48 protein-coding genes (1 of these 48 only partly in view) are annotated in these 57,671 nt (G+C 69.1%); 19 read left to right on the top strand and 29 right to left on the bottom strand.

What is annotated here, in order from left to right:
• From WME90_RS24555 to WME90_RS24525, 7 genes are all read right to left on the bottom strand, one after another.
• Positions 1 to 3,137: the 5' portion of an SIR2 family protein gene (locus WME90_RS24555; protein WP_437274408.1), read on the bottom strand. The gene continues 724 nt to the left of window position 1, outside the view; 3,137 of the gene's 3,861 nt are visible here — the first part of the coding sequence; it begins with the start codon at positions 3,135 to 3,137; the stop codon falls past the left edge of the window.
• 196 nt (positions 3,138 to 3,333) lie between these two features.
• Positions 3,334 to 3,966 carry an NUDIX hydrolase gene (locus tag WME90_RS24550; protein WP_437274407.1) on the bottom strand — a complete coding sequence of 211 codons (633 nt, stop codon included), beginning with the start codon at positions 3,964 to 3,966 and terminating at the stop codon, positions 3,334 to 3,336.
• Between the two features lie 171 nt (positions 3,967 to 4,137).
• Positions 4,138 to 5,793 carry a carboxylesterase/lipase family protein gene (locus WME90_RS24545; RefSeq protein WP_437274406.1) on the bottom strand — a complete coding sequence of 552 codons (1,656 nt, stop codon included), beginning with the start codon at positions 5,791 to 5,793 and terminating at the stop codon, positions 4,138 to 4,140.
• Between the two features lie 431 nt (positions 5,794 to 6,224).
• The gene (locus tag WME90_RS24540; protein ID WP_437274405.1) at positions 6,225 to 8,042 is read right to left on the bottom strand and encodes a hypothetical protein; all 1,818 of its coding nucleotides are present in this window, start codon (positions 8,040 to 8,042) and stop codon (positions 6,225 to 6,227) included.
• Between the two features lie 298 nt (positions 8,043 to 8,340).
• Positions 8,341 to 9,603: a sulfate reduction electron transfer complex DsrMKJOP subunit DsrP gene (gene dsrP / locus WME90_RS24535; protein WP_437274404.1), complete on the bottom strand. Its 1,263-nt coding sequence runs from the start codon at positions 9,601 to 9,603 to the stop codon at positions 8,341 to 8,343.
• Positions 9,604 to 9,618: 15 nt separating this feature from the next.
• Entirely contained in the window at positions 9,619 to 10,521 is a 903-nt protein-coding gene (locus tag WME90_RS24530; RefSeq protein WP_437274403.1) for a 4Fe-4S dicluster domain-containing protein, read from the bottom strand.
• On the bottom strand, positions 10,518 to 11,144 hold the full coding sequence (locus tag WME90_RS24525; protein WP_437274402.1) for a hypothetical protein: 627 nt from the start codon (positions 11,142 to 11,144) through the stop codon (positions 10,518 to 10,520). Before WME90_RS24525 ends, WME90_RS24530 begins: the two co-directional genes overlap by 4 nt.
• Before the next feature lie 268 nt (positions 11,145 to 11,412).
• Between WME90_RS24525 and WME90_RS24520 the strand changes: the two genes are divergently transcribed.
• From WME90_RS24520 to WME90_RS24505, 4 genes are read left to right on the top strand one after another with little or no spacing between them, the layout of a single operon-like run.
• Positions 11,413 to 11,655, top strand: a complete 243-nt coding sequence (locus WME90_RS24520; RefSeq protein WP_437274401.1) for a hypothetical protein — start codon at positions 11,413 to 11,415, stop codon at positions 11,653 to 11,655.
• A complete protein-coding gene (locus WME90_RS24515; RefSeq protein ID WP_437274400.1) occupies positions 11,652 to 14,075 on the top strand; it encodes a molybdopterin-dependent oxidoreductase in 2,424 nt (807 codons plus the stop codon). The genes WME90_RS24520 and WME90_RS24515 overlap by 4 nt, the downstream gene beginning before the upstream one ends.
• Positions 14,072 to 14,845 carry a nitrate reductase cytochrome c-type subunit gene (locus tag WME90_RS24510; RefSeq protein WP_437274399.1) on the top strand — a complete coding sequence of 258 codons (774 nt, stop codon included), beginning with the start codon at positions 14,072 to 14,074 and terminating at the stop codon, positions 14,843 to 14,845. Before WME90_RS24515 ends, WME90_RS24510 begins: the two co-directional genes overlap by 4 nt.
• Positions 14,842 to 15,198: a hypothetical protein gene (locus tag WME90_RS24505; protein WP_437274398.1), complete on the top strand. Its 357-nt coding sequence runs from the start codon at positions 14,842 to 14,844 to the stop codon at positions 15,196 to 15,198. The genes WME90_RS24510 and WME90_RS24505 overlap by 4 nt, the downstream gene beginning before the upstream one ends.
• A gap of 49 nt (positions 15,199 to 15,247) precedes the next feature.
• Here the strand turns inward: WME90_RS24505 and manA are convergent, their stop codons facing one another.
• Entirely contained in the window at positions 15,248 to 16,447 is a 1,200-nt protein-coding gene (gene manA, locus WME90_RS24500) for a mannose-6-phosphate isomerase, class I (protein WP_437274397.1), read from the bottom strand.
• A 126-nt stretch (positions 16,448 to 16,573) separates the two neighbouring features.
• Between manA and WME90_RS24495 the strand changes: the two genes are divergently transcribed.
• The 3 genes from WME90_RS24495 to WME90_RS24485 all read left to right on the top strand — a co-directional run bounded on the left by WME90_RS24495 (position 16,574) and on the right by WME90_RS24485 (position 20,401).
• Entirely contained in the window at positions 16,574 to 17,215 is a 642-nt protein-coding gene (locus WME90_RS24495) for an MmcQ/YjbR family DNA-binding protein (RefSeq protein WP_437274396.1), read from the top strand.
• A gap of 373 nt (positions 17,216 to 17,588) precedes the next feature.
• Positions 17,589 to 19,178 carry a hypothetical protein gene (locus WME90_RS24490; protein ID WP_437274395.1) on the top strand — a complete coding sequence of 530 codons (1,590 nt, stop codon included), beginning with the start codon at positions 17,589 to 17,591 and terminating at the stop codon, positions 19,176 to 19,178.
• Positions 19,178 to 20,401 carry a hypothetical protein gene (locus tag WME90_RS24485; RefSeq protein ID WP_437274394.1) on the top strand — a complete coding sequence of 408 codons (1,224 nt, stop codon included), beginning with the start codon at positions 19,178 to 19,180 and terminating at the stop codon, positions 20,399 to 20,401. The genes WME90_RS24490 and WME90_RS24485 overlap by 1 nt, the downstream gene beginning before the upstream one ends.
• A 112-nt stretch (positions 20,402 to 20,513) precedes the next feature.
• Here WME90_RS24485 and WME90_RS24480 read toward each other — a convergent pair whose 3' ends face one another.
• Genes WME90_RS24480 through WME90_RS24470 form a run of 3 tightly spaced genes read right to left on the bottom strand, consistent with a single transcriptional unit; the run spans position 20,514 to position 23,597 of the window.
• Positions 20,514 to 20,780 (bottom strand): hypothetical protein, encoded by a 267-nt coding sequence (locus WME90_RS24480; RefSeq protein ID WP_437274393.1) that lies wholly within the window; start codon positions 20,778 to 20,780, stop codon positions 20,514 to 20,516.
• Positions 20,781 to 20,784: 4 nt separating this feature from the next.
• Positions 20,785 to 21,903, bottom strand: a complete 1,119-nt coding sequence (locus WME90_RS24475; protein ID WP_437274392.1) for a hypothetical protein — start codon at positions 21,901 to 21,903, stop codon at positions 20,785 to 20,787.
• Positions 21,900 to 23,597, bottom strand: coding sequence for a protein kinase domain-containing protein (locus tag WME90_RS24470; RefSeq protein WP_437274391.1), 1,698 nt, complete (start codon positions 23,595 to 23,597; stop codon positions 21,900 to 21,902). The genes WME90_RS24475 and WME90_RS24470 overlap by 4 nt, the downstream gene beginning before the upstream one ends.
• A gap of 1,238 nt (positions 23,598 to 24,835) precedes the next feature.
• On the opposite strand from WME90_RS24470, the gene WME90_RS24465 reads away from it, so the two are divergent.
• Positions 24,836 to 25,507 (top strand): peptidoglycan-binding protein, encoded by a 672-nt coding sequence (locus WME90_RS24465; protein WP_437274390.1) that lies wholly within the window; start codon positions 24,836 to 24,838, stop codon positions 25,505 to 25,507.
• A gap of 7 nt (positions 25,508 to 25,514) precedes the next feature.
• On the opposite strand, the gene WME90_RS24460 is transcribed toward WME90_RS24465, so the two are convergent.
• Genes WME90_RS24460 through WME90_RS24450 form a run of 3 tightly spaced genes read right to left on the bottom strand, consistent with a single transcriptional unit; the run spans position 25,515 to position 30,237 of the window.
• The gene (locus tag WME90_RS24460) at positions 25,515 to 27,302 is read right to left on the bottom strand and encodes a hypothetical protein (RefSeq protein WP_437274389.1); all 1,788 of its coding nucleotides are present in this window, start codon (positions 27,300 to 27,302) and stop codon (positions 25,515 to 25,517) included.
• Between the two features lie 14 nt (positions 27,303 to 27,316).
• On the bottom strand, positions 27,317 to 27,694 hold the full coding sequence (locus WME90_RS24455) for a hypothetical protein (protein ID WP_437274388.1): 378 nt from the start codon (positions 27,692 to 27,694) through the stop codon (positions 27,317 to 27,319).
• A 56-nt stretch (positions 27,695 to 27,750) separates the two neighbouring features.
• The gene (locus tag WME90_RS24450) at positions 27,751 to 30,237 is read right to left on the bottom strand and encodes a type VI secretion system Vgr family protein (RefSeq protein ID WP_437283654.1); all 2,487 of its coding nucleotides are present in this window, start codon (positions 30,235 to 30,237) and stop codon (positions 27,751 to 27,753) included.
• A gap of 31 nt (positions 30,238 to 30,268) precedes the next feature.
• Here WME90_RS24450 and WME90_RS24445 point away from each other — a divergent pair, with 31 nt between their 5' ends.
• Positions 30,269 to 32,101, top strand: coding sequence for a DUF2169 domain-containing protein (locus WME90_RS24445; protein ID WP_437274387.1), 1,833 nt, complete (start codon positions 30,269 to 30,271; stop codon positions 32,099 to 32,101).
• Positions 32,102 to 32,256: 155 nt separating this feature from the next.
• Here the strand turns inward: WME90_RS24445 and WME90_RS24440 are convergent, their stop codons facing one another.
• Positions 32,257 to 32,643 (bottom strand): DUF4280 domain-containing protein, encoded by a 387-nt coding sequence (locus WME90_RS24440; RefSeq protein WP_437274386.1) that lies wholly within the window; start codon positions 32,641 to 32,643, stop codon positions 32,257 to 32,259.
• 315 nt (positions 32,644 to 32,958) lie between these two features.
• Between WME90_RS24440 and WME90_RS24435 the strand changes: the two genes are divergently transcribed.
• Positions 32,959 to 34,092: an endonuclease/exonuclease/phosphatase family protein gene (locus WME90_RS24435; RefSeq protein ID WP_437274385.1), complete on the top strand. Its 1,134-nt coding sequence runs from the start codon at positions 32,959 to 32,961 to the stop codon at positions 34,090 to 34,092.
• Positions 34,093 to 34,138: 46 nt separating this feature from the next.
• Here the strand turns inward: WME90_RS24435 and WME90_RS24430 are convergent, their stop codons facing one another.
• From WME90_RS24430 to WME90_RS24405, 6 genes are all read right to left on the bottom strand, one after another.
• Positions 34,139 to 34,771, bottom strand: a complete 633-nt coding sequence (locus tag WME90_RS24430; RefSeq protein ID WP_437274384.1) for a DUF6151 family protein — start codon at positions 34,769 to 34,771, stop codon at positions 34,139 to 34,141.
• A 261-nt stretch (positions 34,772 to 35,032) separates the two neighbouring features.
• Positions 35,033 to 36,436, bottom strand: a complete 1,404-nt coding sequence (locus WME90_RS24425) for an endo-1,4-beta-xylanase (protein WP_437274383.1) — start codon at positions 36,434 to 36,436, stop codon at positions 35,033 to 35,035.
• A 603-nt stretch (positions 36,437 to 37,039) separates the two neighbouring features.
• On the bottom strand, positions 37,040 to 38,104 hold the full coding sequence (locus tag WME90_RS24420; RefSeq protein ID WP_437274382.1) for an SUMF1/EgtB/PvdO family nonheme iron enzyme: 1,065 nt from the start codon (positions 38,102 to 38,104) through the stop codon (positions 37,040 to 37,042).
• Between the two features lie 494 nt (positions 38,105 to 38,598).
• Positions 38,599 to 39,000 carry a VOC family protein gene (locus WME90_RS24415; RefSeq protein WP_437274381.1) on the bottom strand — a complete coding sequence of 134 codons (402 nt, stop codon included), beginning with the start codon at positions 38,998 to 39,000 and terminating at the stop codon, positions 38,599 to 38,601.
• A gap of 76 nt (positions 39,001 to 39,076) precedes the next feature.
• A complete protein-coding gene (locus tag WME90_RS24410; RefSeq protein ID WP_437274380.1) occupies positions 39,077 to 39,769 on the bottom strand; it encodes a DUF4956 domain-containing protein in 693 nt (230 codons plus the stop codon).
• Complete coding sequence (locus WME90_RS24405) at positions 39,766 to 40,611, bottom strand: polyphosphate polymerase domain-containing protein (RefSeq protein WP_437274379.1); 846 nt, start codon at positions 40,609 to 40,611, stop codon at positions 39,766 to 39,768. Before WME90_RS24405 ends, WME90_RS24410 begins: the two co-directional genes overlap by 4 nt.
• A gap of 613 nt (positions 40,612 to 41,224) precedes the next feature.
• Between WME90_RS24405 and WME90_RS24400 the strand changes: the two genes are divergently transcribed.
• The gene (locus WME90_RS24400; protein WP_437274378.1) at positions 41,225 to 43,660 is read left to right on the top strand and encodes a substrate-binding domain-containing protein; all 2,436 of its coding nucleotides are present in this window, start codon (positions 41,225 to 41,227) and stop codon (positions 43,658 to 43,660) included.
• Positions 43,661 to 43,669: 9 nt separating this feature from the next.
• Here the strand turns inward: WME90_RS24400 and WME90_RS24395 are convergent, their stop codons facing one another.
• The 5 genes from WME90_RS24395 to WME90_RS24375 form a co-directional block, all read right to left on the bottom strand.
• Positions 43,670 to 44,743, bottom strand: a complete 1,074-nt coding sequence (locus WME90_RS24395) for an ABC transporter permease (protein ID WP_437274377.1) — start codon at positions 44,741 to 44,743, stop codon at positions 43,670 to 43,672.
• A complete protein-coding gene (locus WME90_RS24390) occupies positions 44,740 to 46,293 on the bottom strand; it encodes a sugar ABC transporter ATP-binding protein (RefSeq protein WP_437274376.1) in 1,554 nt (517 codons plus the stop codon). The genes WME90_RS24395 and WME90_RS24390 overlap by 4 nt, the downstream gene beginning before the upstream one ends.
• Positions 46,294 to 46,350: 57 nt before the next feature.
• Positions 46,351 to 47,379, bottom strand: a complete 1,029-nt coding sequence (locus tag WME90_RS24385; protein ID WP_437274375.1) for a sugar-binding protein — start codon at positions 47,377 to 47,379, stop codon at positions 46,351 to 46,353.
• Positions 47,380 to 47,629: 250 nt separating this feature from the next.
• Complete coding sequence (locus tag WME90_RS24380; RefSeq protein WP_437274374.1) at positions 47,630 to 48,700, bottom strand: hypothetical protein; 1,071 nt, start codon at positions 48,698 to 48,700, stop codon at positions 47,630 to 47,632.
• Between the two features lie 201 nt (positions 48,701 to 48,901).
• Positions 48,902 to 49,918, bottom strand: a complete 1,017-nt coding sequence (locus WME90_RS24375; protein WP_437274373.1) for a hypothetical protein — start codon at positions 49,916 to 49,918, stop codon at positions 48,902 to 48,904.
• Positions 49,919 to 50,727: 809 nt separating this feature from the next.
• On the opposite strand from WME90_RS24375, the gene WME90_RS24370 reads away from it, so the two are divergent.
• The 8 genes from WME90_RS24370 (at position 50,728) to WME90_RS24335 (ending at position 56,199) form a co-directional block, all read left to right on the top strand.
• Positions 50,728 to 51,426, top strand: a complete 699-nt coding sequence (locus tag WME90_RS24370) for an RNA polymerase sigma factor (RefSeq protein WP_437274372.1) — start codon at positions 50,728 to 50,730, stop codon at positions 51,424 to 51,426.
• Entirely contained in the window at positions 51,423 to 52,166 is a 744-nt protein-coding gene (locus WME90_RS24365) for a hypothetical protein (RefSeq protein WP_437274371.1), read from the top strand. Before WME90_RS24370 ends, WME90_RS24365 begins: the two co-directional genes overlap by 4 nt.
• A 44-nt stretch (positions 52,167 to 52,210) precedes the next feature.
• A complete protein-coding gene (locus WME90_RS24360; protein ID WP_437274370.1) occupies positions 52,211 to 52,447 on the top strand; it encodes a hypothetical protein in 237 nt (78 codons plus the stop codon).
• 166 nt (positions 52,448 to 52,613) lie between these two features.
• The gene (locus WME90_RS24355; RefSeq protein WP_437274369.1) at positions 52,614 to 53,972 is read left to right on the top strand and encodes a hypothetical protein; all 1,359 of its coding nucleotides are present in this window, start codon (positions 52,614 to 52,616) and stop codon (positions 53,970 to 53,972) included.
• An 85-nt stretch (positions 53,973 to 54,057) separates the two neighbouring features.
• Positions 54,058 to 54,207 carry a hypothetical protein gene (locus WME90_RS24350; RefSeq protein WP_437274368.1) on the top strand — a complete coding sequence of 50 codons (150 nt, stop codon included), beginning with the start codon at positions 54,058 to 54,060 and terminating at the stop codon, positions 54,205 to 54,207.
• A gap of 113 nt (positions 54,208 to 54,320) precedes the next feature.
• On the top strand, positions 54,321 to 54,548 hold the full coding sequence (locus WME90_RS24345; RefSeq protein WP_437274367.1) for a hypothetical protein: 228 nt from the start codon (positions 54,321 to 54,323) through the stop codon (positions 54,546 to 54,548).
• 101 nt (positions 54,549 to 54,649) lie between these two features.
• Positions 54,650 to 54,793, top strand: coding sequence for a hypothetical protein (locus tag WME90_RS24340; RefSeq protein WP_437274366.1), 144 nt, complete (start codon positions 54,650 to 54,652; stop codon positions 54,791 to 54,793).
• Positions 54,794 to 54,990: 197 nt separating this feature from the next.
• Positions 54,991 to 56,199, top strand: coding sequence for a hypothetical protein (locus WME90_RS24335; protein ID WP_437274365.1), 1,209 nt, complete (start codon positions 54,991 to 54,993; stop codon positions 56,197 to 56,199).
• 109 nt (positions 56,200 to 56,308) lie between these two features.
• On the opposite strand, the gene WME90_RS24330 is transcribed toward WME90_RS24335, so the two are convergent.
• The 3 genes from WME90_RS24330 to WME90_RS24320 form a co-directional block, all read right to left on the bottom strand.
• A complete protein-coding gene (locus WME90_RS24330; protein ID WP_437274364.1) occupies positions 56,309 to 57,133 on the bottom strand; it encodes an SDR family oxidoreductase in 825 nt (274 codons plus the stop codon).
• A gap of 68 nt (positions 57,134 to 57,201) precedes the next feature.
• Positions 57,202 to 57,345 (bottom strand): hypothetical protein, encoded by a 144-nt coding sequence (locus WME90_RS24325; RefSeq protein WP_437274363.1) that lies wholly within the window; start codon positions 57,343 to 57,345, stop codon positions 57,202 to 57,204.
• A 5-nt stretch (positions 57,346 to 57,350) separates the two neighbouring features.
• Entirely contained in the window at positions 57,351 to 57,617 is a 267-nt protein-coding gene (locus tag WME90_RS24320) for a hypothetical protein (RefSeq protein WP_437274362.1), read from the bottom strand.
• Positions 57,618 to 57,671 lie beyond the last annotated feature (54 nt).

Below are 57,671 nucleotides of genomic sequence, written 5' to 3'. Positions count from 1 at the left end.
ATGATGGAAGTAGACAGAGCGAAGCACATGTCGTGGACCATGTCGCGGGCGCGCCAGCGGTGAAAGGCGCCCGGTCCTGCCGACGACGGTTTTTGAGCTCGCCAAAACTCTACGATTTTGTTCAGTAGAAGGCGCGCCTCCTCATGTACCCACACAACTCTCGGTATTGCCAGGCTACCCTCGTGGAGCTTCGCGATCGGTGCCGTCGTCTCGTTCAGCGCTTGAAGCCAGACTGGGTCGAATGGTGCGTCGCGGAAGTGGCGGGCGATCGCGCGGCGCGCCTCTCCCGGTTGCCGCTCAGGTAGCTTGAGCAAGATCCACGGGAAGAAGCTGATGTCCGCCGGGTAGCTGTGCGAATCTGTCTTGCTCCAGATGGCGCCCACGAGGCTATCGATCTGGCCCTGAGTCAGCGCGTTAGCGAGCGCGAGTGCCACGAGCCTGCAGGATGAGCGCCGGCGCAGCTCCGGTGAGCCCGATCTCGCCCACGTCAGGAGGCGGCTTACGGCCGGCGTACACAGCGCACCGTCGGTAGGAAGGAGCGGTGGAATGTCCTTCCAAGAAATGAGCCAGAACGGCTCTGCCCAGGACCAGCTCTGATTGACTTGCACGCCTGGCTCATCTGGTAGCGGAAACTCCAGCAGCGCTGGCATCCAGGAGGCAATCTGTTGAGGTGTCGCCGCATAGAGGATGCGGCGGAGCAGCCGCCTCATTGAGGCGTGGAGCGCCGTTTCACTTTGGCACACGGCGGATGTGTACAGGGTGCGCGTGAGCTCGAACAGCGCTGCGAGCTGCGCTTCGCTCAAGCGGAACGCGAGCCTGGAGAGCACCTCGGCGGCACCCTCGATGAGCCGCTGAGCCCCGCGCTGGTGGTCCAACATCGGGTCCACCTCCTGGTATCGCGCCAGAGCGCTCGACAGCGTGGCGGTAAGCCAGGCGTACAGCGCGTTCACATCGCTTGTCGGTAGACGGGCGATCGCCACACGGCCGAGCAGGCCCGAGAGCGCCTGGCCCTCGACCAACGTGTCGCTTGAACCATCGAGGATGATCAAGCCCAGCACGAGGCGCGGCGACGCCTTCCAGAGGCGACGTAGCGCTGCCAGGAACGCGGTGCGTGGGAGTCGTCGCGTGGGGCCGTCGTGGAGCGTGTTGATCAGCGCCCACTCGCTGGCTCGCCAGGGCGACCAGTTCGTCCTCCTGTGCACTGCCCCCGGGTCGAAGCCGCGTGTTTCTGCGTGGCGCACGCCGGGCGGCACCTCGCTCAAGGCGTGCTCTCGCTCGCGGAGGTCGTCCCACGGATTGCAGTGGTCGCGCGCGAGCTCACGAAGCCGGCGCTCTCGCTTCTCGTGCTCCTGTCTAGCCATCTCGTCGGCGCCGACGGCGAGCCCCTGGAGCAGGAGCAGGATCCATCCCTCCTCCGACAGGCTCTGGTAGTCGATCCGTGCTCGATCGCGGCCGAGCCGTACGCGCTCCATTGCCCGGGTCGCGATCTCCCACGCCTGGTCGATCTGGCCGAGCTCACCGAGCACTGCTGCCCGCTTGGCCTCCCAGATGGGGAGCGACAGTTCCTCCGGCCAGCCTCGCGCCGCCTTCAACGCCTCACTCGTCTCGAGCCGCACCAGATGGTGCCAGCACTTGTCGTACCACCACCGTGCGCGCCACGATGAGCGAACCTCTGCGATACGCCGCAAGCGATCCATCCAGCGGTCGTGGAGCGCGGCGTCCTGGAACTGCCAGGCGTGGCGCACCAGGGAAAAGGCGAGGTTGACCCACACCTCAGCGAGGGCATCCCAGCGGTGCGACTCCGTCGCGTTATCAGGCGAGAGGGACGCGTCTCGGAGCTCGATTAAACGCGGACGCGGATTGATGTCTTCGAGGGTCCTCTCAATCAGCAGCGGAAGCCTGTCAGGCAGCGGGAGGAGCGCCGCTTCGGCCCGCCAGGCTATCTCGTGGAGCGCTTCAGCCCGTGTGATGAGGGGGAGCTCCTCGAGGAGGTGTGCGCCAGCGTCGAGCTCGAAACGCTGAAGCCAGTCCGCGGTGGCGTCCCAAAGCGCGCGTCGAGCGGGCTCCGGGCATACCGCCCAGCCCGGGTAGGACACGCGCTCGCTCTTCCAGCGGCTCAGAAGGGCCGTCAACGTCGCCTGGGTCAATTCCGCTCGCGACCGCTTGGGCTCCGGCGGCAGCTCCTGCGGATGCGGTGGAGCAAGGATAGGAGGGCTGGGGTCCGCCAGCGTGAGCGTGCTCGCAGGAGGACTGAGCTCCGGCCACCGGCTTCGGTCGAGCGGCTCGCCAGCGCGCAGGGTCTCCAGCAGCCACGCCAGTGCGGCGCGCTGACGCTCGTCGGAGAGGACCCACTCGCGCGACGGGAAGAGCGGGCCCAAGTCCACGGGGATGACCTGCATGTGCTGGTAGTAGCTCCGCTTGGGTGTGGTGAGATCGAGCACGCCACAGAGGTAGATCTTGGGAGCCGTGGAGCCGAGCTGATCGCGAATCCAGCCGGCCCATTGCAGGAAATTCGGGTCTGAGCCCGAGAAGCCCACGAGGCACAGCACATTCTCCATCGCCGATTGACGGACGAGGTTCACGAACGGAGCGAAATCCGCCGGATAGCGTCGGTAATCCTCTTCCGTGAAGATGAAGGGCCGGCGCGCGGGGAAGCTGCCGTGGAGCTTGACGATGCGCGGCCGCTCGGCGCGGGTGAGATCGGCCGGCACGTCGACGACTTCGTACTTTCGCTCCGGAACGCTGCGGCGTGCTCGCTCGAGCAGGGTATCATAGTTGGTCGTGAAGACGTCGGCCCACGGCAGTTGGAGCAGTCGCTGATGCAGCGCTCCCGGCTCGTACTTGCCGTCGGGGACCAACTCGAGGAGCATGTCGTCGAGTCGCGCGCGCCCGTAGGTGTTCTCGTACATCTGGCCGAGCCGGAGGGCATCCTGTTCGGACGCCCTCGGGTCGATGGTCTTCCTGAGCTCGGCCGCGATGTCCCACCAGAGGGGGAAGTCCTGGACGGCTGGGCTCAGCTTGCCTGCGTTGCGGCTCATACCCGCGCCGACGAGGACGGCCGCGCGGCTCTCGGGGCGCCACAGCGCCTCTCGCAAGGCTTCGATATGGACTCGATCAGGTAGTTCGTCCGGGCGCATGCTGCTCCGTCGACCCTAGTCGAGGCGAGGAGCGGCGTGAATCCTCGGCAGCGCGGTGCGTGGCGACGCTCGTCAGCAGTGCGCGCCTCGTGCAGCCGTCCAGCCGCGGCATCGGCCCGTCGCTTGGGACGACATCGAGCGATCCCAGCTTTTCTTGCAGGCGCTCGGTCGGCTCGCTGCGACGAACGACTCCATGCTACCGGTGGAGCACTTCGAAGAGCTGCTTCAGCATGAGGTAGGTTAGCCCCCAGACGACCCGCTCGTCCACGAGCAGGCACGGGAGCTGGAGTACATTCCCCTCGTGCGTGTACGCATAGCGCGAGGTGCGCTCGCCGCGCGCGAGCGGTCCGAGCGGCGTCCAGAGCGCCTCGGCCACCTCGCCGCTCAGGCTGAGCTCCGGCGTGGAGCGCAGCGCGAAGACGAACGGGGCGACGATCATCCCGGCGCGCCGCCCGCGCGCGATCACGGGGACCTCGGGCAGGCGCGCGAGCAGGGTGCCGTGCGCCGCAAGGTCGATCCCTACCTCCTCCCGCGTCTCGCGGATCGCGGTGGTGAGCAGGCTGTCATCCGACGGTTCGCGCCGTCCGCCCGGGAGCGCCATGTGCCCCGACCAGGGATCGGCCGGGTGTTCCGCCCGGCGGATCAGGAGGAGCTCGGCCTCCCCGGGATCCTGGCTCCCCGCAAGCGGGAGCTGGGTTCCCGCCTGCGCTGCCGGCGCCCGCAGGATCGCGGCGACCGCGGCTTGGCGCTCCTGGGTGAGCACGTCGAGCGCGGCCTCTCGCCCTTCGAGGCGGGCCATGATGGCGGCGAGGTCGTACGAGGAGAGCACGGTGGTGAGGATAGCATAATATCTACCGGTACTTACGGTACTTGGAGATCGCCCGCTCCGGCGGGGCTCCGGGAGCGAGCGCGGCGTCGGATCCGGATGCGAGGCGTCGAGCTGCGCTCGGAGCCGACCGTCGCGCGGCGGCGCCGCGGCCGGCCTCGAGCGCGGGCGCCGTCAGGGAGCCGCCGCGGCCAAGGTGTCCCACGCGTCGCAGAGCTCTCTCTTCAGGCCGGCCTGAGGCGCGATCTCGAGATCGATGGCGAGGGCCTCCTCTTCCGCTCCATACCTTGGCCACGCGACGGCGTCCTTGCCGCTCGGGTCCCCGCTCTCTGCGTGGCGCGACCAGTACCCCATGATCGCCTGCGACATCTCGAGCTCGCCCTCGGTCAGCGGGTCCGGCAACAGCAGCGTCGGATTGCCGAACACGAACTTGATCTCGGCAGAATGGAAGGAGCCGAGAGCACCGAGCATCGAGCTCTCGGGCGCATAGGTGAAATGATAGAGGTACGTCGCCGCGCCGCCGGCGGCGATCGCGCGCGCCGCCCGCCGCGTCGGGCACACGAACATCGAATCGCCCAGCGCCGCGTTCGCCGCCGCCTGCGCCGAGCCGTAGGTCTCGCTCGGGTAGAGCGCCACCACCTCCTCGGCGTGGCCGGGGGCGAGCGTCTCGGCGAACGCCTCGAACGCGGCGTCGTCGGCGACGGTCGCGGATTCGCCCCAGAGCACGGCGAAGAGCGCGCCCTCGTCGGCGTTGCTCCCGAGGATCGTCGGCACCTTCTCGAAGCTCCCGGCCTCGAGGAGCTTGCCCGGCACGTCGGGGAGGTTCCAGCCGTCGACGACCGGGAACCACGTCGGGGAGGCGCCGACGTGGAAGGCCTCGCCCCGCTGCAGCGCGCTCATGACCTCCTCGGCCGATTTGCCGCGCAGGCACTCGAGGGGGGAAGGCGCGTCGGCGCAGCCCAGCGCCTCGACGAGCTCTTGCCCCTGCGCGCTGGCCGTCGCCTCGTCCGCGGCGGAGTCGCACGGCCCGCTCTCGATGATGGCGCGCTGGAACAGGCCTTTGCTCCGGGGCGACACCATGTGCATGCAGACGCTGATGCCGCCCGCGGACTCGCCGAACAGGGTGACCCTGCCCGGATCCCCGCCGAACGCGGCGATGTTGGCCTTGACCCACTCGAGCGCGGCGCGCTGATCCTCCAGGCCGTATGCGCCCGTCGAGGGGTGATCGGGATCCTCCGCCCTGAGCTCCGGGAGGGCGAGGAACCCGAGCGGGCCGAGGCGGTAGTTGAGGGTGACCACCACCGAGCCCGTCGTCTCGGAGAGGACCCTGCCGTCGTAATCGGCCTCCCCGCCGCTCCCGAGCTCGAAGCCGCCTCCGTGGATCCAGACGAGGACGGGCAGGGAGGAGGACGCCGGGCGCTCGGGCGTCCAGACGTTCAGGGTGAGGCAGTCCTCTCCCGAGCTCTCGTTGAAGCCCGGCGTGAGCAGGTCCATCTGCGAGCAAGGGATGCCCACCTCGACCGCCCTCCGCGGCTCGGTCCACGGCCCGTGCGGCGCGGGCGGCCTCCAGCGCAGCTCCCCGACTGGCGGCGCGGCGTACGGGATGCCCAGGAAGGTGCGCGTCGCACCGACGACCGCGCCCTCCACCGGACCCGCTTCCGTCTCGACGAGCGGAGGAGCCGCCTCGCCGCCGCCGGACCCACCTGAGCCGCCCGAGCCGCCGGCGCCGCCCGAGCCGCCGGGGCCCTCCGGCGCCTGCTCGCTCGAGCTGCAGGCGACAGCGAGCAAGCCAAGGAGAATGGTGTGCGACAATGAGGGTCGAATAGGCATGATCGTCTCCGTCGAGAGCAAACCGTGAATGCGGGATCGTGGGTGAAAAGCAGAGTGCAACTCCGAGGCGATTGGCGACGGTGAAGGCCGCCTGTCGGCGGAGCAACGTTCTGTGCTCCCGGGGATTCAACCATGAAGCGCGAGGGGCGGGGCTGGAAATTTCCGTGCCGCGGTCTGATCAGCGCCCGTCGTGAGCGCTTCGTGCGGCGCGGTAGAGCCGTCTTGACATGGCGTAAGGAGCGAACGCCTCCTGTGCACATGGCGACTCATGGCGGAGACGAGGGCGGGGAGGGCGCGACCGAGCATCGCCGCCCCGCGCCGCCGCAGCGCGCGTGCGGCGAGCCGCGTTGTGCTTTTGCCGGAGAGCTTTCAGGAAGACTGGCGGGCAGCGCCGCGAGCTCAGCTGTTCACCCGGGACGCTCGGGCGGTCCTCACTGGCCTGCGGCGTAGAACACGCCCCGCAGATCCTCGGTCGCCGAGATGGCCCCTGGCTCGCTGCCGCCCGGGGAGCGCCAGGAGGTCACGCGGAACTGATAGTACATGCCCGGCTCGAGCGGGCCGCCGTACTCGACCGAGACCTCGGCTCCGCCGCTCGATCCCGGGACGTTCGCTCCCGCGCACGTCGGGTCGTCCCCGAGGCACCACACCAGGTCGCCGTAGGCGTTGTAGACGTCCACGGTATAGAAGTCCTCGCTGGCATCGTCTCCCCACCGGAGCGTGGGCGCGCCCGTCACCGGCTCGGGATCCGTCGCGCCCGGGCCGATCACCGGGAGCGCCTCGGTGATCTTGAACGAGGTCGGCAGCGAGACGTCCTCGCCGGGGCTCGGCATCTCCACGGTGACGAGCTGCGTGCCGGCGATGTTCGGATCGGGATCGCGGACGAGGCCGTCGTTCTCGAACGCGGCCAGCACGACGTAGTTGCCGGCGGGGACGCCGGCGACGCTGAATTCGCCGCTCACGTCGGGCGGCCCGCTGAGCGGCGTGCGCAGCCCTCGCGGCACCTCCCCTCGGACGAAGGTGTCGTTGAACGTGGACGCGACCACGAGCACGACGCTGGTGGTCGAGCCGCCGGGGGCGTTGACGATGTTGATCGTGCCGGACAGGGAGCCGAGGGCCGCGTCCGAGCGCGCCAGGTCCACGCCCGTGAGCGCCGCGTCGCCGACCTCCGCGGACTTCGGATCGAGCGCGAGGCCCGCCGCGTAGCCGCTCACGGCGTAGCTGCCGGCCGGCACGTTGAAGATGGTGTAGGCGCCGCCGCGATCGGTCACCGCGCTGAACCCCTTGCCGTCGCCGTCCTCCGCCACGACGAGCACGCCGCCGGACTGCTCGTCCGCGCGCACCGAGCCCGAGATGCTCGGCAGCCCCCGCTGGTCCTCCGGCAGCGCGATCAGCGCGATGTCCGTCAGCGCGGTCGCGATGGTCCACCCGTCTTCGCCCGAGGTCGCCTCGCTCGAGGCGATCGGCAGCGCGGTGCGGAGCCCGCCGGGGAAGGGCTGGTAGTCCTGCGCGCTCGCCCGCAACGTGAAGATCACGTCCTCGATCGGCGCGCCGTTCTCCGTGCGGGGTACCGGGACCTCGAGCACGTAATTCCCCGCGGCGTCGGTGGTCGTCACGTCCGTGATCGCGGTCGCCTGATCGTCGAGCGCGAGCACGAGCGCGCCCTCGATGCCCGAGGTGCTCTCGGAGTCGAAGACGTTCCCCTGCGCGAGGACGGGCGGGTAGCACGCATGGCCGCCCGCGACGAGCTCGGCGCAGGTGAGCCCGCCGGCGCACAACGGGGCCTCCGGATCGCACTCGCCACCTTCGGCGATACCGCAGATTCCCCCGCCATCTCGCGTCTTGCCGCAGACCGCGTCGTCGAGGCAGAGGTCGGGGCCCGCCGGATCACACGCGCCGCCGGGCGGGATCTGGCAGGTGGCGTCCGCGCCGCACGTCGCGCCTTCCGCGCAGAAGTCCTTCGTGTCCCCGGCGCAGGAACCGCCAGGCGGAACTCTGCATGTGCCGTCCTCACCACAGACGGCGTCGCCGAGGCAATAGTCGGTTCCGCCCGCGTCGCAGCTGGCCCCGGGCGGCGCATAACAGATGTGGTCCTCGCCGCCCTCGGCGCACACGAGGCCGTTCGGGCACCCGTCATCCGGAGCACATTCGTCGCCGACCTTCTCCGGGTCAGGCCCGCAGCCCAGCGCGACGAGCGGGAGAGCGACGGCGGCGGCCTGCGCAGCCAGACGAGTGTACTCGGCAATCTTCATTGAAGTGTCCTCCCTCTTGCAAGTGGAAATGCGACGCGGTCGCCAGGGCGGCTCAGCGCTCCTTCGCCCGGGTAATCTCGATGACGTGAGGCGATATCCACTCTCGCCCTGGGTCAACGGGCTGGCCCGCACATGCCACCTGCAGTGCCCGAGCGATCCGTGGACGGCTCAGATTTTATAGGGTCCGAGGAAGTGCCACTTTCCGGGCCAACGACCACGAAGGGCGACACGCGCGCTCGAAAGACGCCAGAGGTGCGTCCGGCGGCGCGCCCTTCCGCACAACAGCGCTACGGCTTCATCAGCGGCGCGCGCTCGCCGCCGCGGGGGGACAAGAGCGCGGCTCGACCGACATCTCGCCGGTGAGCACCTTCAGCGCGATCTTGATCGCGATCGTGAGCACCATGAACCCCACGGCCCAGATGCCCGCCGTGATCTTCCACTCGGCCATCGAGGGCACGTACTCGACGAGCTCGTGCAGGGTGCTCGGCACGAAGCCGGGGATGATGAGGCCCATGCCCTTCTCGATCCAGACGCCGGCGAAGGCGGCGACGCACGCGGCGTTGAGGAAGGACCGGCTCCCTCGGCTCGCCGGCAGGTGCAGGAGCGCCGCGGAGGCCACGTTCAGCGCGACGGCCGACCAGATCCACGGCACGAGCGCGCGCTTTTCGTGCAGGCCGAAGAACAGGTAGGTCACCGCGGTGCTGTGCGTGCCCCCCGTGTAGAGCGACGTGAAGAGCTCCGAGCCCAGCATGAACAGGTTGAGCAGGACGGTCACGCGGAGCACGGACGTGAGCGTGCGGATCGGCCCGTCGCCCACGCGCAGCCGGGTCAGCCGGGCGACGAGCTGGAGCAAGAGGATCACGAAGGCCGGGCCCGTGATGAAGGCCGAGGCGATGAAGCGGGGGGCGAGCAGGGCCGAGTTCCAGAACGGCCGGCCGCCGAGGCCCGAGTAGAGGAACGCCGTCACCGTGTGGATCGAGACCGCCCAGCCGATCGACAGGAAGACGAACGGCAGATACCACTTCTTGTCCGGACTCCTGCCGAGGTACCTCGTGTAGATGAGATAACCCGAGATGTGCAGGTTGATGAACAGGTAGCCGTTCAGGACGATGACGTCCCAGGTCAGCATCGAGATCGGCCAGTTGAACCGCCCGAGCCCGGGCAAGATGTGCCAGAACCTGTCGGGCCGCCCCATGTCGGCCACGATGAACAAGAGGCACACGACGATGGCGGCGATCGCGAGCAGCTCGCCGAGGATCACGACGTCGTGCATCTCGTGGTCGTCGTAGAGGTACGCCGGGATCACCATCATCACGGCGCCCGCCGCGAGCCCCACGCCGAAGGTGAAGTTCGCGATGTAGAGGCCCCACGAGACGTGGTCGCTCATGCCGGTGACCCGCATGCCCTCGGCGAGCTGGTGGGCCCAGGCGTTCGCGCCGACGAGGGCGATCGCGGTGAGCACGGTCATCCAGAGATAGAAGCGCCACGAGCCGTCGAAGCTCTGCCCGATGATCCGGAGCAGGAACCGCGGGTAGGTGATGGCGTGCGTCTCCTTGTCCATCGTGGCTCCGCTCGCTCAGACGTCGAAGAAGTAGAAGAAGCGCGGCCGCGTGCCGAGCTCCTCCTTGAGGATGAAGATCCGCTTGTTCTCGAGCACCCAGCGGATCTCGCTCTTCGGATCCAGGAGGTTGCCGAAGACGCGCGCGCCCGTGGGGCAGGCCTCGAGGCAGGCCGGCATCCGGCCCTCGCGCGTGCGGTGCAGGCAGAAGGTGCACTTCTCCACCACGCCCTGGGGCCGGATGCGGTTCGACAGGTAGCCCTGGTCCGGGTTGATCTCGTCCGCGGGCACCTCGGGCTTCGTCCAGTTGAAGCGCCGCGCGTGGTAGGGGCAGGCGGCCTCGCAGTAGCGGCAGCCGATGCACCAGTTGTAATCGACGGCGACGATGCCGTCGGGCTCCTTCCAGGTCGCCTGGACGGGGCAGACCTTCACGCAAGGCGCGTTGTCGCACTGCTGGCACTGCACCGGCATGTAATACTTGCCCTTCGCGGGCACGGCGTGCTCGTACGTCGCGTCGCCCTTCTCCATGTCGAAGCTTCCCTGATCCATCTCGAGCACGCGGATATAGGAGTTGTTCGTGCGCCGATCGTGGTTGTTCTCCACGTGGCACGCCTCGGCGCACTTCCGGCAGCCGATGCACACGCTCAGGCTGAGCGCGTAGCCGAACTGTACCCCTTCCTGCGGGCGGACGTCGCGGATCGTGACCTCGCGGCCGTACTCCTCGCGCGTCTCCCGCTCGAGGCGATGGATGACGTCGGCGAGCTCGTCCTTCGTCATCTCCTTGTAATGGCGCGTCAGGAACTGATCGAGCGACAGGTCTTTGCTCCACGCGCGGAGCGGCTCCATCGCGTGGGCGAAGGCGGAGGCGCCGAGCGTGGCTCCGAGCACCTTGAGCGCGACGCGCCTGGATGTCTGGGTCATCGGTGGGCTCCTTCTCCAGCGCCGTGCGCCTCCACGAAGCGGTCGCGCGGGGGCAGGACGGGCATCGACGGCTGGAACGCCGGCACGTGCGGATCGTGGCAGTCGACGCAGTGGTTGCGCACCCGCGCTCCGCCCGCGTAACTGCCGTTCATCCCGCCGTGCGCCCCGCTCGCATAGTCGCGGAGCTGGGGTCCGTGGCACTGCGCGCAGAGCTGCATGGCGTCGCGCATCGGGAGGAGCGAGCCATCGGCCTTGCGCAGCGTGTCCTGCTCGCCGATCACGTGGCACGAGGCGCAGCTCAGCCCTCCGTGCTCGAACCTCAGACCGACATGGAACTCGTCGAGCTCCGCCGTCGAGGTGGGCAGCGCCTCAGGCCGGCGGAGCGAATGGCACGTCACGCACGCCGCGCGGATCGGTCGGCCCAGGGAGTCCCGCTTGTCGGTGGGGACGCCGGAGAGCTTGTCAGGGCGGTGGATGCTCGCGGAGGAGATCGGCGTCGCGTCGAGCGCGGGGCGTAGCCCGAGCGGCTGGTCGCGATCCTGGCAGCCTGCCGCGTGCGCCACGCACAGGAGGCCCAGGAGCGCGGCGGCCCCGGGATGAGGAAGAGGAAGAGGGGAGTACACGACGCGGGCCGCATCGCACGCCACGTGCCATCGCGCGTCCGGGGCGTCGCTGTGGCCCGCGGCGCCCCACGGTGCAGGGCGCGCGTCCGGACGCACCGTTTGCGCTTCCCGTCGGTCTTCCCGCGCGGGGCAGCGCCGGTGGGGCGCAGGCCGCAGGCGGCGATGCTCCGGCCGTCCAGAAGCGATCTCGCGTGGCCCGGACCTTGCGATGTCGTGATGCGACGCTCGACCCGCTCGACCCCATCCACCCGATCAAGCTGGCACGCCAATGCCCATCAGCGCTCTTGTTATAACGCTTTCCGACGAGCCCAGCGCGCGAGAGCGCGCGTGTCGCTCGCTCGCCGCGGAGGCGGCGCTCTCGCTCGGTCCTCCGGTCGGATCGAGGCTACCCGCGATCGCCGAGACAGCGACGCTGCTCGCGGGGGAAGAGCTCGTGGAGCGGGTGTTCCGCACCCACGGGGTCGATTTCGTCGACGTGATCTCGGTCGACTTCTCGGATCTGGAGCCATGATGGATCGCCGTGACTTCCTGAGGTGTTCTGCGATGGGCGCGGCGACCGTGGCCGCGAGCCGGCTCGCGCTTGGCAAGGACGGGGTCGCCGCCGCCGAGGCGGCGCCCGCGGCGCGCGCCGCCTCCGATGTGGTCTGGAACAAGGCGCCGTGCAGGTTCTGCGGCACCGGCTGCCACGTGCAGGTGGGCGTGAAAGGGGGCCGCGTGGTCGCGGTCGCGGGCGACCAGAGCGCGGACGTCAACAAGGGCCTGCTCTGCGTGAAGGGGTATCACGTCGGCCTGGCCCTCTACGGTAGAGACCGGCTCACGAGGCCGCTGCTCCGCAAGAACGGCAAGCTCGAGCCCATCGGCTGGGATGAGGCCATCGCGATCATCGCGCGGCGCGCGGCGCAGAACCCGGCCGGGTTCGCGCTCTACGGCAGCGGCCAGTGGACGATCCCCGAGGGGTACGCGGCGAACAAGCTCGTGAAGGCGGGGATCGGGAACAACCAGATCGACCCGAACGCGCGCCTCTGCATGGCGTCGGCGGTGACAGGCTTCCTCTCGACCTACGGCGTGGACGAGCCGGCAGGCTGCTACGAGGACCTGGACAAGTGCGATGTCCTCCTCATGTGGGGCAACAACCCCGCCGAGATGCACCCCGTGCTCTTCTCGCGCGTCGTCGACCGGCGATCGAGGGGCGAGCAGGTGCTCCTCATCGATCTCACGACGCGGCGCACGCGCACCTCGGCCTTCTGCCAGCACACGCTGTATTTCAAGCCGAACACCGATCTCGCGATCGCGAACGGCATCGCGCACCTGCTCGTCGAGCGCGGGACGTTCGACAAGGCGTTCGTCGACAGGTTCTGCAGCTTCCGGAAGCGGACCGAGCACCCGACGCTCGAGGGCCAGCCGATGAGCTTCAACGAGTACAAGATGGCGCTGGCCGAGTACACGCCAGAGCGGGTGGAGGCGATCTCGGGTGTCGCCGCGAAGGACATCCGGATGCTGGCGGAGCTCTTCGGGCGCCGCGATCTGCGGATCACGAGCCTCTGGTGCATGGGGATGAACCAGCACACCCGCGGCACCGCGATCAACGATCTGGTGCACGGCGTACACCTGCTCAGCGGCCATTTCGGCAAGCCCGGCGACGCCCCGACCAGCCTGACGGGCCAGCCGTCGGCCTGCGGCACGGTGCGCGAGGTCGGCACGGTCGCCAACGGGCTCCCTGGCGGCCTCGTCGTCACGAACCCCGAGCACCGGAAGGAAGCCGAGCACCTCTGGAAGCTGCCCGAGGGGCGGATCAACCCGAAGCCCGGCTACCACGCGGTCGACCTCTGGAAGCGCTTCTCGACGCCGAAGGAGCAGGGGGGTGACATCGACACCATCTGGGTGATGGTGACAAATCCAGGCCAGTCGTTGCCGAACACGAACGAGCTCTTCGACGCGAGCCGCAAGATCCCAGGCAAGTTCCTGATCGTGTCCGACGTTTACCCGACGGCCACGGTTCGCGCCGCGGATCTCGTCCTGCCCTCGGCCATGTGGGTGGAGAAGAACGGGATGTTCGGGAACTCCGAGCGCCGCACGCAGCAGTGGTTCAAGATGGTCGATCCGCCCGGCGAGGCGCGGGACGATGCATGGCAGATCATCGCCGTGGCGCGCAAGCTCCACGACATGGGCTTCGCGGGGATGAAGGACAAGGACGGTCGTTTCCTGTTCGACGTCCGCAAGGACGGCAAGGAAGTGCCGGTCTGGGACTACAAGCATTACTACGACGTCAACGTCGACGAGCATCTCTTCGAGGAGTACCGCGAGTTCAGCCGCTTCAAGCACAAGGACCTCGCGCCCTACCGCGAGTACGTCAAGGCGCGGGGCCTGCGCTGGCCCGTGGTCGAGCAGCCCGACGGCACGTGGAGGGAGACGCGGTTCCGCTTCGCGAAGTTCGACGACCCCTATGCCACGAAGGACGAGATCCAGTTTTACCACTCGGTGACCAGGGACGACCGGGCGCTCGTCTGGTTTCACCCCTACGAGCCGCCGCCCGAGTCGCCCGACGTCGATTATCCCTTCTGGCTGTGCACGGGCCGCGTCCTCGAGCACTGGCACACGGGGTCGCTCACCATGAGGATACCCCAGCTCCAGCGGGCGATGCCGCAGTCGTACCTGGAGATGAACCGCGAGGACGCGCGGAGGCTCGGTGTCGGCGACGGCGAGGTCGTGATCCTGGAGAGCCGGCGCGGCGCCCTCGAGCTGCCCGTCTGGATCGAGGGCCGGGGCGCGCCGCCGCCGGGCACGGTGTTCGTGCCGTTCTTCGATGAGACCGTGATGGTGAACCGCGCGACGCTCGAGGCGTACGATCCGCTCTCGAAGCAGCCGGACTACAAGAAGTGCGCGGTCAGGATCCGGCGCAAGCCGCAGGGCAAGCGGGTAGAGGCGCGATGAAGGACGCACGCAGCCTCCACGTCGGCCTCGCGGCGATCGTCGCCATCGCGGCGGTCGGCTACTTCTCCGGAGTCCGCGGCACGGCGCAGGGCGTGGCGGCCCTCCGCGGCGATCCCCCGGCGCCGTCGGCGAGCGTGGAGGCGCGCAGCTATGCCGACATGCGCGAGCGCGCGTACGGACCGAACGCCGGCATGTACGAGGGCGCATTCGGCCGGCTCGAGGCGGCGCGCGCCGATCTTTACGCGCCTGTCGAGCAGTCGGAGGCCGATCGCGAGGCGGCGCTCGGGCGGCGCGCTTCCCGTCGCGCCTATGACGGCGCGCCGCCCACGATCCCGCACCGCATCGAGCAGCTCGGCGCCCCGGATTGCCTTTCGTGCCACGAGCACGGGCTGCGCGTCGCGAACCTCACCGCGCCCATGATGAGCCACCGTCGCTACGAGAGCTGCACGCAGTGCCATGTCGTCGGCGACGACCCGAGGCCGCTCGCGGAGACGCCGCCAGCCCCCGACAACAGCTTTGCGGGCATGGCCTCGCCGCGGCGAGGCGCCCGCGCCTACGAGGGCGCGCCGCCGACGATCCCGCACCCGACGCTGATGCGCTCGGAGTGCGCGAGCTGCCACGGCGTTCATGGCGCCCTCGGCATACGCTCGACCCACCCTTACCGGCAGAGCTGCACCCAGTGCCACGCCCCGTCGGCCGAGCTGGATCAGCACGCGCCGAGGCCTTTTTCGGCGTGGCAGCCGCCGAGCATGGGAGCGGACAGGCCATGAAGCTCCAAGTCACGGATGAGACGGAGATAGGGCCCGAGAGGCCGCTGCCGCCGTTGCAGGAGGCGGAGCTGGACGCGGCGACCCTCGATCAGCTCTTCTTCGACATCGCGGAGGCGGCGGAGCTCGTCTCGGTATCGATCAAGGGCGGTGCGACCGCCCGCGCCGGGGATCTCCCGCCGGCCGGAAGCGGGGGTGACGAGCTCGCCGTCGCCCGCCGCGCGCTCGGCGATGGGACGGCGCTCGGGGTGCAGATCCGTTATCGCTTCGCGGGCTCGGAGTGGTGGGACACGTTGCTCCGGACGCCGTCCGGCGTGCGCCTCGTGCGCGTCCGGCACGAGGACGCCCTGGGATAGCGCGATGCGCGCGCGTGGCGCCGTCGTTCGATGAGCAGGGAAAGCGGTCTCAGAGGCCGACGGTGGCCCGGAAGAGCTGGCCGCGTCCCTCGATGGCATAGCTGCCCGACGAGAACGGGACGAAGATCGAGCCGCCCTGGCGCAGATCGCGGGCAGCGCCGCGCGCGTCGACCAGCGAGGCCTGTCCCCGGGTGCAGAGCACGATCTCCGGGCCGCGGCGATCGTTGGTTCTCCAGGAGGACGCGCCGTCGAGCTCGATGCGGGAGAGCCGGAACTCCGGCGCCGGGGTGTCATAGAAGGACTCCGCGCCGACCTGGCGCGGCACGATGGGCTCCACGCGCCACGGCGCAAAATCGAGGACGCGCACGAGCTCGTCGACGTTGACGCGCTTCGGGGTCAGCCCGCCGCGCAGCACGTTGTCGGAGCTCGCCATGATCTCGATGCCGACCCCCTGCACATAGGCGTGCAGCCGGCGCGGCGGCAGGTACAGCGCCTCGCCCGGATCGAGGTGTATGTCGTTGAGCAGGAGCGCGATCGCGACGCCGACGTCGCCCGGGTAGAGCTCGTGCAGGCGGAGCGCCCAGCCAGCGGCCCGCGCGAGCCATCCGCCTGCCTGGGCGCGCGCCCGGCACGCCTCGACCACCGAGGACACGAGCTCGCGCCGGGCGGCCGGCTCGAGCGCGAGCAGCCCCTGGACGAGCCGCGCGACGGCGGCCGCGTCGATCGCGTCGGCGCCGCGCGGAACGAGCGCGTCCGCTGGGCCTCCGGCGAGGAGCTCGAAGATCTCCGGCAGGGCCGCGGCCGGCCGGAAGCCGCAGAGGGCGTCGAACGGGGTGAGCGCGCAGATGAGCTCGGGCTTGTGGTGCGGATCGCGGTAGGTGCGCTCGGGGGCGTCGACCGGGATGCCGGCGGCGTTCTCCGCGTCGAACCCGCGCCGCGCCTGCGCTTCGTCCGGGTGTGCCTGCAGCGAGAGCGGCTGGTCGGCCGCGAGCACCTTGAGCAGGAAGGGGAGCCGAGCGCCGAAGCGATCGCGCGTCGGTCCGCCGAGGAAGGCGTCCGCGTGCTTGGAGATGGCGTCGATCAGGCGCTCTCGGCCCCCGTCGAGCTCGATGCACGAGGAGGCCGCCGGGTGGGCTCCCATCCACAGCTCGGCCTGCGGCTTGTCGGAGGGGCCCTGTCCGAGCAGCGTCGCGATGGCGTCCCGCGAGCCCCAGGCGTACTCCTGAACACGGTTCTCGAGCGAAAACATACGGATAACGTGCTCCTGCAAGGCGGCACCCTACCTCAGCGAAGCGAAGAAATCAGCTCTTGAGCGGGCCGTGAGCGGGCGCGGTTCCGGCTTTACCGGCTCGTGCGAGCGCTCTACGCTCGCCGGATGACGACGCCCGGGGACGACGCGCGGTTCACGCCGATTCTTTCGAGGCTGCGCGACGCCGCGCTGGCCTATCCAGAGGCCGTGGAGGAGTTCCCTTGGGGTGATCGCGTCGTCAAGGTGCGCGGGAAGATCTTCGTCTTCCTCAACAGCCACGAAGGGAAGCTCCGTGTCACGGCCAAGCTCCCGCAGTCGGGTGAGGCCGCGCTCATGCTGCCGTTCGCGGAGCCTTCGAGGTACAACCTCGGCAAGAGCGGCTGGGTGACGGCGCGCTTCGGCCCGAAGGACCGCGTGCCCGAGGCGATGATGCTCGAGTGGATCGAGGAGAGCTATCGCGCGGTGGCGCCGAAGCGGGTGCTGCAATTGCTGGATGGCGCGGCGCTGGCGCCGGGGAAGCCAGAGAAGAAGAGGGCTGCTGGGGAGCGCACGGCGGCGAGCAAAGGAGAGCCGCGGGGGACGGCGGCTGCGCCGGGGAAGGCGGGGGCGAAGAAGGGGGCTGCGGCGAAGAAGGCGGCGGCGGAAAAGGGTGCTCCGGGGAAGAAGGCAGGGGCGAAAAAGGGGGCTCCGGCCAAAAAGGCGGTGACGGAAAAGGGGGCTCCGGCCAAAAAAGCGGCGGCTAAGAAAGGGCTCAAGGGAAGCCCGTAACGCCGGGGGCGACGTGGCGCCGGCGCAGCGAGTGCAGCGCTCCCGCAAGTAGCGAGAGCGTTTCCTCGCACGCCCGACCGGTTGCGTGGGCTGGCGTCCGGCTGGGCGTCGAGACAGACGCGCCAGCTTGGACCCGCCGGGCGCCAGCTCCGCGGGAAGGCGCGCTGCTTCCCTCTTCCCAGAGTGCGAAATTTATGCAAATGATGTGAGCACCGTTGCTGAGGTGGGGGAAGCGGTGACGTCCAGGATCCGCTCGCAGAAGGTGCTGTGAATGCGCGCGCTCTCTCGAAACAGGCTTCTGTTCCTCGTGCGCATCCTTGCCGCGAGCGCGTTGCCCCTCATTGGCGAGCGGGAGGCCCGCGCCGATGAAGCCATGGGGACTGTGCTCGAGATCCAGGGCGGGGATCTCCTTCTCGATCTGGGGCAGACCACAGGCGTCTCCGAAGGGGCCCGGGTGCAGCTCTGGCGTCCCGTCCGGCTCAAACACCCCGTCACCGGCAAGACCATCACGGATCGGTTCCTCATCGGCACGCTGCAGATCGTGCAGCTTCGCCCGACCATTTCTCTCGCCCAGGTGGTCGGGACAGTCACCAGGACGCCCGCGGCAGGCGACGTCGTGATCGCCTCGGGGATCCCTCCGGCGCCCGCGAAGAAGCCTGACAAGCCGGCGAAGGCGGCGAGCGATTCCACGTATGACGTCCCGTCGGGCAATGCGCCGCGGGCGGGGGATCCCGACGCCGCCGCCCTTGCGGCGATGTTCGAGGGGTTGAAAGGGGCGGATCCGGCGGCGCGCATCGACGCGTACGAGAAGTACGTGCGCGCGTCGCCGTCCAGCCGTTTCGTGTCGGTGCTCAACGAGGAGGCGGAGGCGCTGCGCAGCACGATGGTCGCCGAGCGCAAGGACTCGGAGCAGAAGACCAAGGGTGAGGCCAGCGGCAAGGGAGAACTCCTCCTCGCCTTCACCACGCCGGTCGGAGCTGTCGCCGGCGTGCCCCTCGAGCTCGGGATGCAGCTGCGCGAAGAGGCTGCAGGCGCGGTCGTCCACCTGCGAGTGCCCAAGCAGCCCAACTACCAGCCGTTCCCGATGATGCCGATGGGCCACGGGTATTTCTCGACGGTGATCCCTGCCAGCGCGCTCAGCGAACAACGCATGGAGTTCTTCGCAGAGGCCGCGACGAGAGCCGGCGAGACGGTCGCCGTCGTGGGCACCAGCACGGAGCCGGCAGAGCTGAAGCTCGATCCGGGGCTCCCCGATCATGAGCCGGCGCCGGTCGAGAAGACGGTGGCCGTCTCCACCGACTTCGCAAGCTACAACGGGGTCGAACTCAACGACTACATGTTACAGGTTGAGGGCATGGTGAGCCTCCGGTATGGCGACGCCGGCATCCGGGCGCTCCGGACGGGGTTCGGCGTGTACAGCGGCTACGGTGGCACCGTGTATGAGCTCGATAAGCTCGGCCTCGATCCACGGAAGGTGGGGCTCACGTACGGGTATCTCGAAACGGAGGTCGGCTTCAGTTACGGGGCGTCGCTCATCGGTCGCGCCCTCGTCGGGCTTGGCGAGGGCAAGCTGTCCGGCGGCGGGCACGCCATGCTCCGCCTCGGCAACGACAAGCACACGAACCTGATCCTGGGCGGCGAGTTCCTGGGTGGCATCGGGGCCCGCGGCATCACGCAGCTGGAACTCGCCTCTTTCTGGAGGTTCCCGATGCTGTTCCGGGTGGAGGTGACGAACCAGCCCGCAGGAGCGGAGGCCAAACCGGCTGCCGGGGCCCCCGAGGAAGATGCGGAGGAAGGCAAGGGCGTGTCCACAGGAGCGGGCGAGGTCGGAGCGCGCGGCGTGTTCCAGCTGGGGTGGAGGGCCCTGGACACCCTGGTGTTCAGCGTGCGCGCTTCGTATCAGGGGCGGAACATCAAGCACTCGGGTCCAGGTGTGGGCGCGGCGGTGAGTTACCAGTGGTGATGCTCGGCCAGACACGTGACGTGACCATCTCGGCGCGCTCGTTCGGGCGCGTGCTTGCCTCTCTGTGCGCGGCGGTCCTGGCGGCCGGGCGCCCGGCCACGGCATCGGCTGGGGATGCTCCGGCGGGAGCGCCGGCGGAGACGGGAGCACAGGAAGCGGCGCCGGGGGCCTCCGCGAGCCCGGCTGTCGCGCCGGCCGTCGCGACGGTGGTGCGCATGGTCCACGCGCCGGTCTCGGTGGGCAAGTCCGGAGAGGCGCTCTCCATCGAGGCGAACTTCGACAATGCCCACCTGCTTCGACAGGCATTCGTCGTCTACAAGCTGCCGAATGGAGCCCTGGGGTCGGCGGTGTTTCAGCGGTCGGGCAGCGCCTCGCTCGCCTATGTCGCGGTGATCCCGGCGGAGATGATGGCGCCGCCGGGGCTCGACTACACGATCGAAACGGAGCGAGTCGACGGCGTCCGCGCGAGCGTCTTCGCCTCGCGCGCGCGCATGCACCACGTGCAGGTGGCCGAGGCGCCCATCAATGCCGTGGAGCGCGCGCTGCTGAAGCGGCTCGGCGGGCGGCGCAGCACGGCGTCGGCCAGGTTCGAGTACGTCGACTTCGGAGCGCGCCCCACCAGCAAGACAGCGAGCGATCTCAAGGTGGCCGAGCATTACTGGAAAGCGGAGCTCGCGTACACGTATCGACTGCTCCGGACGGTTGCGGAGTTCTCCATGCGCGCCGGGGCCATGAGAGGAAAGTCGCCGGGAGTGGGCAGGAGGGAGGATGGGGAGGATTATAAGGCGGGCATCTATTACGCAGCGCCGAGCGTTCGGCTCCGGAGCTCGGATTCATGGCATGTGGAGGCGGAGCTGCTCGCTGGCCTCACCGAGGATGAATTCGCCATGGGTCTGGGCGGCGCACTGCTCCTCGGCGATCCGTACGGCTCGAAGATCACGCTGGGGGGCGAGACGATCGGGCTGTGGAAGCCTACCTATTTCGGCTCCCGATTCTACAGCCGCGTGGACTTCCCTGCGGGAGACTCGCTGTCGCTGGCGCCGATGATCGAGGTCACGGACATGCCGACTGCGCGCAAATTGGGGATACGGCTCGTGGGCGAGGCGACGTTGAAGCTGTCGGACGCGGTCTCCGCCGCGCTCCGCGGCGGCTATCAGGCGCGCCAGCCGGAAAGCGGCGGCGCGGGCGTGAGCGTGGGCTTGCAGGCGTCCGTGGCGTTCTGAGGCTCGGACGCCGCCCGGCGTCCCTTCCGCGGGGGACGGCGCCCGTTCGAGGGCAGCGACACGCGGTCGCTGTCGCGCGCGCTGGGCGCCGACGGGCGAGCGCGGGCTCCGCTCAAGGGCTGCCGCTCGTCGCCTCGCACGCACCGTCTCTGCCGCAGTCTCCACCTTCACACTCGTCGTCGGGATCCGTGTTCGCCTTCACGGGGGCGCACGTACCGTCGGGCTCGCCGGTCTTGGTCTCCTCGCAGGCCATGCACGTGCCGGTGCATGTCGTGTCGCAGGGGTGCCACTCGTTGTCCAGGAACAGGCAGCTCGTCAGCGCGGCGCTGTAGACGGCCGCCGCTGCGTACCCGTGCGAGCGTCGTGGAGATCTCCTCATCTTCTCACCATCTCCCCACGAGCGAGATGCCGTCGGGGCCCAGGAGAATGCCGGTCGCGACGTCCGTTCGGCGCGAGCGCGGCTTCGCGGGCGGCGCGAGCAGCAGGAGGGCGGCACCGGTGGCGAGCGCGACGCCGCCGGCGATGAAGCTCGCCGTGGAGGCCGTGGCGGCCGCCGCGCTGTCGTCGAGCAGCGCGCCGCCTTTGGGAGTACACGCCTTCGAAGCGCCGCCCTTCGAAACATAGCAATGCTCGGTGCCCTCCCGGTTCTTCGACAGCGCGTTCATGCCGAAGCCCGCGCCGACGGCGAGCCCGACCAGGCCGACCCCGCCGGCGACGAGCCCGGCGGTGCGCAGCGGCGAGCCCAGATCGCTCATGGGCTTCCCGGTCATCGGGGCCGTCGAGTCGACCGGGGACGGCGACGTCATGTCCGGGAGCGGCGCGGTGCCGGGGAGCGGCGTGGTCGGTGCGGGGTGCGCAGTCGCCGACGGAGGCGCAGACTCCGCGCGCTCGAGCGGTGGGACAGTGACGGTGACCGTCTGTCCTTCTTGGTCTACCTTTGCTGTTGTCTCCCAGCGTTTCATACCGATGGCGGTGGCGGAGACCTTGTGCGGCCCGGGATCCACCGGGACCGCCACGCCCCACTGGGCCTCGACCAGCACGGCGTCGTCGCGCCGCACCGCGAGCCCCGGCGTGCTCCGAGCGCCGTCGGACACCACCACGGCGAGCCGCGTGAGCCGAGGCTCCAGCGCGTCCACGCGGGCGCGCGCGTACTTCTCCTTTGCTTTCTGGCCGGTCGCGGCCGTCGCGTCGACGACGTCCACGTAGTGGATCCAGGCACTGGCCAGCTGGCCGACGTGCTCCAGACAGTCGGCGAGGTAGAACCGCGTGCCGGTGCCCGGGTTGAGCTGCAGGCTCGCCTCCAGCTTCGGGCACGCCTCCGCGTACTTGCCCTGCGCCGTGAGCTCGAGTGCCTCGTCGAAGAGTGCGAGGGCGTCCGCCTTTCTCTGCTTTGCGTCGCCCGCATCGGCGTGCACGTCCGGCGCGTGGGTGACCGTCGCGAGGATGCACGCGGCGAGCCCCGCCGCACGAGCGCGGGATCGAAGTCCAGTAGCCTTGCTCAATCGGGGCGCTTTCTGAAGGGGTCGTTTGGGGACGGAGCCCGAACAGGGCGTGTGGGAGGCGATGCCGGCGTCGGTTCTACCTGGGCGGCGCGAGGAGCCACTGGAGGCTGGGCCGTCGGGGGCGGGGGCGCGCCCGTGCTGTCGACGGGGAGGTTCGTTGCTGGCAATGCAGAGGTGAGCGTTGCCGGCGTCGCCGAGTTGGTCGACATGGGCTCTGGCTGGCCAGCCCGGTGATCGTGTGTCGGCACAGCGCCGGCCATGGAGGGCTGAGCGGACGGCGGCGGCACTTCGGAGCTCGGCTGCCCCGAGAGCGCTGCCGGCTCCGGAGGTGACGCCATCAATGTCACGCCCTCTCCGGTCGGGCTGTCGTTTCGCAGCAGCCTGAAGCCCGCCATGGCGCCGAGCCCGAGCACCGCGGCGACGGCCGCGAAGACGGCGAGCGCCCCCGGAGCGCCGGATTTCTTGGGTGCGGCGCCCGCCTCCAAGGGCACTGTCGTGCTGACGCCTGAGCCGACGGCCGGTCTTCCCGTGCTCGTGTCGTTTGGGGCTCCTGCCGTCGGCATTTCCGGTGCAGGGGGTGGCGCGGCCGCGTGCACCACTGGCACGCTCGCTGCCCTGGTGGCTTGCGGCGGCGACTCGGGAGGGGGCGGTGTGGCGGCCACTGTGGTGCCTGCCCACTCTTCCGAAGGACGAGGTGCCGGCGTGAGCGCGACGGTCCCGGACGACGGCAGCGCGGGGTCGGGGGCGCGATGGTCTGCACCGGAGCCGAGCGATGTCCTGGCGTCGGGACCGATGCGGGGGAGGCGCGAGATTCGATCGGCCAGGAGCCGCGAGCCGTAGGGGCCGAACGGCGCCAGGGCTGATGCCAGGTCTGCCACCGCCGGGAAGCGCCTCTCGCGATCCTTCTGAAGGCAGCGGTCGACCACCGCTTCGAGCCCGGCGGGCACATCGGGCCGGAACTCGCGCAGAGGACGCGGGTCGGTCTGCAGCACGAGCGCGCACACCTGCGGTATCGTCTCGGCCCGGAAGGGCGCCTCTCCTGCGAGGAGCTGATAGAGGACAATGCCCAGCGACCAGATGTCCGTGCGCGCGTCCACGTTGCGGGTCGAGAGCATCTGTTCCGGCGACATGTACAGGGGTGAGCCGAGCATCGTCGCCGTCCGGGTCATGTCCTGGGTGTCCCCGGCGCTCACGAGCTTCGAGATGCCGAAGTCGAGGACCTTGAGACGCGTGCCGCCGTCCCGGGTCGCAGCGAGGAACAGATTGGCGGGCTTCAGGTCGCGGTGGATGATCCCGAGGGCGTGCGCCTCGGCGAGAACGTCGCACGCTTCAAGGACGAAGCCGACGGTCTCGGCGATGCCCAGCTTGCCCTCGTCCCGGAGCTTCGATGCGAGGTCCTGCCCCGAGAGGTGCTCCATCACGATGTACGGCGCGCCCGACTCCAATGTGTCGGCGTCGCTGATCCGCACGACGTGCTCGCTCTTGATCTTCGACGCCGCGCGCGCCTCACGAAGGAAGCGCTCGACGAGACCGGCGTCCTGCGCCATCTTGAGCCGCATGAGCTTGATCGCGACCAGCTCGTCGAGGCGAAGGTGCCTCGCGGCGAGGACGACGCCCATGCCACCCTCGCCGAGCACCTTCTCCACGCGGTACTTCCCTGCGAGGAGATCTCCGGGTCGAGCGAGCTGAGTCATGGCATACGCCTCGTTCCAGTGGTCCCAGGTGCTGCGTCACGCGATGCAGGTCCGCCGCCGTGCCTCTCGACGAGCGCGTCATGCGAGCAGGAGGGCGCCATTGTAGGAGATCCCCTGGCGACCGGGCAAGCGCTAGCGCTTAGGACGCGGAAACGGGGGACGAGCGCAAGCCTCAGGGCTTTCTGCGCACCCCTCGGCGTTACCGCGATTCCGCCCCGGCGGCGCGCTTGATCGCGCGCACGTCGCGCAGCTCTTGTACCGCCCGCCTGTTCACGAGGAAGCGCCGCGCACGTGCGTTCGATGTTCTCAGGCGGGGCGTCGAGCCACAGGGCCAGATCCTTCGTCATCCTGGGGCGTGCGTGTAGGGACACCGCATGGTCGCCGACCACCAGGTACCGCACCCCCGCATCCGCGAATGCCGAAAGCATCTAGACCAAATCGAGGGGCAGGTACATCGGGATGTCGTGAGCTCTACGCGGTCAGCGAAAGCGCGATGGAGGCACCGAAGCGCGCCGCCGCGGCCTTGCCTGATCCCAGAACGCCTGGTCAGCCGCGTCAAGCTCGGCGTGGCTTCCCACGCGGCCCCCTGTCTAGTCGCGTTTTGCTCGCCGTCCTCGGCCTCACGGTGCCAGAATAGCAGGCTCTTCGCCCCCGTCCCGCCATCGTCTAGAAAGCCACGCCGGGCGGGAGCGTCGCCTTTACGGGAATGCCCACGATGAGGCCGCGAATGCCGTCGCATGGGAAAACGTGCGCGGTGCCATGATGCGCTATCAAGCATGAACATCCTCGTTCTGCTTCTCATTGTGCGTGCCGAGTCCATAGAGACGCTTCAGCATGGCTATTCCTGTGGCGGTTCCGCACGTCTTGCCGAATAATTGACAGGCGAGCGGAGCGCAGCGACTGCGGCACCTGCCAGTTGGGCGGCCGAATAGCCCGACCACTGGCAGCCGTACTCTCGAAGTCGAAGCTCAGTAGAGATCGGGAAGCTTACGTCCTCTTTTCGCATATCGAATATTAAGGAAATTAAGCTGCGGAAGTTCCGGCAATTCGGTGTGCGTGGAGATTTTACTGCCAATGAGTAATCAGATGGACAGGCTGTTCAAGCGGCGGGTGCTCATCCTGATGTGGGCGCCGCTCTTGAGACCTCGCGTCCCCGGCATCGCGAGGAGATCGGGCTTGACAACCGGGAGCGCATCGGGCTCTCCTTATGCTCTGGGCGACGGGAGGAGATTTGCGCGATGGTTGCGACGAACAAGGGGAAGGGAGGGCCCGTGGGCGGTGGACAACACGTCGTGTCCCAGGGCGAGTGCATCTTCTCCATCGCGGCTCGCTATGGGCACCGCTGGAGCGACCTGTGGGATCACGAAGCGAACAGCTCTCTGCGGGTCACCCGGAAGAACCCCGCAGTACTGCTGCCGGGCGACCTTGTGACCATCCCACCTGCGAGCCCTCCTTCGCTCTCGATCCAGGAGGGGCAGACCCACCGGTTCAAAATTCGCGCCCAGACGCGGCTCAAGCTGAGATTTGTGCATGGCGCTGCGGTCCTGAGTAACAAGCCCGTTATGGTCCGCACGCTCAATGGACGCGATATCGAGACGCAGACAGACAAATATGGGTGCATCGATGTCGCGATCCCACTTCACGCGCGCCGGGTCATCGTATCGCTCGGAGAGCGGGGAGAGCTCGGATACTACGTAGTCGGGGTAGGCTACCTGGATCCAGTGGCGACGATCTCTGGCATCCAGGGGCGGCTCCGCAATCTCGGTCTCTATTTCGGGGAAGTGGACGGCGAACCCAGCCCGCTCCTCGAGACGTCAATCCGGCGCTTCCAGCAGCAGCAAGGGCTCAATGCGACGGGGGAGATCGACGACCCGACCCGCGACTCACTCGTCAGCGAACACGGGTGTTGAGCGCCGATCAGGGTCGGAAGTTGCCACTCTGTGGGTTCGGCGTGTGCCCATCGGCGAATGGGTCTTCGGCGTTCCGTCGGGCGTAGGGGTTGCGAACGCCCGCATCGCGGCTGATGGTACCCAGGCCTCCGCTGATCCTCTGCGCAAACAGCGGTCGATTGCGCGCGCTCCAGTCCGTACTTACCCACGTGCCGGTCGCCCAGCTTCGGTTCCTGAGAGGGGCAGTGGGAAAGTTGGGAGAGAGACCAAAACATTCTTGCCAGATGATCTTGCATTGGTTGGAGAAGAACGGCTGTGCGTCAGCTGGGCTGCTCTCAGCAGAACTACACATGATCGACGGGATGAAAGCCGCCAAGCGCTCTTCGTGCGCCTCACTGCCGGTGCTGCTGGCCGACGAGACCACCAGACATTCGTGCATCATGCCCAGTGAATGGGCGATCTCGTGAAGGATGATCGTTCCGATCGTTTGGGCGGCCTTGGTAATCGTGCGCTCGAACTCCGACATTGCGAGTTGGGTCGTCTGATCTCTGGGTAGTGGCGGCGTTGCGACATCGCGGAAGAATGCGGCCCTCACCCGGATAGGGGCGGTGACGCGCTTCGTACCGCCTCCGATCGGGAACGATGTGGGCAGCCAATAATCCCACTCCTGACCTTCTACCATGAGCGTTTGTGTCGGTACGCCCTCAGCGTCGGTTGCTTCGCCACGGCCGACCGTCGAGAGCGACGGGGAAGACACCACGAAGAAAGTGAAGAACGTAATGGTGACATGTTCAAGACGTGATGCCTTATCATAGAGGTCGCTCAGCGCGTGGGACGCGTCGAGCTGTTCGCGGATAAGGATCTGCGGGTCGGTGAAGCCCGCGTCGATGAGACGATCGCGGATCAAATTCACAGCTGCATTGCGAGCGATGGGGATCAAATGCCGGATCACCTCGTCGCGCGTCGGAAGAGAGGCCAGAGCAGGCGCCGTCCACCAGGCGTTCTGATGATGATGGAACAGCTCGCGAAACAGCTCCTCACGGAGCACCACGCGGATCTTCTGATCGGCGGGGAGCGCAGCGTAGGATTGGAAGTTCGAGCTCTCCTGTCGCCGTGGATCCGGCGTAGGATTCGGGTGTGGGATCGGCAGCAATGTGGAGATGGATTCGGCATGCCACTCCGCCGTGTGAAGCTTTCGTATCCCACGTGCCAGATAGTGACGGTGGTAGAGCACCGCGCAGCCCACCAGCTCGTCGGTATAGCGGGAACCGTCGGTCGTCTGCACCTCTCCGTTGCGTCTGATCGGGAGGTTCAGCACCTGGGACGGATGCTCGAGCTTGCTCGGCGACGATTCGAGACCATATTCTGCGAACGCTTGGATCTCGAGATGGTCCCCCTCATTCGACGCCACAAAGAATGGGAAGCAGATGGGAAATTTTCGGTTCAAAAAGAACAGAAGGAAGTAGTCACCGCCGACGAACGGCAGACACTCCGGCTCGAATCCACGGACCTCCCATGCCGGCTCCGGAGGAATGCGCTCGTCGGGCGCCGCGCCGATCTCGAAGGTGACGGCGAAAGTGTCCGCGCGCTGCCCCGGACGGCGGTGCCAGGTACCCTGGAAAATTGCGAGCAGACGCGGCTCTTGCTCCTCGGCTGCGGCGTTCCGCTCGGTGACCTCGAAAAGCTTAATCCTTCCTGGATCGCCGTCGGTTATGGCGCTGTCATCGCCGGCGATCTCAAGGGCTACACCCAGACGACCGTGTGCGGGGCGCCCCGTGGCACCGATCGGAAGACGAAAGCGGAGGATGAGCGGCATAGGGTGGACCTCCGTTAGCGGCGATCGTTCCTCAGGGCACGAAGGCGTAGCGGCCAGGGGTCGTACACGATGGACCGATCGTCGTCGTAGTAGAGTGGAATTAATTCGCGCGTGCCGCGGCACGTGATCTCATAGCCATCATCGGGGAGACGGTCATGATAGAGGACACCGTCACTATCGGTGATGCCCTGCACCAAGTGCCGGGTGGTCACGCCACGGAGCGTGTAGCTCACGCCCGAGAGCGGCTCGCGGTACGCATGGTCAAAGAGCTGAAGGTACACCCACGGCCCGCCGAAGCCCACGGTGTTGTATTCGACCTGATCGCCGTCTGCACGGGCCACGTAGAGGGTTGGGTGAAGATTTTGTGGCATATTCGTCGCTCCGTCCGCCAATTCCCGAATTCTACCTTAATACCTCGCAGGCTGAAAGGGCATCCGTTCGGCGCGGCTCATTGCTCCTCCACATCAATGAAGTCGGGGAACGTGATGGACGCCACGCCTTCGATCTCGAGCACGGCCGTGCCGTGCTTGTCGAGGATGCCAGTGATCTGCGAGCCGTCGCTCAGTGTTAGGCGGTACCGTTCGTATGCCATGGGGTTGTTCCCCTCGTCGACCAGCTCGATTCGTGTACGCGTGAGCGATGCCTCCAGAATTGACTCGGATACAGACTCTGCGGAGCCGAGCTTGACCTTGGTGCCGCCGACCTTCGCCTCCTCGGTGAGACGTACGCTTGCGCCGGAGGACACCAGGAGGATTTTGCCGTCGGAGGCAACGAGCGCTCGTCTTTTGGCTCGAACCTTCACCTCGTCTTCGCCTAGCTTGACGCCGCTGCCGTCTGCCTGGATCGTGATTGATGGTGATGAAAGCTCGATCCGGTCACTGGCGAGGCGGATGGTGCTGTAACCGCAGCGAAGAACGATCTCCTTCTCGGAGACGATCTCCGTTGTTTCGACGCTTGTGAAGCGCGATGGCCCCTCGGTATGGAGTACGTGCGATCGTAGCGAATTGTGCTCTCCGACGACTGTCGTGGAGCAGCCGCGAACGCGCGTGGTGCAGTCGCTCTCGACCGTAACCTTGCACGTTCCGACGACTTCGCCATGCGCATGACCGCCGATCGCGAGACTCGCGTCCTTTGTGATGGTCTGCTCGATTCGGCCCCGAACGACGTCGAAAAGGTTGCCTTGCACCGTCGAGGAACGATCCCTCTCAACCACCGACGTCTCGCTACCACCGACGGTATGCGTCAGGTTACCACCGACACTGCTCAAGCTGTTACCCCCCACCAGCGTGAATCGGTTACCCCCCATGTGCTCGGTTCGGTTCGCGCCGATGCGCGTCGTCTCATCGTTCTCGACCGCGATATCGAGGTCCTTCTGTGCATGGACATGCACCCGTTCGTGCCCGCGCCGATCCTCGAAGCTCAGCTCGTTGTGCCCGCCGCCCCCGCGGGTCGTCTGCGTCACGAGCCCGCTCTTCGTCTTGCTCGCAGGCAGCGCAAACGGGTGCGGGTGCTGCGCGTTGTAGACGCACCCGGTCACCATGGGCCGGTCGACGTCACCGCCGACGAAGGTCACGAGCACCTCCATCCCCACGCGCGGGATGAACTGGAACCCCCATCCCGCCCCGGCCCACGCCTGCGCGACGCGGATCCAGCAGGAGCTGCTCGGGTTGTTCTCGCCCTCGCGGTCCCAGTGGAAGTGAACCTTGATCCGCCCGAGCTCGTCAGTATGGATCTCCTGTCCCGGGGGGCCCACGACGGTCGCGGTCTCCACCACCTGCCGGAGCTCGCGCCGTGGCCGCCGCGGGCGAAACGCCACGTCGAGCGGCACGCACCGGAACGTATTCCGGTAGGTCTCCCGCGCCTCGTCCTGACCGGTCTGCCGCTCCGGAACGCAGCCATCGTGGTCGACACGGAAGATCGTGTAGCGCCCGTCGTGCCCCTCCGCCGGGCAGCCGCGTAGCTCGAACCAGCGCCCCGGTAAGATCCGGCGGCATCGGGTCTCGCCCTCGCCGACGGATGCGCCTGTTCGGTGCTGCTCCAGGTGGAGCCGCGCGACCGCGTTATCGAGCCGGGATCGCTCCCTCTCGCCGCGATGGTCGTACACCCGGACCTGCGCCGGATCGAACGCATCCTCCCTCGCGGCGACGCGGGCCTCCGCGCGCAGATCGAACGCCGGTCGGACGAAGTCGAAATCCTTGAGGAGCACCGCGCCCGGCCGCACCTCCTGCCGCACGCGAAAGCGGCGCACGTCGCCCTCGCGCGTGGACAGGCCGTCGCCCTCGCGGGCCTCGAGCGCCGGCTCACCGTCGATCGCCTTCACGAGGTGAGGGTCGTCCGCGAAGACGATCACCTCGCGCTCGCCCACACCCGCATCGTCCGGGTGCTCGAAGTGGAAGAAGATGCCCTCGTCCGCGAGGATGCGCTGCAGGAAATCGAGATCGCTCTCCTGATACTGCACGCAGTACGCCCGCGGCGCGTGCTCCTGCGCGAGGTGCCACCGGCGGGGCAAGCCCCAGTCGTCGAGGATCCGGTCGACGATCCCGGGCACCGTGAGGTCCTGGAAGATCCGGCTGTTCCTGCCGCGCCCCGCGAGCCACAGCCGCGGCGCCAGCCACAGCCGGTAGCCGTGCCGGCCGCCTTGATCGCCGAGCGCGCTCTCCGCCTCGATGCGGCGCACGATCCCGTGCACCGTGCGTCCCTCGCCCGGCCCGGAGAGGAGCGCGAGTCGCGCCGGTTGCCCGAGGAGATCGCGCTCGAGCGCGGAAGGCGCGTGCTCGACGCGGGCAAGGAGGATCTCGAAGCGGTATAGCCGCGAGATCTGCTCCGTGCCGCGGATGCTGACGACGGGGAGATCGGCCGGGGACCAGCGATCGGCCGTGAGCGTGAACGGTGCGATGCCCGCGGAAGAACCTGTCGACGTGAATGCGGCGACCATCGCGAACGATGGTAGTCTAGCGGACATCAGCATGGCTCCTCTTTCGATCGCCTCTGGTGACGTCTCCTGTGCGGTGGTGCCCTTCCGGTACCAGAAGCGGCTCTGGACCACCGTCGTCGTCAAGGCACGCTTTGCATTCGTCCCAGGCGGAATAGCAACGCACTCCGGGGCGGCCGAGATCCGGTCGGAGGAGCGGCAGTTCGATGGCCACCCCTCGCGCAGCATCGAGAGGGCGAGCGATCTCGCGCCCTATCTCCCGCGCTGCGACGTGACATTCGTCGGCCACGCGTACCCGCCCGGCGGTAGCCCAGCGCCTGCGATGTCGGCGCGGATCGGCCTTGCCCGCGACGGCCGGCCGGTGCTCGACAAGGTGGTCCACGTCTTCGGCGACCGCGGCCCCGCCGGTCCGAAGCCGTTCGAGCGCATGTCGCTGGTCTATGAGCGCGCCTTCGGCGGCCCAGGCGAGCCGAACCCGGTCGGGAAGGCGACTCCCAACCTCGTCGATCCGGCCGACCCACGGCGGCCCGCTGGCTTTGCCCCGATCTCGCGGCTGTGGCTCGCGCGCAGGCGGCTGCTCGGGAGCGCCGATCCTCGTGCTCTGGAAGCACCGATCGCCGATATCCCCGACGCGATGCCGTGGGGGTACTTCCAGGCAGCGCCGCCGGACCAGCTGGTCGACCACCTGCGAGGCGACGAGTGGCTGGTCCTCGACGGTCTGCATCCCACCTTGCCCCGCGTGCAGACCCGCCTGCCGTCGGCCCGGGGCGTGGCCCGCGTGATCGCGCGATCCGCGGGCTCGCCGCCGGTCGAACGGCCGGTCGAGATGGTCTGTGACACGCTGGCGATCGACGGGGATCGCCAGGAGTTTGCGCTCGTGTGGCGCGGCCGTGTCGAGGTGCCCGGCGGGGAGGATGCGCTGCCGTCGCTCGTGGTGGCGGCAGCGCTCGAGGTGCCGGGCCGCGACGTGGACTGGGCTCGACTGTGGGCCCAGGCTCCAGCGCTGTCCGTGTCGTCGTCGGCGCTGGCCACGACGAGCGCCCTGGAGAGCCAGGGGACGGTGGCGCTGCGGCCCGAGCAGCAGGTGACCGCGGCGGCGAAGGCGGTCGTGCCGTTCCCGGTCGTGGAGGCGGGTGGCGCGACCGTTCCGTGGAGGTTCGACGCGACGCCGTGGGGGGGTGGGCCGCTCTCGCCTCCGCCCGCGCCGGCAGGCGAGACGACGCTTGGACCGGTGACCGCGAAGCGAGAGGAGGCGGGCGAGGGGACGCTAGCGTTATGGCCCGAGCTGCAGGCTGCCGTGAGGCCTCGAGAGGTAGCGCCGTTCCCGATCGTGCCGGCCGGAACGTCCGGTCCGGTCGCGCCGGTCCCCGGTGCGCCGTGGGGGCCGCTCACAGCGCCGTTGCAGACGCCGATCGCAGGCGAGGGAACGCTGTCGCTCGGCGAGAGCGTGCTGCCGCCCGTACCGCCCCCTATTGCGGCATCGTCGCCTGTGGTGCCGCCGCCTATTGCGGCACCGCCGCCTGCGCCGCCGCCTATGGCCGCGCCCCCGCCCCTGTCGCCGCCGATTGCGGCACCGCCGCCCGTGCCGCCGTTGATGGCCTTTCCATCGCCCATCGTCGCGCCGCCGCCCGGCGCGCATGTGCCGCCATCCATCGCCTCGCCGCGCGCTGCTTCCCCTGCCGTAGTCGCTCAGGTGCGTCCCCCTGCACCTGCGGCACCGCCGCCTTCGCCGGTGGTCCCGCCACCCGCGTCTGGCTCACCGGAGGCGCTGCTGGCGAAGCTGCGTGCGGCCGGCGCGAGCGAGCGCGACGTCGAGGCGCTCCAGCGAGCGCTGAAGCCGCCCTCTCCGCCGCCGGATGACGACTGAGCGGGCCGGCAACGCCGCGCGAGCGAGTCGCGGCGAGCTCGCTGGGCTGCTCCGAGCGTTGAATCTGGCATCGCCGCCGACGGCCGCTTGAACCCTCCCGCCGCCGACACGTCGGAGCCCACGATCGAGGCTCGTGACGCCCTCCTCGGCCAATCTTAATCCACGTCGACGTCCGTGCCTGGATCGGTGATCCGGATGCTCCCGGTCCAGGCGCAGCGGCAGGTCGAGTCACCGGTGAGCGCGTTGTGCTCGGCGATCGTCACGAGGGAGGAGCCGGGCGACCACGGCGCTGCGATCACCGGGACGCAGGGCATCGGGGTGAGGACCCCCTTCGCTGCGGCGGTTGCGGACGCGACTTGCGGGTTTGCCAGCGTCTTGCACATACCGAACGGCGCGATATTGGCCATCGGCTGGAAGTCCATCACCGTCGCCGCGGGCGCCTCGTCAGCGTCGGTCCCGTTCGCGGGAAGCACGGTGAGCGCGGAGGGGGACAGTCCCTCGCTGCACTCGAGCTTCGCTCCGTTGATCACCAGCTTGGGCACGGGGTCCTCGGACGCGGACGCGCTGGAGATCGCGCCGTCCGGAGCGCGAATTCTAGGTGCGAGCACGGCGCGGTGGCAAGCGGCCACACGCGGCGGCACGGCAGGCACGAACCATTTCGTGCCGAACAGAACCGTCGCGGAAGGTTGTGGTGGCGCGCATCTTCCGTACGCACACGGCAGGCCGAGGATCGCATAGTACAGACAGGCGGCTGCAAGGCGTGATCGCCGGCGAGGGCCAACCTCAGAGGAGGAGCGATGCACCGCAACCCCGGACCTGGCTCGACGCAGACGCCACACACCCACGGAAGGGGACCGATGTACCAGAGTGAGCAGTTCAAGGAAATGTCATCGGCCTCGCAAGCGCCGACCGCCCGGCGTCCCACGCCGCCGCCGCGCTGGCGTCGGCTCCGGTTCCTCGTGCTCTCCGTCGCCGTGCTCTACCTCCTCGTGGTCGTCTCGATCTGGATCGCCCTGCCCATCGTGGGCGACCGGTGGTGGCCAGGGACGCTCTTCCTCTTTGGCCCGCGCCGGATCATCGCCCTCCCTCTCCTCGCGATCGTGCCCGCCGCGCTCCTCGTGCAGCGCCGCGCCCTCCTCCCGGCGGCGCTGGCGTCGGCGATCGTGGTCGGGCCCATCCTTGGCTTCACGCTCTCGCTCCGGGCCCTCGCCGGAGGAACCGCCCGCGCCGATCTGCGGGTCGCTTCCCTCAACACGGGGAGCCGCACCACGATCCTCGATCGACTCAAGGGCTTCGTGGCCGACACCCGGCCCGACGTGCTCGCGCTGCAGGAATGCATGGTGCCAGAGTCGGAGCTGACCGCAGCATTTCCGGGGTGGTCCGTCTACGTCGAGGACGGGATGTGCCTTGTGAGCCGACATCCTCTCCTCAAGGTCGAGTCCAGGGATCGCAGCGACGTCTGGCGTGCCGGCGGCAACGGCGCGATCCTCCGCTACGCGATCGCGCTGCCGGACGCGCCAGGGCCGAGCTCAGAGGAGCCGCGCGGTCCCCGTGTCTTCAGCTTCCTCAACCTACACCTGGAGACGCCGCGCGAGGGGATCGAGGCGCTGATGCGCGGCCTATGGAAGGAGGAAGCGGAGCACGACCGCGTCATCGCGCTGCGTGTCTGGGAGTCCGAGCTCGCGCGGCAGTGGGTCGACGAGGCGCCTTATCCGGCCGTCATCGCCGGCGACTTCAACATGCCGGTAGACAGCGCCATCTACCGGCGCTTCTGGGCAGGCTTCGAGAACGCGTTCTCGCGCGCCGGCCTGGGGTTTGGCTTGACGAAGCGGACGCGCTGGTTCGGCGTCCGCATCGACCACGTGCTCGCCGGGCCCGGCTGGACGGCCGAACGCGCGTGGATCGGCCCGGACCTCGGCTCGGATCACCGCCCCATCGTCGCCGACCTGCGCTGGAGCGGTACCCCGCGCGAAGGGCGTGCGGAGCGCTAGCGCCGCGTCGCCGCGAGGACGAGCAGGGGCAGCTCGCGCCGCCCCGTCATGCGCGCGCGGGACGCGGGCCGCACAGCGGGCGCAGCGCGTCGCGCTCGGCCGTGGACAGCACCGTGACCGGGTACTTCGGATCGCCGCTCTCCCGATCGAAGAACGGATGCGGCCACGCCTTGCCGCGGAGCTTCCAGCCGAGCAGCTTCCGGACCGCGTGCGCGAGGAGGCGCACGTTGGGCCTCACCGACCCGGGCGGCGGCTCGCCGATCGCGAACTTGCCCAAGATCCCGCCGCGCGACGCGCCGAAGACCTCGTCGCACGGGCGCGCGCCCGGGGCTTGCTGGAACAGCTCGGTGGCGATGCCGATGAACGGCAGCCGCGGCGTCAACGTGTTGCCGAGCGGCGTCTTGCAGCAGCTCGCGTACCAGCGATAGAGGCCCTTGGGCGTCAGGCGCGCGGCCGCGATGAGCTCGGCGCCGCGGTCGAACGAGATGGCCGAAGGAGCCGCCTGCACGATGTCCGTGCCGCCGTGCTCGTCAAGCAGCTCGGCGCGGCCGAGATGGTGCAGGAACGCCTGACAGTCGTCGCAGTAACAGACGGCGCGGTTCACCGCGCTCGGCGATGCACCGCGGAGCCATCCGTGGACCTTTCCGCAGCGACACTGGAGCTCGACGTCTCGGGACATGGACCTCGCCTACCACGTCCTGAGGCGCGACGCGCGCGCCTCGTGTCGTGCGGCACGAACGCGGCGGCGAGGTCGGCACCGCCGAGCACCCGTCCTCCGCCCGGCTGCGCTCCTGGCGCGGAGCGATCCAACGTCATCAATGCATGGCGCGGAGGCGAGGAGGGGGCAGCGGCTCTGTCGCGGATGCGACGTGCGCCCCCTCCTCGTGTGCGGTCCGGCGCCGCCTCGGCCTGCGAGCTTTGCCGCCGGCTCTGCAGCCGGTCAGCGATCGAGGAAGTCCATGAGCCAGGCCATGGCCGGCCGCATGGTGCCGTTCGTCTGCTGGAGGCCTGTGTTGGCCCTCCAGGTGGAGCCGACGATGTAACCCCACAACGTGATGCCCGGGACGGAGGGATGATTCCAGAACATCGTGAACTGTTCCTGCATCACCCGGCGCTGCTCCTCGTCGTTCGCGATCCCGATGTCGTACTCGGTGATGTACACGGGCTTGCCGAGCGAGGCGAGCTTGTCGATGTACCCCTTCACGGTGTTCGTGTTGAGCTTGTATGCGTCGTGGGCCTGCGCGCCGAGCGCGTCGACCGGGGCACCCGCGTTGATGACCGCCCTCGCGATCCGCATGAAGTTCTGGTGATCGCCCTCGTACTCGATGTTGTTGTAGTCGTTGAGGATCAGCTTCGCGTTCGGGCAGAACTCGCGAGCCCACTTGAAGGAGTTGACGATCCAGTCATAACCGCTGGCGCCGTCGCCACCGATGCCGTTCTTGTAAGAGGGCGTCGTGTGGGGCGGCGGCTCGTTGACCACGTCGATGTACTTCGCGTCGGGGTAGCGCGCGCAGAACGACCGCATCCAGTCCCTCACCGCCGCCTGCTGCTCCGACCCGGAGATGCTCGCGAGCCAGTCGGGTTGCTGGCTGCCCCATACGAAGGTGTGCTGCTTGAACACGATGCCGTTGTCCTTCGCATATTTGTAGATCGCGTCGAGCTTGCTCCAGTCCTTCTGGCCGCGCACCCTCTCGACCGAGCTCCACTTGCCCTCGTTCTCGGGCGTGATCTGGTTCCAGTAATTCGCGAAGCCGGTGCGCACGGCGCCGTTCGTCGTGATGTTGCCCACGAACTTCCCGCCGGTCGTGCCGCCCCCCGAGCCGCCGGAGCCGCCCGAGCCACCGGAGCCGCCCGAGCCGCCGGAACCACCCGAGCCACCGGAACCACCCGCGCCACCGGAGCCGCCTGCGCCGCTGCTCGTCGAGGAACTCGACGACGAGCTAGAGCTGCTGCTCGACGACGAGGAAGTGCTCGAGGTGGTGCTCGTGCCGCCATTGCCCTTCACCGACACGATCGTGGGCATCCCGGTGCCGTTCGCGCAGAAGCCCCATGTCGTCGCGCGGCCCGCGGCCAGCGAGCCATTGTAGCTCTCGTTGGTGACGTTCAGCTGCCCGCCCGACGTCGTAGAGCGCGCGTTCCACAGGTTGGCCAGCGTCGAGCCGTTGAGCCCGACGACCAGGCCCCAGGAGGTGGCCGCGCTGTTGCTCGTGTTCGTCACCGTCACGTTCGCGCAATACCCGCTGCCCCATTGCGACTGGAGCGCGAGCTCGGCCTTCATCGTGTTGTCCGGGCTGCTCAACCCGGCCTCGAGGGCGTCGCTGTCTTCCAGGTCAGCCGGCTCCATGGTGCAGGCGAGCAGGCAGCACGCGAACGAAACGGAGATGTGGCCAAGTAAGCGATGGATACGCATCAAGGTTCTCCATGACCCGGGCCGGCCGAACTGCAGACTTCTGTTGAAAGCGGAATAGGTGAAACAGAGTTTCGTCTGCGAGCCCTGCCGCCCATCGGGTCGATTTGTAAGTTTGCGGCCAGGTCGATTTCGGACACCGTCGTGTCCGCCATCTACAATGGCCGTTGCACGATCACACCGTGACTGTTCAAGAAAGCATCACACATGTCATGCGCGGCGTGAGACGAGGCCGAGCATGACATGTGACTAAAGCACGCAAATGCGATCCGAAGTCAAGGGCTTCATGCGAGCGGCTTTCTGATACAGCCGTGTTGCATTATCTGGCTTTCGACGGAACGAGGTGTGCGCCGTCCGCGCGCCTGAAAATGCACGAGGCATCGATAATCGATCTGCGTGCCCAGGATACGGGCTCATCCGCATGCTTTGGCGCAGGGGGGAGTCGATGGATCCCGCGATGATCACGCCCGCTCCGAGCGGGAGGTCGCGGGCCCGCGTGAGATCAGGCGTCTTTCCGGACGCAGGCCTCGCGGGCCGCGTTCACTGCTCGGCTTGCGGCTCGACGTCGGCGCAGCAGCGGAAGCCGACCTCGTAGCCGTAGTCGTCTTCCTTGTGAAAGGTCGTCATGGGACGGCATGCGCTCCGGATCGGACCCCACCACCCGCCCTTGAGCCCGCTGCGGTAGGGGGCCTTCTGATCGGTGCGCACCACCCACTCGTTGACGTTGCCGTTCAGATCGAAGACGCCCGCCCACGAGGCGCACGCGGCGCGCCCGCCGGCCGGCTCGCGGCCGTCCAGGCGCGCGAGCTCGGCGGCGCACCGCGCGTTCTGCTGGCACGCTTGGTAGTGGAGCAGCCGCTGCGAGTGATCCGGGAAGCGGTACTCTCGGTCCTGATTGCACGTCTCGGCGTTCCGCTCGTAGCCGTAGACGTACGGCAGCAACTCGGGACCTTCGCAAGCGAAGTTGAACTCGGCCTCGGTGCACAGCCGCTTGCCCTGCTCCGCGCAGAGCTCGCCGGCTTGCTCCCACGAGGTCAGCGTGCGCGGCAGCTCGCCCGCGACGTTCGGGTACTCGTACCGGTCCATGCAGAACGAGAGATGCTCCGTCTTCTTGGCGACGCACCGCGACGACTCACGGAATCGCAGGCATCGGGCGGCCACGCCCGGCTCTCCGTGGCGCTTTGTCCATTCGGGGTGGTACTCGAGGCATTCCTGCACCACGGCGCCGCAATACTCGCCCTCCACCCGCACCATCCCGCCGGGGCACCCCTCGGTCGAGCCGGGCAGGACGACCGGCACCTCGATCGTCGCCTGATCGCCCAGCGGCTCGTCCGTCTCCGTCGTCGGAGCCGCGACGGGCGGCGGGTCGGACGGCTCCGCCTCGGTCGTCGACGTCGCGACCGGCTGCGGGTCGGACAGCTCCGCCTCGGTCGCCGGAGTCGCGGCCGGCTGCGGGTCGGACAGCTCTGCAGGCTGCTCGGGAATCTCGATGTGCCGGGCATCGCCCCCGCCTCCGCCCCCGCTCCCGTCGGTGTCCGAGTGACCTCCGCAGCTCAGGGTCGCAGCGCCAAGCAGTGTCAGTACCGTGAAGCCCAGGATACGCACGTTAACCTCTTCCCACGTCTGGCTACATCAGCCTACATTCGTGGGCCAAAATTGATGCTGACCCGGGCTCGCCTCGATTTCTTCTTCTCCGCGAGCGTCGGGAGCCGGCTGGAGAGATTGCAAAATCTCGGCCTGCTGCCTTGCTCCGGAAATGCCGGGCTTCGGGCCTGTTCGAGGTGGCTTTATCCCGCGGCGTGGCCGCCCGGTGGTCCAGGGTGGCCGGCCAGCGCGGCCACTTGGGCAGACAGGTCCGCGCGCGACATGCGCACCGTGCCTCTCCCTGCGATCTTCTTGCGCAGTTGGCTGGCCGCTGGAACTTGTGGGCGCCGGCCGCGTCAGCGGGCGATGGCGTCGCGCTCCGTCACGTCGCGCCGACCGAGGGCTCAGGCGGGGAGCTGGGCCCGCTCCTCTTGTTCACGCCGCACGCCGAGTTGACTGGCGGGCCGCAGCAGGGGGCCAGCTCGCGTCCAGTCGTCGCGGCGCCACGTGGGTCTTTAGGCGGGTCTCGAGCTGAGGGGGGTCCCCTCGTCGTTCCACGTGGTGAACCCTGGCGCGTCCGGGTGCGCGGCCTTCACCACGCAGAAGCGCTGGCCGGTCGGCGCCTCGAGCACCCACCACGTCGAGGACTGCGTGACCCGCTTGGCGCCGAGCCGCTCGAGGCGGCGCACCTCGGCCTCGATGTCGTCGGTCTCGATGTCGAGGTGGACGCGGCTCCCGTGCTTCACGCTCTGCACCTCGACCGACAGATCGCGCGCCGAAGCGTCCAGGCGGACGTAGGCCTCGCCGTCGTTACCGCGCGATCGCATTCCGAGCGCCGCGCTCCAGAAGCGCGCGGCGCCATCGAGATCGTCGGTGCGGCAGTCGATGATGAACCCAGCCAGGCGACTCTTGTGCATGCGCTCGATGTACCATGGCGCGGATGCTGCGCCGGGCGTTCATGCGCGATTGCTGCCCGCGCACCAGCGGGCCTCGCTAGAGGTCCAGCGTCGGCTCCTGGAGCATCAGGCTCACGTCCGCCACACCGGGCAACGCCTGGAGCCTCGTCACGAGGTCGGCCCGCAGGTCGGGGTGGCGCACGCGGATCTGGTACGCGTGCTCCATGACGGTGCCCTGCGCCGCCTCGCGCAAGGTCACGAGCGAGAAGGTGCCGCAGTGCTCGCGGAGGATGCCCGCGATCGCGCCGGCGATCTCCGCGCCTGCCTGGCCGGCCGGCGCCACGAAGCGGAGCAGCCCGTCCGGCTGCCGCCGCGACCCATAGCCGGTGATGTGGAGAAGGAGCGAGGCGACGCCGAACATCGCGGCCCCCGCGATCGCCGCGCCGTAGGCCCGCGCGCCGCTCGCCATGCCGATGGTGAGCGACGCGAAGACGAACACGACGTCGCGCGGATCGCGCAGCGTGGTGCGGAACCGGATCGCGGAGACGCCCCCCGCGATGCCGATGCCGGCCGCGATGTTGTGGCCGACGGCGAGCATCAGCGTGCACGTGATGATGCTGCCCAGCGCCATGCTCTGGACGACCGTCCGGGAGTACGAGAGGCCGCGGAACGTGAGCATGTAGACGCCCGCGATGCCCTGCGTGAGCCCGAAGGCGACGAGCAGGGCGACGAGCGCGTCGCGCCACTCGACGGCCTCGCCGTGCGAGAGCGCGGTCAGCCAGTCCATCATTGCCACCCTGTGACCCGGAACGACCGCGCCTCCGGGAGCGTCAGCTGCGCGGTGACGCCGTAGCAGTATTTGGAGAACGAGTGCCGGACGAGGTCGAGACGCCGTACGAGCGCCACCATCCACGGAGGCGGCCGGCGCTCGAACTTGAGCTCGAGGACACTGACGGGCTCCGGCGTCTGCGTCTGGACGGGGTGGTCGACCGGGCGCCACCCCCCTTCGGAGGCATCGAGATCCAGCGTCTCCCTGCGCTGACAGACGATCTTACGATCGAACGTCAGGCGCGCGTAGGTGTCGAGCGTGCTCTCGTACGCCTCGCGCTCGTAGTCGACAAGGAGCGCCGGCCTGAGGTCGTGGCGGTGGAACGCGCCGATGAACCGCTCCGCGCCCTTCCGCGCGCCCGGCGAGAGCCGATCGAGCGAGGCGGGGCGGCCGGGCCCGAGCAGATCGCGCCAATCGCTCGCTGGCACCGCCGCGCGCGACTTGACGATCACGTCCTGGATGCGCCGCTTCACCTCGAGGAAGACCGGGCTGGTCTTCCCGGGATACGTGCGCACCCGCAGCTTGAAGCGATCGCGCTGCTCGCGGGCGTTGGCCCAGTAGAGGTCGTACCCGCGCGTGTCGAGGTAGAGCGACCGGATGCGGTACACGCCGTCCGCGTCGGCGTACCGGTCCCGCCGGCCGACCGAGAGGGCCGTGGCCCGGATCTGCGGGACGAGGCGCTCCGGCACCAGGTATTTGAACTCGTATCGTTCGATGACGTCCAGGACTCTCGCCTCCTCGGTCGTCAAGGGCAAGCGCGCCACGCCGCTGCGCGTCGCGAAGTTGTTACGGTAACCACGCAATAATGACACAAATTTCACCGGCGTCAGCAAGCGGAATCCATCTCTGGGCCACGAGATCTTTGTGCTTTCCTTGCAACGTGCGCGCCTGCGGCAGCGCTGGGGGGCGCCCGGCGCGGCTCGGGGCCGACGCTGTTCGTCGCCTTGGGCTGACAGGGGCTCGGGTCGGTGCCGGCGGGGCGGACCTTCGGCCACCTGGGGGACGTTGGCCGGCGCGCTCCTCGGCGTCGGCCCGTGCTCCAGCGTGGTCGCTGGTGGGAGGCCCGCGGATGGGTTGTGGCGCTCGTGCCTCCACAACCACTCCGGCGACGGCGCCTGCGGTCTTTGCGCTCGCGGTCGATGGCCTCGTGGCGAGCTCGAGGCGGCGGGCGCGCTGGCGATCGACGGGGCGAGCGCTGCCCCAGGTCCGCGCGGCGCGGGCCGAGGTCGCTGCCTGTCTGTGCCACCGCGCGCCCGGCTCATGATCGCGTCGTCATGAGTCGATTTCGTGAGCCGGTCCTCGCGGGCGGCGAAGCCGTCGCGACGGGCCGCGCTCGCGCTCATCGACGCGGTGACCCGCTGCACGCGAATTTGTTGAAGGCCGCGTGGATCCAGGCGAGATCATCGAACGACCCGCATGCGTCAGATTCCCGACCTCCTCGCCGTCCTCCAGCAGATCGTGCGGCGGGCCATGGCGATCCTCCCGCACGCGCCGCGCGGCTGCCTGCTGCTCCGCGAGGGCGACCGCTTCGTGGCCAGAGCGCTGGTCGGGTTCGACGCGCCACCTGGGTTTTCCTCGCGCGTTCCGGTCGACGCAAAGCTCACCGACGAGGGCGGCGCGCTCGGCGCGGCGGCGCGATCGGACGCCGCGCGCGCGAGCCGCATCGTCGATGCGCGGGCGTGGTACCGGACGTACCTGCCGTTCGCGATCGAGGCGGGCCGCGGCGTCCCCGAAGGCGCCGGGCTGCTGGTCGCGCCCATCCATCTGTGCGGCGAGCCGGCCGGCTACCTCGCCATCGAGCAGGCCGCATCGGAGCCTCCGGACGAGGAGCGCCGCGCCACGATCGACGTGCTGGCGGGCACGGCCGGAGACGCGCTGGAGCGGCACAGGCTCTATGACGACAAGGCGAGCGCGGCGCAGGAGATCCGCCTGTTCGAGCGGCTGCTCCAAGAGGTGGGAACGACGCTCGCGCTGCACGACCTCATCGAGATCATCGCTCACGGCATCAAGAGCGTGCAGCTCGACCCGAGCTGGAACACGGTGGAGATCTGGCTGATCGAGGAGGACCGCGGCGGGGACGGCCCTGCGCCCGCGCGGGGCGACCTTGGCGTTCGCGTCTACCGGGCCCCGCCGTCGGAGCCGACGACCTACTTCCAGAACATCCGCGCCGGCGCCGAATGCGCGGCGCGGCCCCTCGGCGTCTCCATCGACTGGCGGACCGGCCACGGCGGCGACGGCGAGGGCTCTCAGCGCGCCCTGCTCGACGAGGCGATCGGCCGGCGCATGTCCGGCATCATCGTCGCGCCCAGCAACCCCGAGCGCGCGGAAGAGGCGTTTCGTCGAGCCGCCGAGACGGACATTCCGGTCGTCGTGATCGACACACCTCCGATCCCGGGCAGCCGGGCGCCGCTCTATATCGGGACGGACAACGTGGCGTCGGGCAGGCTGGCGGCCGAGGTGATGAAGCGGCTGCTCCCGGGTGGCGGCGTCGTCGCGCCCCTTGGCGCCGTGGGGCTCGCGCTGAACATCCGCGAGCGCATCGAGGGGTTCCGCGCGGCGGCGCTCGGGTCGAACCTCACGGTGCTGCCGACGATCCCGTGCGACTGGGATCAGGAAGCGGGGACGAGGCTCGCCACGGCGGCGCTCGAGGGGCGGTCCGACATCACGGGCGCCTTCGGCGCCGCGGCGGACAACGGTCCGTCGTGGGGCCGCGCCGCGCGAGCCCTCGGCCGGGCCGGAGATCTCAAGGTCGTCGGCTTCGATCTCGTCGCCCGCACGGTCGCGCTGCTCCGGCAAGGGGCGATCCACGCGACGATCGTCCAGCGCGAGGACGACATGGGCGTCCGTGCCGTCGAGACGATCCACCGGATGATCACGCGCGGCGTCGGGCCGACCCTCGCCGAGCTGCCGCCGTCTCGTGTCCTCCACACCCGCGTCGACTGCGTCACGCTCGAGCAGACGCCGTGGTCCACGACGCTGAGCGACTATCTCACGCTCGACGCGGCCCGACGGGCCGCGGCCGGGCACGGCGGCCGGATCGCGCGCGTCGACCGCGCGATCGAGGTGATGATGATCGGGCACTCGCCCGCCTCGAGCTCCGTCGCCGAGGACCAGGTCTCGATCCCGACGCGCTCGCTAGTGCGCCGCGCGATCGAGTCGGGCCGCCCGGTGGTGATCGACCCTACCGAGCGCGGAGCGGGCGCGGACGCCGCTCTGCCTGCCGCCCACGACGGCGCGCGCACGGCCGTCGCCGTGCCCTTGCAAGGCCGCGGCAACGTCCTCGGTGCGCTCGTCCTGAGCAGCGCTCGCAAGGAGGCGTGCGACGCGGGCGACGTGGCGTTCCTGGTCCGCGTCGCCGGCACGGTGGCGGTCGGCGTCGAGAACGCCCGGCTGCTCCGCCGCATCTCGGCGCGGACCGAGGAGCTCGAGCGCGCCAACCTGCAGCAGGCGGCGATGCTCCAGACGATCCGCGAGCTCTCGAGCCCCGTGGTGCCCATCGCGGACGGCATCCTGGTGATGCCCGTGGTGGGCGTCATGGATGCCCAGCGCTCCGGCGACTTCATCGCGTCGATGCTCCGCGAGATCGACGCGAAGCGCGCGCGCGTCGTGCTGATCGACGTCACCGGCATGGCGTTCGTCGACGCGACGGCGGCGTCCCGGCTCTTCGAGGCGGCGCAGGCGGCCGCGCTGCTGGGCGCCGAGGCGGTGCTCGTCGGCATCAGGCCGGAAGCCGCGCAGATGATGGTCCGGCAAGGCCTGGACCTCGGCTCGATGGTGACGCACGCCAACCTGGCGAGCGGCTTCCGCTACGCGCTCTCGGTGGTGCGCCGCCGCCAGGCAAAGCGCGGCTGACCGCGGCGGCTACCCCGTCCCGGCGGCGGGCGGCGCCTCGATGCGTCGCGGCTCCGTGGCCCTCGACTCGCCGGCGCGCTGGGCGCGCCGCTGCGCCTGGGCGACGTGCACCACCTGGTCGAAGACGACGGCCACGAGGATGACGGCGCCGATGATGATGAACGTCCAGTTCGGGTCGAGGCGCCAGATGCGCTGAACACCGCCGTCGCTGTGGCGGATCTGGAACATGTTGATGCCGTTGTCGATGACCCGCATGAGGGCCGAGCCGATGAGGATCCCGAGCGCGCTGCCTTCGCCGCCGCGCAGCGAGCAGCCTCCGAGCACGGCGCCGGCGATCGCGTAGAGCTCGTAGCCCATCCCGACCTGCTGCGACATCTGGCCGATGTAGGACGCGTAGCAGACGCCCGCGATCCCGCCCGTCGCCGACGAGATGACGTACGTCGAGACCTCCACCCGGCGCACGTCGATGCCCGAGTACTCGGCGGCCTCGCGGTTGCCGCCGAGCGCGTACATGTAGCGCCCGAGCACGGTGAAGTGCAGCACGTACGCGCCGGCGGCGAGGATCACGAGGAAGATGACGACCGGGTAGGGGATGAGCGCGTCGCCCTTGACGTGCAGCAGCCCGCCGTTGGCGAGGCCGAGGAACGGCGAGTCGCCGAAGCTCAGCGTGCCGCCCTCCGCCACCGTCTGAGAGACGCCGCGCACGAGGAGCATGCCGCCGAGCGTGACGACGAACGGCTGCAGCTTGAGCCGCGTGATGAGGAGCCCCTGCGCGAGCCCCACCAGCATCGCGGCGCCGAGCGCCGCCGGGATGCCGATCCAGAGCGGGTAGCCAAGGCAAGCCATCCCCGAGGACGAGATCTTGGCGAGCAGGACGCCGGTGAGGCCGATCACCGAGCCGATCGACAGATCGATGCCGCCGGCGATGATGACGAACCCCATGCCCATCGCGTAGATGCCGAGCATCGCGATCTGCCGCGTGGTGTTGACGACGTTGGATTGCCCGAGGAAGTCGGGGTTGGAGAGCCAGAGCCCCGCGCACATCAGGGCGAGCACGAGGCTCATGCCCAGCTCACGTCTCATGCGGTCACCTCATCCACCTCACCGTGCACGCCTCTCGCGCTCCCCGTCATCAGCGCCGCGACGCGCTGCTGCGTCAGCCCTTCGCGCGGGAGCACGCCCGTGATCCGCCGCTCGTGCATGACGACCACGCGATCGCTCATGCCGAGCACCTCCTCCATGTCCGAGCTGACTATCAAGAGCGTCATCCCTTCCGCGGCGAGCGCGGCCATGTGCCTGTAGATCTCGGCCTTGGTACCGACGTCGATGCCGCGCGTCGGCTCGTCGAGGAGGAGGACACGCGGGCTCATCGACAGCCATTTCCCGAGGACGACCTTCTGCTGGTTGCCGCCGGAGAGGTTCACCGACGGCTGATCGAGCGTCGGCGTCTTGATGCGGAGGCGGTCGACCTCGGCCCGCGCGGCGCGGCGCTCCGCGGCGCGGTCGAGCCAGAAGGAGCGCGCATAGCGGGCGAGGCCCGGCAGCGACGCGTTCTCGACGACGGTCATGGGGAGCACGAGCCCGTGCCGCTTGCGATCCTCCGGCGCGAGGCACACGCCGCGGTCGATGGCGTCGCGCGTCGTCCGCGGCTGGTAAGGCTCTCCGCCGAGCGTCATCGTGCCGCCGAGCGCCCGGGTCGCCCCGAAGATCGCCTGCATCAGCTCGGTGCGCCCCGAGCCGACCAGCCCCGCGAAGCCGAGGATCTCCCCGCGCAGCGCGGTGAAGCTCACGCCTCCGGGCGCGCCGGGCACGACGAGGTCGCGCACCTCGAGCACCGGCTCTTGCGGCGGGCGCGCGCGCCTCTCGGGGAAGTAGCGGCCGCTGAGCTCCCGCCCGACCATCATGGCGACGATCCTGTCGTGCGTCGCCTCGGCCCGCGCGAGCTCGCCGACGTGCCGGCCGTCGCGCAGCACGGCGATGCGGTCGGCCAGGCTCAATACCTCGTCCATGCGGTGAGAGATGTAGATGATGCCGATCCCCTCCGCGCGGAGCCTCTCCACGATCGCGAAGAGGTCCCTCGACTCGCCGGCGGTGAGCGACGACGTCGGCTCGTCCATGACGAGGATGCGCGCGCTGGACGAGAGGGCCTTGGCGATCTCGACCATCTGCATCTGCCCGGCGGTGAGCGCCGACACGGGCGTGGTCGGCGCGAGCGGGAGGCCGACGCGCGCGAGGAGGGCCGTCGTCTTCGCGTTCAGCTCGTCGCGCCGGACCGGGGCGAGCAGGCGGGTGTTCGACCCCTCGTTCCCGAGGAAGACGTTCGCCGCGATGTCGAGGTTCGGCGCGAGCATCAGCTCCTGATGGATCAGCGCGACGCCGAGGCGCTTGGCCGCGCGCACGCCGCGCAGCGAAGCGGGCGCTCCGTCGATGAAGATCTGCCCCTCGTCGGGCGCGCAAGCGCCGCCGAGGATCTTCATGAGCGTGCTCTTGCCCGCGCCGTTCTCTCCAACGAGCGCGAGCACCTCGCCGGCGCGGAGCGAGAGCGACACCCCCGAGAGCGCGGTGACACCCGGGAACCGCTTGACGATCCCGCGCATCGCGAGGAGGGGTGGGAGATCGGGAGTCGACGTCATCCGCCTTGGTCAGCGGCTCGATCGAGCGAGGCCTTGATCGAGGCGCCGGGGAGCAGGTTACTTCTTCAGCTCTACGAGCTTGGCCTTGAACTCCGCCACGTTGTCCTTGTGGATGACGTCGACGCCGGTGTCGACCATCTTGTCCTTGGGGATGGCGGCCATGGCCGCTTCGCCCTTCGTCGCGAGCTCGTGCATCCACTTGCTCGACAGGTAGCCGAACTGGAACGGCTTCTGAACGACGGTGCACCCGACTGTGCCGCTCTCGATGCCGCTGAGCGTCGCGTCTTCCTCGTCGAACACGGCCGGGATGACCTTGCCCTTCTTCCCGAGCGCCTCGACGGCCGCGATGATGGCCGGCCCGTTGTACGACCAGAGGCCGGTCGCGACGTTGAGGTCCGGGTGAGCGTTGATGATGTCTTCGACGTTCGCGCGCGCCTTGGCACGATCGGCGTTGTCCTCGCGCTTGTCGACGATCTGGATGTTGTGGGCGGTGACCACGTCCTGGATGCCCTTGAGGCGCTGGGTCGCGTTGTCGACGGCGAACATCCCGACGAAGACGGCCATCTTCCCGCCGTCCGGCAGGATCTTCACGATCTCGTTGCCGAGCACCCTGCCGGCCTCGTAGTTGTTGGTGCCGATGTAGAGCAGCCGGTTCGACTTCGGGGCGTCGGAGTCGAACGTGATCAGCTTGACCTTCTCGGCGACCTTGTTGAGCACGGGGACCTGATCGTTCGGCGCCAGGACGGTCACGGCGACGGCGTCGTAGCCCTGGCTGGCGAGGCTCTCCAGGATCTGGTTCTGCTCCTCGGGCGTGCCGTTGGGCGGCGCCTTGATGTCAACTTGAATCTTCGCCTCTTGCTCGTACTTGTGGACGCCGGCCCCGGCGATCCGCCAGAACTCGCTGGTCCCGCTTGTCACGAAGGCGAGCTTGACGACCTTGGCCGTGGTCGGAGCGCTCTTGCCGTTGCTGTCGGGGCTCTTGCCCGCCTCGTCCCCGCCCCCCTGATCACAGCCGACGATCCATGTCATGGACAGCACGGCGAACGCTGCAAACGCTAGCTTCCAGAAACGATTCTTGTCTTTCACGCCAGTCCTCCCCCGCCTTGCCTGCGAAAGGCGTGCGTCGATGTCGATGTCGCTGAGCCGCGACACAACGAATACCCCGACGCGAGGTTAGCGGACCCACCCCGACGATGTCGCGCCTCACGTGAGCGACCCAAACGGAAATTCGACGGGTGAGGTGTCGGAGTTTTGAGCACCGCAGGCATGCAGGTCATGGTCGAGCCCACCCGATCCGGACGAGGTCCTGCTGGGCAGCGTTCGCGCCGCGGGCGACTCACTCCGGGCACGCCGCGGCGCACCCCTCACCCCCGCAGTCGACGCCGGCCTCGTCGCCGTTTTTCACGCCGTCGGTGCACGTGGGCGCCTGGCACATACCGCCCCAGCACACGCTGCTCAGGCAGTCCGCGCCGGTCTCGCAGCCACCGCCCACCGGGCAGCGCGGGCAAAACAGCTTGCCACAGTCGACGCCGGCCTCGAGGCCGTTCTTCACGCCATCGCTGCACGTCGGGATCATGCAGCTTTCGTTCGTGCACACGCGGCTCTCGCAGTCCTTGGCGACCTTGCAGCGCTCGCTCGGCGGGCAAGGGCGGCACGGGCCACCGCAGTCCAAGCCTGTTTCCCGGAGCCCCGCGTCCTGCGCACCGTTCACGCAGTGCTCCGGCACGCACCAGACACCATCACACGCGAGCCCGCCGGGGCACAGCAGCGTCGGGTCCGCGTCAACGCACTGGACGCAGGCGCCTTCATGGCATCGCCCGGAGCCCGAGGCGGGACATACGACCCCATCCAGGATGAGATTTCGTGGCCCATCGATCTCGCAGACGTCGAGGGTGCACTGGTTGCCGTCGTCGTAGGCATCGACGGCCGCCAGGCTGACCACCCGGCCCTCGGCCGTGCACTCCTCGACCTTGCAGTCGCCGCGGACCTGCGAGGCGATCGGGCCCTGCTCTATCTCGACGACGCACGCGCCGTCCACGCACCTCCCCACGCCGCACCGCGGGTCCGGCGGGCCCGCGCAGTCAACGTCGCCCTCGCAGCCCCCGGGTGGAACGGGCACCCCCGAGCACGTCTCGGTGCCCTCCGCGCACTCGTCGCAGTACCGGCACTCCTCGAAGCAGCTCGGCGCGTCGTCGCCGAGCGCGCAGCAGATGACCTTTCCCGGTTCGCTACACTTGCAATGCTCGTCGACGCAGATCGTGCCCGGCACATTCTGCAGGTCCGACTGGCAGTGGTCCGTGGTCGCGCACCTTCCACCCACGTAGGGCCCATCGCCGCAAGCAAAGAAGGTCGCTGAGATGAATAGAAAGAGGAGAGCAGCAGCACAATTCGCGATGGGTCTACCCATGCGTCCAGTCCTCCGGCACGAGGCTGTGGCGCCGGCACCCCGGCGGCCCCAATCCGCCAGGGTGTCGTCTGCCAGGTCGTCTCGGGGCGCAGTATGCCGCGGTCAGGCGGCCGCCGTCACGCAAGTTTTCGCAAGATCGCGTTGCGGGCGAGGCGGCCTTCGATCAGCGCAGGCAGCGCAGGCGCGATGTCGAAGCGCACATCAAAACGCGCTCGTGAACGTAAGCCCCTTGGCCGACACCGTGATCTCTGCCGGCCCGCGCGGATAGAGGGTATAGCCGAGCGTGGCGGTCAGGACGGCCCCTCCCGCGATGAGGCCGGCGATGCCCACACCACGATACGTGCGCGCATCGTCGTAGTCCGAGACCGATTGCTGGCAAATCGGCTGGGTCAACCGGAAGCAACCGTTCGGCCCCGCGGAGAGCGCGGCGGAGTAGCCCGCATCGTCCTTCTTCCCCGCGCCGACGAGCATCACGGTGCCAATCGCGGCCAGGGTGGCGGACAGCCCGAAGCCGCCGGCGACGAGCTCCGGCCGCGGCCCGGGCGAGGGAGGCAGGGGGATGAGGGGGGGCGAGCGGGGGCCGGGAGGCGGCGCCGGCGCGCCTGCGGGCGCGGCCGGGAGGCCTTCGGACGGCGCAGGGACGTCGGCGGGCCTGGCGGCGAAGGTGAGCACGACCTCCCGCGCCTCGCCGCGCGGCACGTCGATCTCGGCCGTCGCGAGGTTGCCGTTCAGCACGGCGCGCACCACGTGGCGCCCGGGGGCGACGGGGACGGGCTTGTCGCCCTCGATCTCGGTGGGCGCGCCGTCGATCGTGATCTTCGAGCCCTCGGGGGCGACAACGTGGAGCTCGCCGGTGAGCTGCCGCGCGCGGGCGAGGTCGCTGAGCCGCGACTCGACGAGCGCGCGCTCCGCGGGCGTCCTGGGCGCGCGCATGATCTCCTGGCAGAGCGACAGCCAGCGCACGGCGGCCGGCGCGTCGCCGAGCCGGAGCGACAGCGCCCCGATGTTGCAGGCGGCGACCTGAGCGCGATCGAGCCGCCAGACGGCCATCCACAGGTCGCGCGAGTCGGCCAGCCGATCCTCGCGAGCGGCCGCGTTCGCCTGCTGCATGAGCCGGGCGACCGCCTGCGTCGGGGCCTCCGCGCGACCCTCCGCCGCGCCGAACAGCAGGGCGATGCACAGCGGGAGCGCGGCGACACGACGTGTGTTCCTTCGCACGGGTGTGGATCTCCTCGGCCGAGTCTCGGGTTTTGCGGACCGCTTCGGAGCGGGAGCTCCGGTCGACGGCCCCACGTACCAGAAGGAGGCTGTCGGTGGAAGCCCTGGAAGCCGCCGGGGTGCCTGGGTGTCGGGCGATGGGGGCTGGCCAGGCGCGATCTCGGCGCGCTCTGGCGGAGCGAGCCAGATCTCCGGCCGTCGTCGAGCGCTGATCACCGGTGATTCTTCAACGATGCTCGTATCGAGGCGTGGTGCGAGATGGGATATCGGTGCTGACGTCGAAGATCGCGGCGTTCGCGGCGTTGCTCGCTCTCACGAAGGCGTTCGTCGAGGCGCTGTCGTTCAATACTCGTACCTCATGGCGGTGCCCCGACCGTCGCGCGCCTTCGTGGTGAGCCACGCGCGCGCGCCGCCACCCAGTGAAAGACGAGCGCGCGTCCGGCAGGCGATGATGCCGTGAGGACGAACTGGCGGAAGCTCTGGTGTACCCCTCCGCCCATCTCGGCGCCGCCACGTCGGTGGGGTCGTCTGACCGTCTCTTACGCGAAACTTGACACGTCCGATGAGCCATCGGTTATGATGGCTCCCGCCTCATCATGCGACGACGCCACCCGGCATGTTCGGCCCGATGAGGTGTGGCGGACCGTCGCGTCTTCACCGCCACAAGTGTCCCGCGGTGCTTCCGGCAGCAACCTCGCGCCGGCGTCACCCGGTGGCGATGCGGACGACGGAGCCCCTGCGTTGCGCGATCGGCGTTGCTCGTCCTACCTTCGCCCCCGGCAAGCGCTGCCTTGATGGATAGGCCGCCGGTGGCCCCCCGCTCGATGCCCGAACATTCGACCGCCTCGGCTTCTATCTCCACGAGACCCGCGCTCACGTTCGCGCTGGTGCAGCGCGCAGCAGGGCAGGATCCGCGCGCCGAGGAGGATCTCTGCCTCGCGCTCGAGCCGACCATCCAGCCCGTCGCCGCCCGCCTCCTCCGCGGGTGCCGCGCGCACGGGCACGACGCGCGCTGGGAGGTCGAAGACCTCTTGAATGAGGTGCTGATGTTCCTCGCGGAGGATCGTTGGCACCGGCTCCGCCAATGGGACCCTGCGCGCGGCGCGGGCCTCCAGGGCTTCGTCGCCGTCCTCGCGCGGAACCGGATCATCGGGATCCTCCGTAGCAGGCGACAGAACCCCTGGCTCGAGCAGCCGGCCGAGGACCAGGAGATCGAGCGGCAACGCGAGATCGAGGGGAGCGTCGAGGACGTGTTCGGGGACGCCGAGCGCCGCGCCCTCCTGCTCGACGCCGTCGAGCACGGCCTCGGCGCGAAGGACGCCCAGCTCTTCCGCTGGTTCTATGACCTCGAGCTCTCGGCCGAGCAGGTCTGCGATCTGACCGGGCGGAGCCGCGCGCAGGTCTACAACGACAAGCACCGGCTGCTGGAGCGGGTCAAGGCGGTCGTCGGCACCGCGCTGCGAGGACTGCTGGGCTCCCGGCGTAGTACCCTGGATGGTGAGCCATGAGGGACGAGGAGCTTCTGGAGGCGCTGAGGAGAGCAGCGCAGGAGCGGGATCCGTTCGTCGATCCGCGCTGGGAAGCGCTCGCCGAAGGGAAGCTCGCCGGGCAGGAAGCGGAGGCGTTCCGCGCGGAGATGCAGCGCTCCGAGGAGGGACGGCTGGCGGAGGAGATGCTCCGGCCGTTCGACGTCGAGGAGCGGAGGCTGAAGGTCCGGCGCCTCCTGGCCGAGCGGCGAGGCCAGGCGGCTGCGGGGGCGCCGCGCTTCCCGTGGCGCAAGGCGGTCCCGGTCGCGGCGCTGGCGGCCGCAGCCGCGCTGGCCCTGCTGGTGCGCCCTCGTTCGCCAGAGCCGCTTCCCCCGTACGCGCTGGTGACCTCGGCAGAGCGTGGGGATCCGGCGGCCGGGCCCGCTGTGCACCTCCGGGCGGGCGGCAGCCTCACGATGACGCTCCGACCCGAGGAGGCGGTGAGCGGGCCGGTGATCCTGCGGGCGGCGCTCGTGTACGAGCAACGCGCAGCGCTCTGGGCCCTGCCCTCGGGCGCGGCGCAGATCTCTCCCACCGGCGCGGTGCGGATCGCCGGCACCCGCGAGGCCCTGTTCCCGGACGGCGCGATCGGGGTCTACGAGATCGTGCTGGCCGTCGGCCGGCCGGAGGTCCTCCCGGAGGACGCTGGCGCGATCGCCCGCGCTGAGCCGCAGGACGGCGTCCGCGTGCTGCGGCAGCAGGTGATCCTGGAGCCGCCTTGAGCGGTGCTCGGAGGTCGCGGAGTGCGCGGCGACTCTCCGCAGCGGTGTTCCTCGCGAGCCTCTCGCTCGCACCCCATGCCGAGCACGCCGCGCAGCCCAAGGTCGCCGCGCAGCCCAAGGACGCCGCGCCCGAGCTCGGCGTCGCCGAGTCGCTGCGGCGAAGCGGCAAGCTCGATGAGGCGGAGGCGCAGCTCCTCGCCCTCGTCGGCGACCCGCGGGCCGCCGTGCAGGCGCAGGCCGTCGGCAAGCTCGCGAGGATCGCCCGAACACGGGGCCCCTGAAGAAAAACGCACCGCCCTGATAGACCGGCACGCGAAGGGGCGTAGTGCAGGAGAGGCCGCGGATCGCGCGGGCCGACTCACCCTGGCGCCGGTCGGGCGCCCGGAGGTTCGTCTCATGCCGATGCAGCACCGTAGTCTGCATTCCGTTTCCCTTCTCCTGATTTTCGTGTCCTTGCCCCTCGTCGCGCTCTCCGCCTGCGACCGCAGGGACAGGGACCCGATCCGGTCGCCGGACGGAGGCGGCGGCTCCGCGTCCGAGGGAGGCGGTGGCTCCGCGTCCGAGGGAGGCGGCGGCTCTGCGTCCGAGGGAGGCGGCGGCTCTGCGTCCGAGGGAGGCGGCGGCTCTGCGTCCGAGGGAGGCGGCGGCTCCGCGTCCGAGGGAGGCGGCGGCTCCGCGTCCGAGGGAGGCGGCGGCTCCGCGCCTGCGGAGGTGGTGGCTGGTTGCACCGGGCGCCGCTGGGTAGGCAGGTTCCGCGGCGGCGTCTGCCCGGACCTGCCGGTGGGCATGCCCTGGAGGGGCAAGAAGCTCTTCCAGAGCGAGATCGATGCGCCCGCCTTCCTCGCCGAGTACTGCGTTTATGAGTATTTCGGCGCGGGCGAGCCCGACCCCGCCGAGACCGCTGCGCTGCAGGCCGCCGTCGCCTCGGCCAGCGACGACACGTGCACGTTTGCCGAGGACTGCGTCACGGTCGGCCCGCTCGGCGATGGGGACGATGTGGATGTCGATGCCATGAGGACCGTCCTTCACGACGAGTTCATCCAACAGGTCAACGGCGCGGCGCTCCCGCCGGTGAACGCGGGCGCGACCCTGGCGATCGCCAGGGTCGCGGTGATCGACACCAAGGCGAGTAACCAGTCGCCGGTGAACGCTCACGCCACCGTGGTCGGAGGGCTGATCCGCGATCTGACCTGCTCGGATCCCGGCGTTCGCTGCGCCGCCGATGTGACCTACGAGCTCGGCCTGCCGCAACTCGACAACAGCAACCTGGGCAGCAGCGGAGGCCATTTCGGGAGCATGAGCCAGGTCGCGACCGCGATCTATCGCTCCGTGAGCTCCTGGCAATCGCAGAACTATACAGCTCCGGGCGTGCCCCCTGTCAATCCTCGGCTGGTGATCAACGCCAGCATCGGCGCGCAGCCTGGGCCGGACTGCGGCCCGGACGCCGAAAAACTCTCGTGCGCGGCGCAGTCCTTGTACGACGCGATCAGGCACGCGACATGTCAGGGCGCGCTCGTGGTCGCTGCCGCCGGCAACAGCCCCGGCGGGCCGCTTCGACGCGAGCCGGGCATCGACGGCGCGAACGCGGCGTTCGGCATCTCGGGGGGAACGTGCCCGGCCGCGTGGACGCGGATGATCTCGAGAGACGAGTGCGAGGGAGTCGAAGGAAAAGAGTACGATGCCCAATTCATCCAGGAGGGGTTCGCCCCCTTCAGCCGGTCCACGGAAAAGGAAATGCGGCTTCAGCCTGGGGACGCACGAGCTGGACATCTACATCAACCCCGATTTTTCCTCGAAGATCAATAAGGCGACGCTCGTTGTCAACAATGCCAACGGTGTCCGTTTGGGCAGCATCGATCTGCCTCCCCCGCCCATGGAGATGAGCGCTGGGATGAGCGCTGGTGCGAAGCTGAGCTACACGCTCAACGTGTTGTCGTCCTCGATGTGGTTTCAGGATGTCGCGCAGGCCGTGATCTCGTTCGAGGTGGAGAGCGACGGCGTGATCGGTTCATCGACGGGAACGATCCTGTTGATGCCATGAAATCATGAATCGCCGGCGCGCCCTGCATCGCCAAGGACGGCTCGGGGAGCAACGGCTTCGAGCCCAGCTTCTACGACGGGTGGGCCGCCGGAAACATCGGGCTCACGCCGCCGGTGGCGGGGACCACGCTCACGTCGCTCGCCGCGGCCAACGCGCAGTGCGTCTCGACCTTCGGCGCCGGCTGGGAAATGGCCGAGCACCACGACGGCGGCGGCGGGTGGGCCTTTAGGGCCTACGGGAACATCAACGACCTCTACGACATCAGCGTCGCCTCCCATGACCCGAACAACCGCTTCTGGGTCCACATCAACGACCAGCCTGGGAGCTGCTGGGACCCGTGACCGAGCGGATCTGAGCCATCGCGCATGCTCTGTGCGCTGAAGCCCAGCGCTTCGATGAACAAGGCTCCTGTTCGACAACGGTGAGCCCCTGCGATTCTGTCATGCTGGCATGGATCGCTCCTGCACTCCATTTCATCCAGGCGATGCTGGCTGCGAGCCGCTCGACGAGCGCTCGACGGCCCGAGATCTGCCCTTGCGGCGACCGCGTCTCGCACCTCTCCTTGCTCGGGGCGAAGCAGCGCTGAGATGGTAAAGCCGCGGCGCGCCCTGCGGCGCCGGGAGGCGGAGGTCGACGATCTCCGCCTTCTCTTTTTTTTGGGGGGTGTCTTTGATAGATCGGCAGCTGCATGGCGTAATCCATTGAAGAGGCAGCACGGCCGGGCATTGGGCCCGAACGCAGACGCTACCTGTCCTCACCTCGACGTGAGGAGAAGGAACGACCATGACTATCCAAATCAACAAGACGATGCCTGCCAGCGAGAAGGACACGGAGAACGCGCCGACGCGATTCCGGGCCAGAGGAGACAGGGCTCTCCTGGTCCTCGCGCTCTGCGCCACGCTGGGAGGGACCTCGATCGTCGGAGGCTGCACCTATGTGTCGATTTACCCGTGCGATGTCGACGGCAGCGGCTGCAGTGAAGGCAGTGAAGCCTGGACCGGCAAGGAAGGTAGCGACGGCAGAGAAGTCAGACCCTGCGCGGACTGCGGCATCCCCGACGAGATCCGCGACGATCTGTCCATCCGGAAGCGGCACGAGGGCACGTTCGTCGCCGGCGGCGTGGGCGTATTCGAGATCGCCGTCAGCAACAACTCGGGCGCTCCGGCTTTCGGCATCACCGTGACAGACGTGCTCGATCCGGTGTTCACGTTCGTATCCGCCTCCCCCTCGCCCCCATGGAGCTGCGCTGCCGTGGCGCAGACGGTGACCTGCACCTTCGCCGGCACGCTGCCGCCGTTCACGTCGGCGGCTCCGATCCGGCTCGACGTGAGGGTGAACGACCGGCCGGAGACGCCCGAGGCCCAGAACTGCGCTTCCGTCAGCTCGGACGGGAACGACGCCACGCCCAAGGACAACACCTCGTGCGACAGCCTGGAGATCGCCGTCTGCCCTGCGCTCGAGCTCGACCTGTCGAGCGGCGGCGAGGCGGCGTGGGGCCTGCCCGGCTCGGTCGGCGACAAGGACGATTCGTGGACCATCGTCGCGGCGCCCGATCCGAGCCTGATCGGCAGCTCTACGATCCTGTCACCCAACCCCGCCTGGCTGCCGGCGTTCCCGGGTTCCCAGTGGGTAGGACCGGAGGGCGGGTCAGCCGATGGGCTCACCGGGTTCTACACCTACGAGAGCTGCTTCACGCTGGAGCAAGGCTTCACCGTGCCGATGCTCGATCTGTCGATACGGGCCGACGACGTGATCACCGCGATCTCGCTCAACGGCTGCATGCTGCCAGGGGCGCCGGGCGGCAGCTTCAATATGGCGGCCCCGATTCACGTGCAAACGTCCGATCCATCGTGCTTCCAGCCGGGAACGAACTGCATCGACATCACCGTAGAGAACGGTCCCGGGCCGACCAGCCTCGACGTGGCCGGCACGGTGACGGCGGACCACGAGCTTTGCTGCAAGGTAGGACCTATCCCGGGAGAGAAGCGCTGAGAACACCGGTCGGCGCGCTGATTCCTGGTTTGGTGAATGTCGCGCGGCGAGCGCGCGCGAGGCGACCACGGCGGCCCGAGGCGACGGGGCGGCTCGCGCGGCGAGCCGCTCAGCCGGCCGCCGTCCCGGCCTTGCGCTGCGCGCTGTCGCAGACCCAGCGGACCACGCCCGGGATCACCCCCTGCGCGATCGCGCTCACGCGCGAGCCGACGTCGGGGTAGATCTCGAATCGCCCGCGCGCCATGCCGTCGGCCATGCTGCGCGCCACGGCGTCCGGCTCGAGCGTCTTCACGTTGCCCGCGATGGCCTTCGTCTCCGCCGGCTTGTACTGGTTCTCGAACGCCAGCTGCGGCGTGTCCGTGTCGGGCGGCATGCACACGCTCACCCGCACGCCGTGCGGCCACATCTCCGCGCGCAGCGCCTGCGAGAAGCCGAGCAGCGCGAACTTGCTCGCCGCGTAGGGCGTGTAACCGTAGATGCCGATCACGCCCGCCAGCGACGAGACGTTGAGCACATGGCCGCTGCCGCGCGCCACCATCGCCGGGAGCACCGCTTTGCACAGGTGCACGGACCCAAAGAAGTTCACGTCCATCATGCTCCGGAACTGATCGAGCGGCAGCTCGAGGAAGCGCCCCGGCATCACCACGCCCGCGTTGTTCACGAGGTGATCGATCGGCCGCTCGGCGAGCCGCGACTCCATCGCCCGCGCGACGTCGTCCGCCCGGCTGATGTCGAGCTCCAGGACGTCGACCCGCGCCGACGGGTGCTCGCGGCGGATGCTCACGGCGGCCTCGTCGAGGAGGGCGCGGCGGCGCGCCACCAGCGTCACCGCGGCGCCGTATCCCGCGGCGAGCCTCGCGAACGACAGCCCGATGCCGCTCGAACCGCCGGTGATGAGAACGCTCTTGCCCTGGAAATAAGTTCGGGTGTCCATCGGCGGCCGAACCTAGCCCAGGACCGCCCGAGGCGCGAGGCGCTCGTGCAGGGCCGCGTCCTTACGCCTCAGCGGTCGCGCCGCCGCTTCTTCAGCGCGTCCTTCAGCAAGCTGCCCGCGGCGGAGCCGATCGTCTCGACCGCGATCAACGCGGCCGCCGTCGACACCGCCTTGACCGCCTTCCGGAGGGCACGACGGGTCTTCTTCTTCATGGGCTTCACGACGGCTGCGCCAGCTCGACGTCGGGGTGCGCTCTCCCCGATACGCCATTCACCAGCTTCAAACCACCCAGCGCGCTCGCCCACGCCCTCATCCTCCGGCGCACGGCGGCCGTCGCGCTGCTCAGATAACTCCTCGCCTCTCCGCTGTACAGGCCGGCCGCGAACACCACGGCGACGCTCGTCGCCGCGGCCACCGGCCTGAGGACCCTCCGACCGAGCTTGTTGAGCTTCCTCTTTTGCTTCTTTGTCAGCTTCGTCTTCATGATGCCCACCATCCATCCGTACAGCACGGGACAGCACGGGTCGTGCCACGGGAT

Origin of the sequence: Sorangium sp. So ce375 (genome assembly GCF_051473855.1) — a bacterium.
Lineage (GTDB): Bacteria > Myxococcota_A > Polyangia > Polyangiales > Polyangiaceae > Sorangium.
This window is presented reverse-complemented; position numbering and strand designations above follow the sequence as displayed.

Bases quoted from the DNA above. Each gene is read 5' to 3' on its own strand.
- WME90_RS24450 (WP_437283654.1), bottom strand. From the start codon at position 30,237: ATGGTCGCCGCATTCACGTCGACAGGTTCTTCCGCGGGCATCGCACCG.
- WME90_RS24545 (WP_437274406.1), bottom strand. From the start codon at position 5,793: ATGCCTATTCGACCCTCATTGTCGCACACCATTCTCCTTGGCTTGCTC.
- WME90_RS24540 (WP_437274405.1), bottom strand. From the start codon at position 8,042: ATGAAGATTGCCGAGTACACTCGTCTGGCTGCGCAGGCCGCCGCCGTC.
- WME90_RS24485 (WP_437274394.1), top strand. From the start codon at position 19,178: ATGCTCGGCCAGACACGTGACGTGACCATCTCGGCGCGCTCGTTCGGG.
- manA (WP_437274397.1), bottom strand. From the start codon at position 16,447: ATGTTTTCGCTCGAGAACCGTGTTCAGGAGTACGCCTGGGGCTCGCGG.
- WME90_RS24410 (WP_437274380.1), bottom strand. From the start codon at position 39,769: ATGATGGACTGGCTGACCGCGCTCTCGCACGGCGAGGCCGTCGAGTGG.
- WME90_RS24380 (WP_437274374.1), bottom strand. From the start codon at position 48,700: ATGGGTAGACCCATCGCGAATTGTGCTGCTGCTCTCCTCTTTCTATTC.
- WME90_RS24435 (WP_437274385.1), top strand. From the start codon at position 32,959: ATGTACCAGAGTGAGCAGTTCAAGGAAATGTCATCGGCCTCGCAAGCG.
- WME90_RS24335 (WP_437274365.1), top strand. From the start codon at position 54,991: ATGACTATCCAAATCAACAAGACGATGCCTGCCAGCGAGAAGGACACG.
- WME90_RS24480 (WP_437274393.1), bottom strand. From the start codon at position 20,780: ATGAGGAGATCTCCACGACGCTCGCACGGGTACGCAGCGGCGGCCGTC.
- WME90_RS24415 (WP_437274381.1), bottom strand. From the start codon at position 39,000: ATGCACAAGAGTCGCCTGGCTGGGTTCATCATCGACTGCCGCACCGAC.
- WME90_RS24325 (WP_437274363.1), bottom strand. From the start codon at position 57,345: ATGAAGAAGAAGACCCGTCGTGCCCTCCGGAAGGCGGTCAAGGCGGTG.
- WME90_RS24330 (WP_437274364.1), bottom strand. From the start codon at position 57,133: ATGGACACCCGAACTTATTTCCAGGGCAAGAGCGTTCTCATCACCGGC.
- WME90_RS24490 (WP_437274395.1), top strand. From the start codon at position 17,589: ATGGGGACTGTGCTCGAGATCCAGGGCGGGGATCTCCTTCTCGATCTG.
- WME90_RS24320 (WP_437274362.1), bottom strand. From the start codon at position 57,617: ATGAAGACGAAGCTGACAAAGAAGCAAAAGAGGAAGCTCAACAAGCTC.
- WME90_RS24425 (WP_437274383.1), bottom strand. From the start codon at position 36,436: ATGGAGCCGGCTGACCTGGAAGACAGCGACGCCCTCGAGGCCGGGTTG.
- WME90_RS24350 (WP_437274368.1), top strand. From the start codon at position 54,058: ATGAGCGCTGGTGCGAAGCTGAGCTACACGCTCAACGTGTTGTCGTCC.
- WME90_RS24390 (WP_437274376.1), bottom strand. From the start codon at position 46,293: ATGACGTCGACTCCCGATCTCCCACCCCTCCTCGCGATGCGCGGGATC.
- WME90_RS24445 (WP_437274387.1), top strand. From the start codon at position 30,269: ATGGCTCCTCTTTCGATCGCCTCTGGTGACGTCTCCTGTGCGGTGGTG.
- WME90_RS24395 (WP_437274377.1), bottom strand. From the start codon at position 44,743: ATGAGACGTGAGCTGGGCATGAGCCTCGTGCTCGCCCTGATGTGCGCG.
- WME90_RS24465 (WP_437274390.1), top strand. From the start codon at position 24,836: ATGGTTGCGACGAACAAGGGGAAGGGAGGGCCCGTGGGCGGTGGACAA.
- WME90_RS24495 (WP_437274396.1), top strand. From the start codon at position 16,574: ATGACGACGCCCGGGGACGACGCGCGGTTCACGCCGATTCTTTCGAGG.
- WME90_RS24515 (WP_437274400.1), top strand. From the start codon at position 11,652: ATGATGGATCGCCGTGACTTCCTGAGGTGTTCTGCGATGGGCGCGGCG.
- WME90_RS24400 (WP_437274378.1), top strand. From the start codon at position 41,225: ATGCGTCAGATTCCCGACCTCCTCGCCGTCCTCCAGCAGATCGTGCGG.
- WME90_RS24340 (WP_437274366.1), top strand. From the start codon at position 54,650: ATGCTGGCATGGATCGCTCCTGCACTCCATTTCATCCAGGCGATGCTG.
- WME90_RS24505 (WP_437274398.1), top strand. From the start codon at position 14,842: ATGAAGCTCCAAGTCACGGATGAGACGGAGATAGGGCCCGAGAGGCCG.
- WME90_RS24430 (WP_437274384.1), bottom strand. From the start codon at position 34,771: ATGTCCCGAGACGTCGAGCTCCAGTGTCGCTGCGGAAAGGTCCACGGA.
- WME90_RS24510 (WP_437274399.1), top strand. From the start codon at position 14,072: ATGAAGGACGCACGCAGCCTCCACGTCGGCCTCGCGGCGATCGTCGCC.
- WME90_RS24520 (WP_437274401.1), top strand. From the start codon at position 11,413: ATGCCCATCAGCGCTCTTGTTATAACGCTTTCCGACGAGCCCAGCGCG.
- WME90_RS24470 (WP_437274391.1), bottom strand. From the start codon at position 23,597: ATGACTCAGCTCGCTCGACCCGGAGATCTCCTCGCAGGGAAGTACCGC.
- dsrP (WP_437274404.1), bottom strand. From the start codon at position 9,603: ATGGACAAGGAGACGCACGCCATCACCTACCCGCGGTTCCTGCTCCGG.
- WME90_RS24460 (WP_437274389.1), bottom strand. From the start codon at position 27,302: ATGCCGCTCATCCTCCGCTTTCGTCTTCCGATCGGTGCCACGGGGCGC.
- WME90_RS24530 (WP_437274403.1), bottom strand. From the start codon at position 10,521: ATGACCCAGACATCCAGGCGCGTCGCGCTCAAGGTGCTCGGAGCCACG.
- WME90_RS24365 (WP_437274371.1), top strand. From the start codon at position 51,423: ATGAGGGACGAGGAGCTTCTGGAGGCGCTGAGGAGAGCAGCGCAGGAG.